At 38.9% G+C, this 57,671-nt stretch carries 49 protein-coding genes (1 of these 49 running past the window's edge); 30 read left to right on the top strand and 19 right to left on the bottom strand.

The window, feature by feature from the left end; all coding sequences use genetic code 11:
* Positions 1-393: 393 nt before the first annotated feature.
* Positions 394-2,763 carry an EAL domain-containing protein gene (locus H5120_RS02870; RefSeq protein WP_182673531.1) on the bottom strand — a complete coding sequence of 790 codons (2,370 nt, stop codon included), beginning with the start codon at positions 2,761-2,763 and terminating at the stop codon, positions 394-396.
* Between the two features lie 291 nt (positions 2,764-3,054).
* On the opposite strand from H5120_RS02870, the gene pyrC reads away from it, so the two are divergent.
* From pyrC to H5120_RS02825, 9 genes are all read left to right on the top strand, one after another.
* A complete protein-coding gene (pyrC, locus tag H5120_RS02865; RefSeq protein ID WP_182673530.1) occupies positions 3,055-4,107 on the top strand; it encodes a dihydroorotase in 1,053 nt (350 codons plus the stop codon).
* A 438-nt stretch (positions 4,108-4,545) separates the two neighbouring features.
* Positions 4,546-4,749: a cold-shock protein gene (locus tag H5120_RS02860; protein ID WP_002961702.1), complete on the top strand. Its 204-nt coding sequence runs from the start codon at positions 4,546-4,548 to the stop codon at positions 4,747-4,749.
* 1,070 nt (positions 4,750-5,819) lie between these two features.
* The gene (locus H5120_RS02855; protein ID WP_024590812.1) at positions 5,820-6,590 is read left to right on the top strand and encodes a DUF3450 domain-containing protein; all 771 of its coding nucleotides are present in this window, start codon (positions 5,820-5,822) and stop codon (positions 6,588-6,590) included.
* 6 nt (positions 6,591-6,596) lie between these two features.
* Positions 6,597-7,961 carry a MotA/TolQ/ExbB proton channel family protein gene (locus H5120_RS02850; RefSeq protein ID WP_002961707.1) on the top strand — a complete coding sequence of 455 codons (1,365 nt, stop codon included), beginning with the start codon at positions 6,597-6,599 and terminating at the stop codon, positions 7,959-7,961.
* Positions 7,961-8,485: a MotA/TolQ/ExbB proton channel family protein gene (locus tag H5120_RS02845; protein ID WP_002961709.1), complete on the top strand. Its 525-nt coding sequence runs from the start codon at positions 7,961-7,963 to the stop codon at positions 8,483-8,485. Before H5120_RS02850 ends, H5120_RS02845 begins: the two co-directional genes overlap by 1 nt.
* A gap of 14 nt (positions 8,486-8,499) precedes the next feature.
* Entirely contained in the window at positions 8,500-8,904 is a 405-nt protein-coding gene (locus tag H5120_RS02840) for a biopolymer transporter ExbD (RefSeq protein WP_002961710.1), read from the top strand.
* Positions 8,904-9,521, top strand: a complete 618-nt coding sequence (locus tag H5120_RS02835; RefSeq protein ID WP_007583869.1) for an energy transducer TonB — start codon at positions 8,904-8,906, stop codon at positions 9,519-9,521. Before H5120_RS02840 ends, H5120_RS02835 begins: the two co-directional genes overlap by 1 nt.
* 11 nt (positions 9,522-9,532) lie before the next feature.
* Entirely contained in the window at positions 9,533-10,792 is a 1,260-nt protein-coding gene (locus H5120_RS02830) for a lipopolysaccharide assembly protein LapB (RefSeq protein ID WP_002961712.1), read from the top strand.
* Between the two features lie 61 nt (positions 10,793-10,853).
* Positions 10,854-11,897 carry a hypothetical protein gene (locus tag H5120_RS02825; protein ID WP_182673529.1) on the top strand — a complete coding sequence of 348 codons (1,044 nt, stop codon included), beginning with the start codon at positions 10,854-10,856 and terminating at the stop codon, positions 11,895-11,897.
* Positions 11,898-11,913: 16 nt separating this feature from the next.
* Here H5120_RS02825 and H5120_RS02820 read toward each other — a convergent pair whose 3' ends face one another.
* Positions 11,914-12,240: an RNA polymerase-binding protein DksA gene (locus H5120_RS02820; RefSeq protein WP_002961716.1), complete on the bottom strand. Its 327-nt coding sequence runs from the start codon at positions 12,238-12,240 to the stop codon at positions 11,914-11,916.
* A gap of 61 nt (positions 12,241-12,301) precedes the next feature.
* Positions 12,302-13,282, bottom strand: a complete 981-nt coding sequence (locus tag H5120_RS02815) for a tRNA-dihydrouridine synthase (RefSeq protein WP_182673528.1) — start codon at positions 13,280-13,282, stop codon at positions 12,302-12,304.
* Positions 13,283-13,508: 226 nt separating this feature from the next.
* On the opposite strand from H5120_RS02815, the gene H5120_RS02810 reads away from it, so the two are divergent.
* The 12 genes from H5120_RS02810 (at position 13,509) to adk (ending at position 25,809) form a co-directional block, all read left to right on the top strand.
* Positions 13,509-14,006: a hypothetical protein gene (locus H5120_RS02810; protein WP_024596351.1), complete on the top strand. Its 498-nt coding sequence runs from the start codon at positions 13,509-13,511 to the stop codon at positions 14,004-14,006.
* Positions 14,007-14,073: 67 nt separating this feature from the next.
* Complete coding sequence (locus H5120_RS02805; RefSeq protein ID WP_138489324.1) at positions 14,074-14,931, top strand: DUF692 domain-containing protein; 858 nt, start codon at positions 14,074-14,076, stop codon at positions 14,929-14,931.
* 36 nt (positions 14,932-14,967) lie between these two features.
* On the top strand, positions 14,968-15,720 hold the full coding sequence (locus H5120_RS02800) for a DUF2063 domain-containing protein (protein ID WP_182673527.1): 753 nt from the start codon (positions 14,968-14,970) through the stop codon (positions 15,718-15,720).
* Between the two features lie 72 nt (positions 15,721-15,792).
* Positions 15,793-15,915, top strand: a complete 123-nt coding sequence (locus H5120_RS20185) for a hypothetical protein (RefSeq protein ID WP_002962301.1) — start codon at positions 15,793-15,795, stop codon at positions 15,913-15,915.
* 171 nt (positions 15,916-16,086) lie between these two features.
* Positions 16,087-16,632: an adenine phosphoribosyltransferase gene (gene apt, locus H5120_RS02795; RefSeq protein ID WP_002962303.1), complete on the top strand. Its 546-nt coding sequence runs from the start codon at positions 16,087-16,089 to the stop codon at positions 16,630-16,632.
* A 3-nt stretch (positions 16,633-16,635) separates the two neighbouring features.
* Complete coding sequence (dnaX, locus tag H5120_RS02790) at positions 16,636-19,161, top strand: DNA polymerase III subunit gamma/tau (protein ID WP_182673526.1); 2,526 nt, start codon at positions 16,636-16,638, stop codon at positions 19,159-19,161.
* A 60-nt stretch (positions 19,162-19,221) separates the two neighbouring features.
* Positions 19,222-19,548 carry a YbaB/EbfC family nucleoid-associated protein gene (locus H5120_RS02785; protein WP_002962306.1) on the top strand — a complete coding sequence of 109 codons (327 nt, stop codon included), beginning with the start codon at positions 19,222-19,224 and terminating at the stop codon, positions 19,546-19,548.
* Between the two features lie 7 nt (positions 19,549-19,555).
* Complete coding sequence (recR, locus tag H5120_RS02780) at positions 19,556-20,164, top strand: recombination mediator RecR (RefSeq protein WP_002962308.1); 609 nt, start codon at positions 19,556-19,558, stop codon at positions 20,162-20,164.
* A 133-nt stretch (positions 20,165-20,297) separates the two neighbouring features.
* The gene (locus tag H5120_RS02775; protein WP_182673525.1) at positions 20,298-22,199 is read left to right on the top strand and encodes an MFS transporter; all 1,902 of its coding nucleotides are present in this window, start codon (positions 20,298-20,300) and stop codon (positions 22,197-22,199) included.
* A 4-nt stretch (positions 22,200-22,203) separates the two neighbouring features.
* Positions 22,204-22,941 (top strand): RluA family pseudouridine synthase, encoded by a 738-nt coding sequence (locus tag H5120_RS02770; protein ID WP_182673524.1) that lies wholly within the window; start codon positions 22,204-22,206, stop codon positions 22,939-22,941.
* A gap of 118 nt (positions 22,942-23,059) precedes the next feature.
* Positions 23,060-24,973 carry a molecular chaperone HtpG gene (htpG, locus tag H5120_RS02765; protein WP_002962320.1) on the top strand — a complete coding sequence of 638 codons (1,914 nt, stop codon included), beginning with the start codon at positions 23,060-23,062 and terminating at the stop codon, positions 24,971-24,973.
* Between the two features lie 191 nt (positions 24,974-25,164).
* On the top strand, positions 25,165-25,809 hold the full coding sequence (gene adk, locus H5120_RS02760) for an adenylate kinase (RefSeq protein ID WP_039487425.1): 645 nt from the start codon (positions 25,165-25,167) through the stop codon (positions 25,807-25,809).
* Positions 25,810-25,897: 88 nt separating this feature from the next.
* On the opposite strand, the gene tpx is transcribed toward adk, so the two are convergent.
* Positions 25,898-26,479 carry a thiol peroxidase gene (gene tpx / locus H5120_RS02755; RefSeq protein WP_002962322.1) on the bottom strand — a complete coding sequence of 194 codons (582 nt, stop codon included), beginning with the start codon at positions 26,477-26,479 and terminating at the stop codon, positions 25,898-25,900.
* Positions 26,480-26,712: 233 nt separating this feature from the next.
* On the opposite strand from tpx, the gene H5120_RS02750 reads away from it, so the two are divergent.
* Together H5120_RS02750 and H5120_RS02745 are read left to right on the top strand one after the other, a co-directional pair.
* Positions 26,713-27,717, top strand: a complete 1,005-nt coding sequence (locus H5120_RS02750) for a response regulator (RefSeq protein WP_024590825.1) — start codon at positions 26,713-26,715, stop codon at positions 27,715-27,717.
* Between the two features lie 3 nt (positions 27,718-27,720).
* Entirely contained in the window at positions 27,721-28,692 is a 972-nt protein-coding gene (locus H5120_RS02745; RefSeq protein ID WP_182673523.1) for a diguanylate cyclase, read from the top strand.
* Between the two features lie 97 nt (positions 28,693-28,789).
* Here H5120_RS02745 and H5120_RS02740 read toward each other — a convergent pair whose 3' ends face one another.
* The 4 genes from H5120_RS02740 to H5120_RS02725 form a co-directional block, all read right to left on the bottom strand.
* Positions 28,790-30,304, bottom strand: a complete 1,515-nt coding sequence (locus H5120_RS02740) for a SpoVR family protein (RefSeq protein ID WP_182671670.1) — start codon at positions 30,302-30,304, stop codon at positions 28,790-28,792.
* 19 nt (positions 30,305-30,323) lie between these two features.
* Positions 30,324-31,607: a YeaH/YhbH family protein gene (locus H5120_RS02735; RefSeq protein ID WP_182673522.1), complete on the bottom strand. Its 1,284-nt coding sequence runs from the start codon at positions 31,605-31,607 to the stop codon at positions 30,324-30,326.
* Between the two features lie 31 nt (positions 31,608-31,638).
* Positions 31,639-33,561 (bottom strand): PrkA family serine protein kinase, encoded by a 1,923-nt coding sequence (locus tag H5120_RS02730; protein WP_182673521.1) that lies wholly within the window; start codon positions 33,559-33,561, stop codon positions 31,639-31,641.
* Positions 33,562-33,770: 209 nt separating this feature from the next.
* Complete coding sequence (locus H5120_RS02725) at positions 33,771-34,352, bottom strand: Fe-Mn family superoxide dismutase (RefSeq protein ID WP_182673520.1); 582 nt, start codon at positions 34,350-34,352, stop codon at positions 33,771-33,773.
* Between the two features lie 266 nt (positions 34,353-34,618).
* Here H5120_RS02725 and H5120_RS02720 point away from each other — a divergent pair, with 266 nt between their 5' ends.
* A complete protein-coding gene (locus H5120_RS02720) occupies positions 34,619-34,957 on the top strand; it encodes a Grx4 family monothiol glutaredoxin (RefSeq protein WP_004335359.1) in 339 nt (112 codons plus the stop codon).
* A gap of 92 nt (positions 34,958-35,049) precedes the next feature.
* Here the strand turns inward: H5120_RS02720 and H5120_RS02715 are convergent, their stop codons facing one another.
* From H5120_RS02715 to H5120_RS02690, 6 genes are all read right to left on the bottom strand, one after another.
* Positions 35,050-36,360, bottom strand: a complete 1,311-nt coding sequence (locus H5120_RS02715; protein ID WP_182673519.1) for a PAS domain-containing sensor histidine kinase — start codon at positions 36,358-36,360, stop codon at positions 35,050-35,052.
* The gene (locus H5120_RS02710) at positions 36,360-37,691 is read right to left on the bottom strand and encodes a sigma-54 dependent transcriptional regulator (RefSeq protein WP_182673518.1); all 1,332 of its coding nucleotides are present in this window, start codon (positions 37,689-37,691) and stop codon (positions 36,360-36,362) included. Before H5120_RS02710 ends, H5120_RS02715 begins: the two co-directional genes overlap by 1 nt.
* A gap of 71 nt (positions 37,692-37,762) precedes the next feature.
* Positions 37,763-38,971, bottom strand: coding sequence for an ABC transporter permease (locus H5120_RS02705; protein ID WP_182673517.1), 1,209 nt, complete (start codon positions 38,969-38,971; stop codon positions 37,763-37,765).
* An 11-nt stretch (positions 38,972-38,982) separates the two neighbouring features.
* Positions 38,983-40,296 carry an ABC transporter permease gene (locus tag H5120_RS02700; protein ID WP_182673516.1) on the bottom strand — a complete coding sequence of 438 codons (1,314 nt, stop codon included), beginning with the start codon at positions 40,294-40,296 and terminating at the stop codon, positions 38,983-38,985.
* Positions 40,297-40,299: 3 nt separating this feature from the next.
* Entirely contained in the window at positions 40,300-41,010 is a 711-nt protein-coding gene (locus H5120_RS02695; protein ID WP_004335374.1) for an ABC transporter ATP-binding protein, read from the bottom strand.
* A gap of 42 nt (positions 41,011-41,052) precedes the next feature.
* Positions 41,053-42,306 carry an efflux RND transporter periplasmic adaptor subunit gene (locus H5120_RS02690; RefSeq protein ID WP_182673515.1) on the bottom strand — a complete coding sequence of 418 codons (1,254 nt, stop codon included), beginning with the start codon at positions 42,304-42,306 and terminating at the stop codon, positions 41,053-41,055.
* 698 nt (positions 42,307-43,004) lie between these two features.
* Here H5120_RS02690 and gltB point away from each other — a divergent pair.
* The 3 genes from gltB to H5120_RS02675 all read left to right on the top strand — a co-directional run bounded on the left by gltB (position 43,005) and on the right by H5120_RS02675 (position 50,700).
* Positions 43,005-47,462: a glutamate synthase large subunit gene (gene gltB / locus H5120_RS02685; protein WP_182673514.1), complete on the top strand. Its 4,458-nt coding sequence runs from the start codon at positions 43,005-43,007 to the stop codon at positions 47,460-47,462.
* A 9-nt stretch (positions 47,463-47,471) separates the two neighbouring features.
* Positions 47,472-48,887, top strand: a complete 1,416-nt coding sequence (locus H5120_RS02680) for an FAD-dependent oxidoreductase (RefSeq protein ID WP_004335378.1) — start codon at positions 47,472-47,474, stop codon at positions 48,885-48,887.
* A gap of 790 nt (positions 48,888-49,677) precedes the next feature.
* Entirely contained in the window at positions 49,678-50,700 is a 1,023-nt protein-coding gene (locus H5120_RS02675) for a GGDEF domain-containing protein (protein ID WP_404936167.1), read from the top strand.
* Positions 50,701-50,713: 13 nt separating this feature from the next.
* Here the strand turns inward: H5120_RS02675 and H5120_RS02670 are convergent, their stop codons facing one another.
* From H5120_RS02670 to nadK, 4 genes are all read right to left on the bottom strand, one after another.
* Positions 50,714-51,037, bottom strand: a complete 324-nt coding sequence (locus tag H5120_RS02670; RefSeq protein WP_182673512.1) for a hypothetical protein — start codon at positions 51,035-51,037, stop codon at positions 50,714-50,716.
* A 32-nt stretch (positions 51,038-51,069) separates the two neighbouring features.
* Positions 51,070-52,743 (bottom strand): DNA repair protein RecN, encoded by a 1,674-nt coding sequence (recN, locus tag H5120_RS02665; protein ID WP_182673511.1) that lies wholly within the window; start codon positions 52,741-52,743, stop codon positions 51,070-51,072.
* 75 nt (positions 52,744-52,818) lie between these two features.
* A complete protein-coding gene (locus H5120_RS02660; RefSeq protein ID WP_024597393.1) occupies positions 52,819-53,376 on the bottom strand; it encodes a hypothetical protein in 558 nt (185 codons plus the stop codon).
* Between the two features lie 77 nt (positions 53,377-53,453).
* A complete protein-coding gene (gene nadK / locus H5120_RS02655) occupies positions 53,454-54,338 on the bottom strand; it encodes an NAD(+) kinase (protein ID WP_004335384.1) in 885 nt (294 codons plus the stop codon).
* Between the two features lie 154 nt (positions 54,339-54,492).
* Here nadK and H5120_RS02650 point away from each other — a divergent pair, with 154 nt between their 5' ends.
* Both H5120_RS02650 and grpE read left to right on the top strand, forming a co-directional pair.
* Positions 54,493-55,458: an HrcA family transcriptional regulator gene (locus tag H5120_RS02650; protein WP_004335385.1), complete on the top strand. Its 966-nt coding sequence runs from the start codon at positions 54,493-54,495 to the stop codon at positions 55,456-55,458.
* A 58-nt stretch (positions 55,459-55,516) separates the two neighbouring features.
* Positions 55,517-56,128 (top strand): nucleotide exchange factor GrpE, encoded by a 612-nt coding sequence (gene grpE, locus H5120_RS02645; RefSeq protein ID WP_024597391.1) that lies wholly within the window; start codon positions 55,517-55,519, stop codon positions 56,126-56,128.
* Positions 56,129-56,154: 26 nt separating this feature from the next.
* Here the strand turns inward: grpE and H5120_RS02640 are convergent, their stop codons facing one another.
* Positions 56,155-57,357 carry a Bcr/CflA family efflux MFS transporter gene (locus H5120_RS02640; protein ID WP_182673510.1) on the bottom strand — a complete coding sequence of 401 codons (1,203 nt, stop codon included), beginning with the start codon at positions 57,355-57,357 and terminating at the stop codon, positions 56,155-56,157.
* A gap of 197 nt (positions 57,358-57,554) precedes the next feature.
* On the opposite strand from H5120_RS02640, the gene H5120_RS02635 reads away from it, so the two are divergent.
* Positions 57,555-57,671 carry the beginning of a M48 family metallopeptidase gene (locus H5120_RS02635; RefSeq protein WP_182673509.1) on the top strand. 681 nt of this gene lie beyond the right edge of the window, so the window shows 117 of its 798 coding nt (coding positions 1-117); the start codon lies at positions 57,555-57,557; the stop codon falls past the right edge of the window.

Below are 57,671 nucleotides of genomic sequence, written 5' to 3'. Positions count from 1 at the left end.
AAAAAAGTGAGTTCAGCTCAGATTAATTACATACTACGCCTATATAAAAAACGTTTCAACGTCTAGATGGCTAAAGCAATGCATTTTATTGCAGTTTATCGCTATGAATCGTGAAAATATTAGGGTTAGTAATGATAAAAGTCATTTGAAAACTGGTTTGATGAGTTTTAGATGAGTTTGCTTCATGTTGTATTTTAAATATAACGATTGCTGTGTGTTTTAGCTCAGCGTGAGTTTTAACCATGTTGATAACGGTATGAGGTGAGATTTGTTGAATGCATAATTTAGATTGTGGTTTAAAAGCTAGAGTCGTTTTGCCTTATAGCTTAAGTTTAGCTCAATGGGTGAGTATATGCGTAGTACCAAAGCCAGCGACCTACTCGCTGGCTCTTTTTATAAGGGTTTATTAATTAGTAATATGGCTTCTTTGGCAGTAACAGGTTTCGATTTTAAAAAGCCTTGGCCATAGTCGCACGCGGTGGATTGCAAAATAGTTAATTGCTCAACTGTTTCTATTCCTTCAGCTACAACTTCAAGTTTTAATGATTGCGCAAGTGATAAAATGGCTTCAACAAGTGGGTTAGTAGAATCCTGTAGATGGTCAATAAAGCTTTTATCTATTTTTAAAATATGAATAGGCAGTTGGTGCAAGTAGCCTAGTGCTGAATAACCTGTTCCAAAATCATCAAGGCATAATTTTACTTTTAAAGGTGAAAGACCTTCAATTATTTGAGTGGCGAGTTCTAGATTTTCTATTAAGCCAGATTCGGTAATTTCTAAGCATAAAGAACCTAGAGGTAATTGGTACTTATTATAAATGGAATGTATTTGCGCTACAAAATCGAGGCTTGCAAAGTGTCGTGACGATACGTTAACGGTGACTTTTAAAAAGCGATGGCCTTGTTGGTGCCAATTTGAAATATGCTGGGCCGCCAAATCAAGTAAATGTAAATCAAGATTTATAATTTGCCCTGTAGTTTCAGCTATCGGTATAAAGTCATTAGGGGGTACAAACCCTTTTGTAGGGTGGTGCCAACGAACAAGTGCTTCAAAGCCGATAACTTCACTGGTATTAATTGTGAAAATTGGCTGAAAATAGAGTTCAAACTCGTTGTGTTCAATACCGTGTTGTAAGTCGTTTTCTATATCGGCATGGGTTTTAAGTTTTTTACGCATCGTGTTATTAAAAAACTTTACCTGACCACGTCCGGTTGACTTAGCTTCATACATAGCGGCATCGGCTTGTTGCAGTAATATATAAGCTTTGTCGTTTACGTTATCTGTATAGGCAATCCCAATACTCGTTGATGCTTGGAGTAAGTGGTTATCTATATTTAAAGGTTTTGATAATGCGTTTTTAATGCGGTTTAAAGCTTCATTAACTTGGTTTTTATGCGTGATGTTTTCCATAAAAATTGCAAATTCATCGCCGCCTAAACGTGCAAATGTATCCGTGCTTCGTACTGTACCTTTAATCAAGTCGCATATTTTTATAAGGAAGTGGTCCCCAACTTCATGCCCGAGCGAATCATTAATACTTTTAAAACGGTCAAAGTCTAGATACAACAGGGCATGGCTAGTACTCTTTTTAGCACGCGTTAAACGTAAAATAGCATGTTTTATACGTTCAATGAGTAGTGAGCGGTTAGCAAGGCCTGTAAGCTCGTCATGTAATGCTTTGTGCTCAAGTTCTTGGCGGGCTAATTGCCTATCAATTGCCATACTTATTTGGCGACTTACATACGTTAGAAGAGCACTATCGTGTTCGTTGTAATGCAGTGTTTTATCGTAGCTTTGTACAACGATAACCCCGCTTATACGATCACTTGTTTTAAATGGAACACCTAACCAAGACTCAGATTGCCGACCTACCATTTTAAAATCACCGTTATCTATATGACTTTGAAAGGCATCTTTATTGAGTAATAAGGTTTGCTCTGTTTGCAGTAGGTAATATGAAGCAGTGTCTTTAAGTTGTTCTTTAGATATTTTTTGATGTGTTTTGGTGTTTATGCCTTCTTCGACTATATAAACAAGGTCAAGTATATCTACTTTTTTGTCATATAAAGCGATAAAAAAGTTATCGGCTCGAAGTAAGTTATTGATAATTGAATGCAAGGCTTTAAAAAATGTATCTAGGTCATTCGCTTTGTAAGTTAGGTTAGCGATTTGTAATAAGCTGTTTTCTAATTTTTGTGCATTGTTGAGTTGCTCAACTGTTTTTTGTAAGTTGTTTACTGTATTAACCTGGTTAATTTTGGCACTGAGTAAGTGAGCAACTGTTGTAAGAATTTCAAGGTGTGCATTGGTAAAATAACCCTTGATAGGGTGCTCACAATCAATAACACCTAAAACTTGTTCTTTATATATGAGGGGGACACATAGTTCTGATTGAGCAGGGCGTTCATCAGCGATATAACGGCTGTCTTTCGTTACATCGTTAATAATTACCGCTTTTCCGGTCGTTGCAACAGCGCCCGTTATACCTTCACTAAAACGTATTATTTTACGTTCCGCTTGATATTTGTCCCGCGCGTGTGCAATACCCATTGATGCAACTTGGTTTAATGTATTTGCATTATTGTCAGCTAGATATATGACACAATCAACAAACCCTAAGCGATTTACAACATGTGTTGTAACATACTTAAATAATTCTTCTAATGTATCGAGTTGCAATAGGCTAGATGAAAATTGATTAATGATACTTAGTTGATCAGTTTTTATCTCAAGCGCTCTAGTAGCATCGGTTTTATAAGACATAGGCAATTTATATTGTTCTTTTTATTTTTAAATTCGCAGTTAAGTTAACCTAATCTAGGGTTTTTGTACAAATTAAAGCGATGAGTGGTTTCATACACTGTAAAGTTTTAATATAGCGAGTTTTAATTAATCATAAATCATTACAATAAGCTAATAACATTGAATTTGCTCATTGTGCTTTAAATAGTACCTCAGTAATTTTATCCATATAAAAACTTTATTTTTAATAAAATCTTTACTCGAAAACATCATATGCCTATGATCGGATAAATTCAGCCGTGGAACAAAGTAATGACAAGTAATAATACAAACTCTGTAACAACCCTTACTATCACTCGCCCTGATGACTGGCATGTACATTTACGTGATGGTGACCAGTTAAAAGACACTGTACGCGATATTAGCAGATACATGGGCCGCGCTATTGTTATGCCAAACCTTGTTCCGCCAGCAACGTGCACAGATACGGCATTGTCGTACAGAGAACGCATTATGTCTGCAAATCCACAAGGCAACTTTGAGCCATTAATGGTTTTGTATCTCACGGATAAAACTACACCAGATGAAATAATAAAAGCTAAAGCGACAGGTAAAATAGTAGCAGCTAAGCTTTACCCTGCTGGCGCTACCACTAATTCTGACTCGGGTGTTACATCAGTAAAAAATATTTATCCAGCTTTAAAAGCAATGCAAGAAGTAGGCATGTTGCTGTTAGTGCATGGGGAAGTGACAGATTCGTCGATTGATATTTTTGACCGTGAAAAAGTATTTCTGGATACAATTTTAGGAGATGTAGTAAATGACTTTCCTGAGCTTAAAATTGTACTCGAGCATATTACGACTAAAGATGCAGTAGAGTTTGTAGTTAATGCACCTAGCAATGTAGCGGCAACAATTACAGCGCATCACTTGCTTTATAACCGCAATCATATGTTAGCGGGTGGAATTCGCCCACATTATTACTGTTTGCCAATTCTCAAGCGTAACATTCACCAGCAAGCATTAATGGCTGCAGCAATAAGTGGAAATAAAAAATTCTTCTTAGGAACTGACTCTGCACCACATTATAAAGATAAAAAAGAAGCAGCTTGTGGGTGTGCTGGTGCATACACGGCTCATGCCGCTATTGAATTATATGCTGAAGCATTTGAGGATGCAGGAGCTTTGGACATGCTTGAAGGGTTTGCAAGCCACTTTGGCCCTGATTTTTACGAATTGCCGCGTAATACAGATACAATTACATTACAAAGAAAGCCGTGGAAAGTACCTGCAAGTTATACATTGGGCGACTCTGAAGTTGTGCCTATAAAGGCTGAAAATACAATGGATTGGTCTGTCGAATAGCCAATAATATATTTAAATCTAAAGCCGCTTAATTTTTAATGCGGCTTTTTTGTTTGTGCTTTTGATATTATTGAAGCGTAATTCGACGACAGGGTGGTTGTAGGTGGCTTTTGATCTCGCTTACAGCAATAAATATTACAATAATACTTATAGCTTTTTGCTTGTAAATTAGTCAGTTAAAGGCGATTTAAAACAAATTTATATTTTTAAGAAATAATTCCTAATTAATAGAGCGAAAAAAAATATAATGTGTTAATCTTACCTTGCTTTGAGTTTTTATGTATTGAATTTACGGATATTGTGCTGCGTTTAAGGTTACCGGTTAGGTTATTACTTGTTCCTGTACTGTACCTCCATATTTTTGAGCATTGACTCAGGGAGGATATTGCCATAATAATATGGCTGAATTTTAATTATTGACTTACAGGAAAATTTAGTATGTCGGTTACTGGTAAAGTAAAGTTTTTCAACGAAGCTAAAGGCTTTGGTTTCATTGAACAAGAAAATGGTCCTGACGTGTTTGTACATTTCAGCGCAATCACTGGTTCTGGTTTTCGCACTCTTAGCGAAGGTCAAGCAGTGACATTCAGCATCAAACAAGGTCAAAAAGGCCCTGAAGCTGAGAACGTAGAAGCAGCATAATTTATTATGTGAACTCTAGTTCATCTTGGTGAAGCAGGTTTCTGTTTCACCATAATTCCCCTTCCTTAAATCTATTTATTTTAATACCTCAAATTCTCCTTTTTTTAAATCTAAAAAACTACTCAAACATTCTATCTTTGCAAAGCTAAACAACTAATAATCTAACGAACAAAACAATCTTCTAATACTTTTAAAAACCATTCATAAGAATTTATTCAATGGGCCCGATACCAGCTTAAATAAAATCGATGCTCAATATCAATCCATGCAAATTCTGTTTCAAGCTTACTCTGTGTGACGAAGGCTACTCATTGAGAAGGGCTTCTAGGTGCTTCTATTACTTTATTATGTGAACGTAAAGCTTCATTTATAGTGTATTACTAATAAAGTAGGGTAACTCTTCATGATTAACTTAATTACTGAATTAACCTTAACGTTAAAATGGTATTAAAGAATACTTTAAAGCGGTAAATACAACCTGTTTAATTATCAAAAGCTTTTATGTTGATAAAAGAAATGCATTGTTGAGTTTATTATTACTATTTATGGAAAAACACGTTTTAATATAGCTTTAAAAGTTATGTATATAAAGCGTGAGTATCCGATATTAAATATTATCCAGTGTTGTTTTTTTGTGCGACAAATGGTTTGTTTTTTCAGATGAAGTGTAACTGAGGCGATAAAACACGATAAAATCGTGTAAAAAATAACTTTTGTTATATCAATTTATATTTTTTTTAGTTTTTTTTCAGTGCGAATTCAGCTTTAGCTAAATGTTGCAATAATGTTGTTTTATGTCAGTGCAATGCGAATAAATACACCCCTTAAAAGGCTTTAATAGAAATATTAAGAAAAAGCTTCGTTGCAATAATGTTAACTGTTGTGGGCTGGTACTTTCGTTTAAGCATTAACTTAGCTATTTATTTACTGAGATTAGTAAACATCAAGTTGACAGCGCTAATTGCATTTAGCATTATTGGAAGGTTGATATCTATTAAAAGATATCAGGGTTGTTCTCCTCGGAGGATAATTAAATTATAAAAGTAACATTACTTAATTGGTTGGGAACTATGTCTGTTAAAATCAGAAAGAGTCTTGTAGCAACTGCGTTGGTTGGCGCATTTGCATTTGCAAGCAGCAATGTGATTGCAGATCCTTTGAATGACGTGCAAAAAGCAGGTCAACAAATTCAAAAGGCTGCGGTTAAGTCTCAAACTAAAATTGACAATGTATATGGTCAAACTCAGGAGCTAATCGCTGAGTACCGTAGCGTTGTTGATGAGACTGAACTTATGAAAGTGTATAACGATCACGTGTCGCGCTTGGTTGATAGCCAAAACGCTTCAATTGAATCGTTTGATCGTCAAATCGCGACTATTGATAACACTAAACAAAACGTTGTGCCTTTGATGTATCGCATGATCGATACGCTTGAGCAATTCATCAAAGCGGACGTTCCATTTAATCTTGAAACGCGTTTAGGACGTGTTGAAAGACTACGTGAGATCATGGTTTCTGCGTCTGTAACGACGTCTGAAAAATTCCGTCAAGTACTTGAAGCTTACACTATTGAAACAGCATACAGCTCTCTTGTATCTGCTTCACAAGGTACTCTAGAAGTTGATGGTAAAAGCATTAACGTTGATATCGGTCAGTTAGGTCGTATCACTTACGTTGCTCAGTCTTTTGACTTGAAACATGCTTGGGTGTGGGATAACAACACTAAACAGTGGAAAGAATTAGGCGAAGAATACCTAAAACCTGTTAAAGAAGTTATTCGTATGGCGCGTAAGCAAGCGACATTAGAACTTGTTAAACTACCTATCTTTGGCGCGGAGTAATCAATAATGAAGAAACTATTTAAAGGTTTTGCTGTTGCAGCAGTACTAACTGTTTCTGCAGGTACCGCGCTTAATGCACATGCAAATACTGGAGCTCTAGATAAAATTCTTGAGCAAGTAAAGCAAGAGCGTATCTCTGAAGGTAAAATCAATAAGCAACGTGAGCAAGAGTTCTTATCAGAACGTGCTGACAAGCAAGCATTACTTAACAAAGCTAAAAGCCAACTTGCTTCTGAGAAGTCTCGTGGTGAAAGCTTAGCTAAGCAATATGCACAAAACGAAAATACGCTAGCTGAAAAAGAAGCAGCTCTTCAAAGTGCCCAAGGTACTTTAGGTGAGATGTTTGGTGTTGTACGTCGTGCAGCTCAAGATGCTATCGGTTCTATCGAAGCGTCACTAGTTAGTGCTGAAAAACCAGGTCGTGCTGAAATCTTACGTTCGTTAGCAGCTGCTAAAGAACTTCCTACAGTTCGCGAACTTGAAGAACTTTGGATTTCACTTCAAACTGAAATGACAGAATCAGCTAAAGTTTCAACTTTTGAAACTGAAGTTGCTGGTCTTGACGGTAACCCGTCAATGAAAAAAGTAACGCGTATCGGTAACTTTAACTTAGTTACAGACGATGGTTACTTAATTTATTCACCAGAGACTAAGTCTATCCAGCCTCTAGGTAAGCAACCAGACGGTTATATCTTAGACGGTATCACGGCTCTAGAAAATACATCACCAGATAACTACGCTGGTGTTTACATAGATCCGACTCGTGGCGCTATCTTACGTATCAACACTCAAAAAGCGACCCTTATGGAATACTTCCATCAAGGTGGCGTAGTTGGTTATATCATCACGGCTTTACTTGGCCTAGGTATGCTAATTACTCTAATCCGTTTTGTTGACCTTACACTTACTACTAGTAAGATTAAGAGCCAGCTTAAAAATGTTGCTACACCGAATACAAATAACCCACTGGGTCGTATTCTTAAAGTGTACCATGACAACAAGAACCAAGATGTTGAAAACCTTGAGCTTAAACTTGATGAAGCGATTCTACGTGAAACGCCACGCATTGAAGCTGGTATCAATATAATTAAGATTCTTGCTGCAATTGCACCGTTACTAGGTCTACTAGGTACAGTAATCGGTATGATCTTAACGTTCCAAACAATCACATTGTTCGGTACGGGTGATCCGAAGATCATGGCAGGTAACATCTCTCTAGCACTTGTAACTACAGCGCTAGGTCTAATTGCTGCATTACCACTAATTCTACTTCATGCTCTTGTAGCTGGTCGTAGTAAGTCGGTATTACACATCCTTGATGAGCAAAGCGCGGGTATCGTTGCTACTCACGCGGAGAAGGAGAAAGCCTAATGCTAGTCCTGATGGAGATATGGGAATCTATCAGGGATTTTGTTGGCACAGGCGGCCAGGTTTTATACGTGGTCGCGATAGCACTCTTTCTTATGTGGGTTTTAATGATTGAGCGCTATTGGTTCCTACTTGCAGAATTTCCTCGCACAGCGAAAGAAATTGTAGCAAAGTGGGATGCCCGCCAAGACACTACGTCTTGGTACGCACACAGAATCCGTGAAGCATGGATTTCTGAAGCGTCTGAAAAATTAGATCAGCGTATGTTGTTGATTAAGACATTAGTAGCTGTTTGTCCTTTAATAGGCTTACTTGGTACTGTTACTGGTATGATCTCGGTTTTTGAAACCATGGCCAACCAGGGTACGGGTAACGCACGTTTAATGGCATCAGGTATTTCAATGGCAACAATCCCAACAATGGCTGGAATGGTTGCGGCATTATCTGGAGTATTTTTTAGCTCACGTCTTGAGACAAAAGCTAAAATGGTGAAAGCCAAACTTATTGATAGTATGCCTCATCACTAGAGAGAGAATTAAATATGGCACGTAAACAACGTTTTCGTGAAGAAGAAGAAGCAGCGGTTGATATGACGCCAATGCTTGACATCGTATTTATCATGCTTATTTTCTTTATCGTAACTACATCGTTCGTTAAAGAGGCTGGTATCGAGGTCAATAAACCTAAAGCGGCTCAAGCTACTAAGCAAAAAAATGCTAACATTTTTATTGCTATTCGTAGTAACGGCGAAATCTGGATTGATAAACAGCAGGTTGATGTTGAACGTATTTCAGCAAAAATCGAAAGTTTATTAGCAGAACAACCTACTGAAGTTGTAATTTTGCAAGCTGATAAAGAAGCAAAACACGGCGTAGTGGTTAAAGTTATGGACCAGATTAAAGCGACGGGTGATAACCTGAGAATTTCAATAGCTGGAGATCAGTAATGATTCGTTTTCTGTTTTCACTGATTGCAGGTGGGGCAGTTACTTTCGGCTTGTTCTACTTCATGGCATTCCTCATCTCTGGTGGGGCTGACCGTAATACGGAACAAAAAGAGCAGATCATAGTCGAAATAATGACGAATCCGCCTGAATCTAAGGTGCAGGAGAGGAAGCGTGTACCGCCTCCTCCTCCGCCACCGCCAAAGCAGCCGCCTAAACCGCAGCCGCCACAGCCGGAAAATAATAATCCAAATCCTGGTGCTATGTCATTTAATATGGGAAGCATTGATGTTGGTAGTTCGGCAGGTGGACTAAGTGGTCCTGGTGCATTTGGACGAGATGGTGATGCGACACCTATCGTTCGTATAGAACCAAAATATCCAACGCAAGCAGCACGTGATGGTAAAGAAGGTTGGGTTCAACTTTCATTCACAATTGATGAGCTAGGTGGAGTAACTGACGTTGAAGTAATTGACGCAGATCCGAAACGTATCTTTGACCGTGAAGCTAAACGTGCACTGCGTAAGTGGAAGTACCGTCCTAAGATCATTGACGGAAAACCACAGAAACAACCAGGTTTACAAGTTCAATTAGACTTTAAACTTAACCAAGGCAACTAAGGAGGCGAGTAATGAGAAATTTTTCTAAAGTAACTGCTCTTGCAATTCTTATGTCTGTGTCGGGTGCTACTTTAAGTGCATCTGTTTTAGCAGCGCCGGATTACGCAAAGATTGAAGAGCGTAAAAAAGCAAAAACTAAAATCATGGGCGAGCGTACTGGTAAAAAAGTAATTAAAGCATTTGATTTGTACAACGAAGAAAAAGTTGATGAAGCTATTGTTTTGCTTAGAGAAATCGAGCCTTCGAATGACTTTGATAAAGCGACCGTAAATCGTTACTTAGGTAGCATGTACGCTCAAAAAGAAAAGTATGACGAAGCGATCAAGTACTCTAAGCAAGCCGTTGCACCTGATGTTTTAAACTTTGCTGATCAAGAACAGACTCTTAAGTTGTTAGGTGACTTATACGCTGGTACAGAAAAGTTCCAAGAAGCTAAAAAAGCATATGTAGCTTGGATGGACTTTACCGGTGAAGAGGACCCTACGGTTTATACACGTATTGCTCAAGCTAACTATCAGTTAGAGCAATACCGTGATGTTTTTGAACCAGCAGATAAGGCAATAAAACTTCAAAAAGAGCCTAACAAAGGCCCTTACCAATTAAAACTTGGCGCATACTTTGAGCTTAAAGATTATGCAAACATGGTTAAAATTGGCGAAGAAATTGTTCGTGTATGGCCTGATGATAAAAAAGCTTGGGTTAGCTTAGGTAAGTATTACCTACAAACTGAAGATTATTCTAAAGGTTTAGCAACTATGGAAGTTGCATACAAGAATGGTTACTTTGAAAATGAAGTTGAATATAAAGTCTTATCTAACTTTTACTCTCTAAATGAGATCCCTTATAAAGCAGCTGTAACGCTAGAAAAGGCCATTAAGAGTGAAAAAGTAGAACGTACAAAGCAGAATGTTAGCGCGATTGCGAGTAATTACCATCGCTCTAAAGATTTAGAAAAAGCTGCTAAGTACTACGAAGATGCTGCTAAATTTGATGACGACGCTGAGCTTTACCGCAAAGCAGGTTCATTACTTTTACAATCTGAAAAATTCAGTGCTGCTATTGTTCGCTTGAACAAAGCATTAGAGCTTGGCTCTGACAAAAAAGGCACAATTTATTCAGATTTAGCTGAAGCGTATTACTACCAAGGTAAGTATAAGCAAGCATATGCTGCAATTACTAAAGCTATGGATGACCCTCGCACACGTAAGTTTGCAAAAGGTTGGTCTACATATATTAAAGATAAAGCCGCTCGCAACGGTGTTAAAATTTAATTTTAATTAGCTTAAGCAACTTATAAAAAGCCCCTCTGGGGCTTTTTTTATTGGAACTACTATGTATAAAAAGCTCTTTTTATCATCACTACTGTGCCTATTTTTAGCTGCATGTTCAAAGCAGCCTCAACCTTATGAGTCTTTTGAGGACGCACAAGTCGCTTTAAAAGCTTTAAACATGGCGCTTGTACAAACAGGTGCTACTAAAGGCAATAACATTGAAAAAGATCAATTGGTTTTCTCTGATGCTTACTTAACAAAACGCCATACTATTTATCAGAGCCTAATGGGTATGGAGCTTAATCTAAATCAAATTGCGCAAGTAAACTATTTGGTAATTGCAGAGCGTTTCCCTGAACGCTACTTTAATTGGCCAGCCCAAGTAAATGTTTTAGAAAACATGCTCGCTTTTGAAGGCTCAAAAAACACACCGGATAATGTTATTACTTGGCTCAAGTTAACCCAAGATACCCTAGACAGTGCTCAACAAAGCAATTTAAAGCTGAACAAGGTTGAACTTACATTGTTACAAAGCTATGTATTAAGTGCGATAGCAAGTAACGATGTTCAACCAGCGCTTAAAAGCCATATAAGAGCTTTTAGCGATTATTTAGCTAGTTATAAGCCAAGAGGAAGTGTGGGTTTAAGAGGTCTGCCAAATGGCACTCAGTGGTATCAGAGCAAACTTAATTACTTTAGTGGCGAAGTACATTCACCGTTAGAATGGGTTACTCTTTTAAACGAAAAAATAAAAGTATTAGATCGTGTTGCATTCGACAGTAAGCTGCCAACTTCTCACCAAAAATCGTTTTTAGTTCAGTATTTATCTGATGAAAAATTAATAGAAGGCTTAGATTGGCAGGCAAACTATCAAGACTTACCTGCAATGGCGAGCGCTATAGATATGTCTGAGAAAGATAAAACATTGATGCTTGCGATGATGGAATCAGATATAGGTATTCACTACCATGCGTGGACTTTGCCTCAAGCAAAGGTGAACCTTATAAAGCGCCTACAAATGAGTCCAGAAGAGGCCCAGTACTTGGTTGAAGATATAATTCTCTACCCAGGGCAATCATTTAGCTTTATACAACACATTATATAATGATTTGAAAGTGCGCTTATTGTGCGCACTTTGTACACCGTTGAGTTGCGGGGTCTAGTTCAAGTGACTCAGCTGATATTTTTTCTTCACAATCACAGCAGTAGCCATATTGGCCAATTTCTATTTGACTTAGTGCGGCTTCTAGTTTGGTCATGCGACTGATTAAAAGTGCATACTCAGGGCCTAACTTCTCTGCTGCGCAGTCTAACCATTCATTATTTGCTGTATCAGCTAAAATTTGTATTAAATGGTGATGTGCAGGGTAAGCTGATTTAGAAAGCATGGTTAATATATTTAATTTAACTTGTGCTATTTCATCGTTAAGTCTTTTTTGATGATGCATTATCAGTACAACCTTATTAAATGGGCTTTACGTTATACTGATATTATCTAGAGTCTTTAAGTTAGTCGTTATGATTTGAATCAAGTTGCGGTGCTTTGGCATATTTATTTAATACGCTCGCCACATCTTCTTTACTTTTTAAACGTCTGATTTCGTCAAACAAATCGATAGCTTGCGGGTACTGGCGTTTTAGATAACCAAGCCATTGTTTAGTACGTGAAGCAAAGTATTTTTCATCCTTCGCGGGGTCTTGATGAATAGCTGAGTGAATTAAGTGATAAATAATATGCTCCCACTCAAGGCCATCATATTGCTCATTATTTACATGAGCTTTAATTTTTTTTGCTAAATCAGGGTGCGAAAGGGCGCCACGACCAAGCATTAAATCAGTGCACCCACTTCGTTTTTGACAAAGCATTGCGTCCTCTACTTGCCAAATTTCACCATTGGCAACAACGGAAATATTTTTACCTTTTATTATTGGTGGAATCTTTTCCCAATAAGCTGGCGGGTTATAACCATCACGTTTGGTTCTGGCGTGAATAGCTACACTATTTGCACCTGCGCTTACCACAGCATCAACAATTTCTTGGCTGTTACTGTCATCATCAAAGCCTAAGCGAATTTTTGCACTTACTTCATGTTCATCATCTACAGCATCTCGGACAGCTTTAATAATCGTATACATATGGTCAGGGTCTTTAAGCAGTACAGCCCCCCCTCGGCTACGATTAACAGTTTTTGCTGGGCAACCAAAATTTAGGTCGACCCCATGGGACCCTAAAGCGATTGCTCTTATTGCATTTTCGGCTAACGGATTTGCTTCTTGACCGAGTAATTGAACACGCACAGGAGTACCTGCTCGTGTAAATCCATTATTATGTAGTTCAGGGCAAAATCGATGAAAAACTTTGTCAGGTAAGCATGTTTCAACCACTCTTACAAACTCTGTAACGCACAAATCGAACCCACCAATGTCTGTGAGTAATTGGCGCATTTTAAAATCAACGACACCTTCCATAGGTGCTAAAACAAGTTTCATAAGGAGATTAATTTTGATAAAAAACTGGAGGCATAGTTTACCTGTAAATCACACATTGATAAATCTGTAATTACCGACCATATTTAATGTAGAAATTGCAAAAGTAAATATTATGAAAATAAATGAAAGTTTTTATTTTTGTACGGGTCTACTTAAGCATACAAGCAATTTAAAAATACATTTTTATTGCTGAGATTTACAATCCTTGATTAAAGAGAGTCATAAAATGAATACAGTTAAAAAAAATACAATCGCGTTAACTTTAGGTGCAGTAGTAGTTGGCTCTGCAAGTTTTGTATCTGCAGATGTACAAGCTAACCCATTTGAGTTTCAACAACTAGTAACAGGTTACCAATTAGATGCTGCAGAAGGTAAGTGCGGTGAAGGCAAATGTGGCGGTGACGCAAAAGATAAAAAAGAAGGTAAATGCGGCGAAGGCAAATGTGGTGGCGACGCAAAAGATAAAAAAGAAGGCAAATGCGGCGAAGGCAAATGTGGCGGTGACGCAAAAGGTAAAAAAGAAGGTAAATGCGGCGAAGGCAAATGTGGTGGCGACGCAAAAGATAAAAAAGAAGGTAAATGCGGCGAAGGTAAGTGTGGCGGCGATGCAAAAGACGCAAAAGCTAAAACAGAAGGCAAATGTGGTGAAGGTAAATGTGGCGGCGACGCTAAAAAAACTAAAAAAGAAGGTAAGTGCGGCGAAGGTAAATGTGGTGGCCGTTAATATCTTATTCTAAATAAGTTATGCTAAAAGGGCCCTAAGGCCCTTTTTTGTTAAGTTAGAGGTAGTTATGATACAAACTCAAAGTAAAGATTTTGGGATGGTGGGCCTTGGCCTACGACGAGAAATGCTTGATGAGCTGCTTGAGCATGTACCTAATCAAGTAGACTTTTTAGAAGTTGCGCCAGAGAACTGGTTAAAACTAGGTGGACGCTTTAAAAAACAATTTAAAACATTAACCGATGCTAATAATTTTGTGTGTCATGGATTATCACTGTCTATCGGTTCTCCAGAACCTCTTGATGTTGAATTTGTTAAGTCTTTAAAAGTGTTTTTTGAAGAGCACAATATAAAAATTTTTAGTGAGCACTTAAGTTACTGCTCGGGTACAGGGCATATGTATGACTTAATGCCCATTCCGTTTACACAAGATGCCATAGCACATGTTGTACCTCGTATTAAACAAGTTCAAGACATACTAGAGCAGCAAATTGCGATAGAAAATGTTTCCTATTATGGCGCTCCTGGACAGCAATTATCAGAACTTGAATTTACGAATATTATTTTAGAGCAAGCTGACTGCAAACTTTTACTTGATGTAAATAATATTTATGTTAATTCGATAAATCATGGCTACAACGCGCAAGCATTTTTAACTGGGTTACCCTCTAATCGTATAGCCTATGGGCATGTTGCTGGCCATTATAATGAGGCTGATGACTTAATTGTTGATACACATGGCGCTGATGTGATTGATCCTGTCTGGGAGCTACTCGATAAAGCATACGAAGTGCATGGCGTATTTCCAACCTTGCTTGAGCGTGATTTTAATATTCCTACCATGAATGTTTTAACCAAAGAGTTAGATATAATTCATGGGTTGCAAGCTAAACACTTTGATTCAACTGTTTCAAAACAACGAGCTTAATATAAGCCTTTATAAATATTAAAAGAGTGCCTGGTTATGAGCTTTATTGAAATACAAAACGAATTTATGGCGCATATTCGCGAGCCTAAAAAAAATAAAAAGCCCAGCGGTATCGAAGACAGGCGTATGGCCATTTATCGCGACCTATTTTTTAATAACATTGAAGGTTTTATATCATCAGGCTTTCCGGTATTAAAAACCTTATATACAGACAAGCAATGGCTGGTTCTTGTACGCCAGTTTTTTAGCGAATATGATTGTCATTCGCCGTACTTTTTAGATATAGCAGGGGAGTTTATTAATTACTTATCAAGTGATTACAAAATGAAAAAATACGATCCCGTGTTTATGTTAGAGCTTGCCCATTATGAATGGGTAGAGCTAGATGTATCAATTGCACACGAAGATGAGCAAGAGCAAAAATTACAAACAACAGCGCTTACTAGTTCTGCTTTGTATTTATCGAAAACGGCAAGAAATTTAAGTTATCAATTTCCGGTTCAAAATATTAGCAATCGCTTTAAACCAAAAGAGCCATCACCTCAGCCTAACTATTTTGTTGTATATAGAGATAAAGATGATGACGTTCAATTTCTGGCTACGAATGCGATGACTGCTTTGTTACTATCAATTATTGAGGCAAGTGATGGAGCGACATTTGACGACGTTTGCCAACAGGTATTTGCTCATGCACCACAATTTAATGCAGAGCAAATTGCTCAAGGCGCATTGGTTACCCTCAATGCAATGGTAGAACGCGGTGTAATTGTGACAAAAAATCAAGATTAAGGTCTTTATTGATGATTTTACATCGTCTATTATGGCAGCCTTATTTGCCGTGCTTAATAAAAGGTTGTACCAATGTCAGATGATAAAGACTTTAAAGATCCGTTCAACGCTACTTACTTTCTTGCTTTTTTAGCTGTATTTGCAGGGATTGGTTGTTTAAATGCAATATTAGGCTGGATCACTAGCTTAACGTAAAATGCATAGCGTTTATTAAGGCTGTTGCTTACTTCAGCCTTGAACCACTTTATTTTAATTACCCCGTCCATATTTAATACTTCTTTTATAATAACGCCAAACTCGCAATTAAAGGTTAGTTAAGGTTATAATCACCTGCTTTGTAATATAAACAATTGAGCAGTTAAAATTATGACTCAAGTAACACCAGCAATTATCAAAAACAGCATAACTACAATTGCTGATTATCCAAAAGCGGGCATTATGTTTCGCGATGTAACCACTTTAATGGCAAATCCAGAAGCCTTTAAAGCAACTATTGACGCGTTTATCGCAGAATATAAAGATCAGGGCTTTACTAAAATCATAGGCACAGAATCACGTGGTTTTATTTTTGGTGCGCCATTGTCTTACGCGTTAGGCATTCCGTTTATTCCAGTACGTAAACCAGGTAAGTTACCACGCGAAGTTATTCGCCAAGATTACTTACTTGAGTACGGTGAAGACACGCTAGAACTGCATGTAGATGCAATTGTACCTGGCGACAAAGTATTACTAGTTGATGACCTATTAGCAACTGGTGGCACAATTGAAGCCACTGCTAAGTTAGTTAATAAACTAGGTGGCGAAGCCACAGATGCAGCATTTGTTGTATCACTACCAGAACTTGGTGGCGAGCAGCGCATCAAAAAAATGGGTATTAAAATCCTAAAATTGGTTGAATTCGAAGGCGAGTAATCGATGAGTTATCAGGTTCTAGCGAGAAAATGGCGTCCTCAAACCTTTCATGAATTGGTTGGGCAGTCTCATGTTAAGCAAGCGCTTGTAAATGCGCTTACGCAAAATAGACTGCATCACGCTTATTTATTCACTGGAACCCGCGGTGTAGGTAAAACCACCATTGCACGTATTTTTGCTAAAAGCTTAAATTGCGATGAAGGTATATCTGCAAATCCGTGTGGACAATGTAGCAGCTGTTTGGATATAGAAGCAGGGCGCTACATTGACCTACTCGAAATAGATGCGGCTTCTCGTACAAAAGTAGAAGACACTCGCGAAATACTTGATAACGTTCAATATGCACCAACGCGTGGACGTTATAAAGTATACCTAATCGATGAAGTTCACATGCTTTCTAAGCACAGCTTTAATGCGCTTTTAAAAACGCTTGAAGAGCCACCAGAGCATGTGAAATTTTTATTGGCGACCACCGATCCTCAAAAATTACCAGTTACTATATTATCTCGCTGTCTACAATTTAACTTAAATGCCTTGTCGCAAAGTGAAATTAAAACACAGCTTGAACACGTACTTACTCAAGAGCAGCTTAGCTTTGATACCGATGCACTTAGCATTATTTCAAAAGCCGCTGATGGCAGTATGCGTGATGCACTTAGCTTAACCGACCAAGCTATTGCGCAAACAAATGGTGATATTAATAATCAAGCAGTACAAACAATGCTTGGTTTAATGGATACTCATTATAGCCAAAGCTTGCTTGCAGCATTACTTGCACAAGATGGCGCTGCGCTAATGGATGAGATTGCGCAGGTGGCAAGTCGTAATCCTAATTATGTGGCATTGCTTGATGATTTAATTGCACTTACACATTTAACACAACTAACCCAGTTAGTGCCTGAAGCGGCAGGGCTAGATGAAAAAAATGTAGATTATATTGCTCATGTTGCACAACATACGAGCCCACAACAAATTCAAATTTATTATCAGTTACTGTTAAATGGTAAAAAAGATTTACAATGGGCACCAGAGCCTCGCTTAGGTTTTGAAATGATAATGCTAAGATTATTAGCATTTAAGCCTTCAGATGTGCAACAAACTGTACACACAGCAAACGAAGAGCCGGCCCCAAATAAACAAGGCCGTGCAAATGCACTGCGAGATATATTAAATAAAAATAAAACATCGCAAAACACCGTAGCTGGCCAAAGTAGTGTCCCTGTAAATAATACTAAGCCAGTTAGCAATGCAGGGCAGCCTAAAACCGTTGAGATAGAGCCTTCAGCTAACGCTGCCGCTCAGTCATCAAATAATGAAGTCGTGCAAAGTAATAATGAGCCTGCCCAAGTTGCAGTAGAGCAACCGGTTCAACAAAGTGAAAACGCTTCAAAGCAACAGGCTTTAGCTAAAGAGCAACCACAAACCAATGTTGTTTCAGATGCTCAAGCCCAGCGACAAAGTGAAGATGAAGCTTATATGCTCCATAGTGATGCTGAACAAACGCTGGCCTCGCAATTTGACGATATAATGAGTAGCGCTGTAGATCAGGGTTTTAAACCTGCACCTACTGCAAACTCAGAACCTCAATCAGAGCCCTTAACAAATCACAATGCAAGTACGCCAATAGCTGAACAAGAAGCGCAGGCGCAATCTGCCATTGCTCGTATTTTACGTGACAGAAACATATCCGGTGCGGGTAGGTTATCAAGCAAGAGTACAAGCACCTCTGCAGATAATGTAGCAGCGCAGCCAAACCAAGCGCCCGCTAAAAAGCCTGAACATCAGCCAAGAATGCCTAAAGCTCAAAGTGTTCACCAAGATAGTACCGCTGAAAATACAAACGAGCTCAACAGCGTTTCAAGCATTGCACCTAGCGATCCCCCACCTTGGGTGAATGATAGTGCAGGTGCAAGTGAAAAAAAGCATGAGCTCCCACTAACAGGGAGCGAAAGCCAGGCACATGGTCACGCTAATACAAAACCAGCACGAAAAGTTGATTTTAAAGAAAAGCATCAAACAATTACCGAAAATTTAGCGCCAGAGCTACTTGAGCAAATAAATCCTCAAAAAGTACCTGAAGCAGCGCCCGAGGAAATTAGTATTCCCGTGCCTGATGATTTTCAAAGTCCAATTAGTGAAATTAGATTTGCACATCAACAAGATGAATGGGCTTATTTAATTAAACGTATGGGACTGGGTGGTCGTATGCGCCAATTTGCGTTGCATTCAATATTTACCAAGCAAGGCAACAGTTTACATATAGACGTTGATGAATCACAAAAGCATCTAGATACACCGATGCTTCGCCAAAGATTAGATGCCGCATTGTCGAGTATTTATGAGCATAACGTGTCGTTAAGTATTAATTTTGCTAAGGGAGTTATTGACTCTCCTTATCTTATTCAGCAAAAAATTGATGCAGGACGTCATCAACAAGCAATCGATGTGATCACATCGGATGAAAACATAGTACAATTTCAGCAAGTATTTAGCGCCGAAATTGACGAAAACAGTATTCAGGCATTGTAATTACTTACAATCGCCCTTATGTTCATGTTAATTAATGTATTAAAAGAAAGAGAGAAAGTTATGTTTAAAGGTGGAATGGGCAACATGATGAAGCAAGCGCAGCAAATGCAAGATCGCATGCAAAAAGCCCAAGACGAAATCGCAACTCTTGAAGTTGTTGGTGAAGCCGGTGCAGGTTTAGTTAAAGTAACTATGCTTGGTAACCACAATGTACGTCGTGTTCAGCTTGATGAGAGCTTGATGGAAGACGACAAAGACATGATTGAAGACTTACTTGCAGCAGCATGTAACGATGCTGTTCGCCGTGTTGCAGAAGAAACACAAGAGCGTATGGGTAAAGTAACTGGCGGTATGCAATTACCACCAGGTATGAAAATGCCGTTTTAAGTAAATAATGCAACTTTCAGATAGTTTAAATCAGCTTATAGAAGCACTGCGCTGTCAACCGGGCATTGGTCCAAAGTCAGCGCAACGTATTGCTTTTCACCTGCTTGAGCGCGACCGAAAGGGAGGCACTCAGCTGGGCAATGCACTCACTAAAGCAATGACCGCCATAGGGCACTGTCAGTCTTGTCGTACTTTTTGCGAACAAGCTCAGTGCGATATTTGTTTAAGTACAAAACGCCAAGACAGCGGTATATTATGTGTTGTTGAATCGCCTACTGACGTACTTGCCATCGAGCAAACAGGTCAGTATTTAGGCCTATACTTTGTATTAATGGGTCACTTATCGCCAATAGACGGTATTGGTCCTAAAGAGATTGGCTTAGATGTTTTAGAGCAAAAGCTTGCTCAAGGCGATATTAATGAGGTTATTTTAGCGACTAACCCTACCGTTGAAGGCGATACTACCGCACATTATATTGCTCAGCTTTGTCATAAATACAAAGTAGGCGCTTCACGTATTGCCCATGGTATTCCTGTGGGAGGTGAGCTTGATTTAGTCGATGGTAGAACACTTATGCATGCCTTTAGCGGCAGGCGCCTAGTTACTCAAGACTAGCTCTAAGTCACTATTTGAAAACAAATTACCAAAGCCTACATGATTAAATCATGTAGGCTTTTTCGTTTTTAAGGTAAGCTTAGAAACAATTTAATTTATTTTTGGGCTATGTCTCTAATTAGTAAGGAATACAATGAAAGATAACCAACCCTATCAAGGTGCATTACTAGGTAGTAAGCGTTTTTTACCGCTTTTTATTACGCAGTTTTTCTCAGCGATAAACGATAACGTGTATAAGCAATCAGTGCTTATTCTATTAATATTTCAGGCTGCAACGCTTGCAGATGGCGCACTTTATTCAAATATTGCTGCTGGGTTATTTATTCTTCCGTTCTTTTTATTTTCAGGGATCGCAGGGCAGCTTGCAGAAAAAACAGAAAAATCAAAATTGATTAGAATCGTAAAACTATGTGAAATCCCTATTATGGTTGTAGGGGCAGTTTCTATTTTAACGCAGTATGTGTGGCTAATGTTAGCCACCGTATTTTTAATGGGCGTGCAAAGTACGTTTTTTGGTCCATTAAAATATTCTATTTTACCGCAGCACGTAGCACCTAATGAATTAACAAAAGCGAATGGTTTGGTTGAATCAGGCACGTTTGTGGCGATACTAATTGGTACAATTTTTGGCACTTATTATATTACTCAATCAGTAGGGCCTACGCTTATAAGTATTGCAGTATTAGTATTGGCCGTGATGGGTTATGTGAGCAGTCGCTTTATACCCACTAGTGAAGCGAACGAGCCTAACTTGAAATTTACCTACAATATATTTTCATCCACAAAAAACGTATTTTCAGCACTTAATTCGCAAACAGAATCAGTTGGTAAATCAGTCCTCGGGATCAGTTGGTTTTGGTTAATTGGCGCCATCGTTTTAACATCCCTACCAAATTATGTAAAACACACAATGGGTGGTGATGAACTGGTTGTAACTAGCGCGCTTGTTGTGTTTTCACTAAGTATTGCTATTGGTTCGTTATTGTGTGAAAAGTTATCTCGTTCTCGTATTGAGCTGGGCATTGTGCCCTTTGGCGCTATTTTAATTACCTTGTTTTTATATTTACTGAGCCAAGAGCCAGCCATTAGCTCTTATTTACCTCAAAACCTTGAATTATTGACGCTTGATCAGTTATTAAAAACAGGCGACATGTTGTGGCATTTTGTATGGATGGCAGGCATTGGTATTGGCTCTGGTTTTTACACTGTACCGCTGTATGCGCTTATTCAACAGCGTACTGAAGAGTCGAGTCGCTCACGAGTTATAGCGGCTAACAATGTATTAAATGCACTGTTTATGGTGGGCAGTGCTGTTTTAAGTATTGTTACGCTGTCTGTTTTTCAGTGGAGTATTTCAGAGTTGCTACTGTTACTTGCTGGGCTAAACTTACTTATCTCTGTTTATATTTATACCAAAGTACCAGAGTTCTTTTTACGATTTATTATATATATTTTAGCTATTTGTATGTACAGAGTGCGTACAAAAGGTGAAAGTAATATACCTGATGCAGGCGCTGCCGTTGTCGTGTGTAATCATGTCAGCTTTGTTGATTGGATGTTTATTTTAGCCGCATCACCAAGGCCTATCCGGTTTATGGTATTTGCCCCTATTTATTATTCGCCGGCCCTACATTGGTTATTTAAAATGGCTAAGGCTATTCCCATTAACAGTGAAAAAACCAATCCAGAAGCGTTTAAAAAAGCCTTTGACGAAGTAGCTGCTGCGCTTAATAAAGGCGAACTTGTTGGTATTTTCCCTGAAGGAAAACTAACCAGTGACGGCTCAGTGGATATTTTTCGCCGTGGAATCGAGCGCATTATTGAGCGCTCACCTGTGCCCGTTATTCCTGTGCACTTAGGGGGTTTATGGGGCAGCATGTTTAGTCGTAAAGCTAAATGGCAATTGCCTCGATTAAAATGGTCTTTGGTGTCGGTTGCAGTCGGTGCCCCGATTGCTGCTGATAAAGTAGTAGCAGATGATTTACGTGAAAAAGTATTGGCTTTAAAAGCGCTTCATTCAAAAGATAGTGACTAATTTAATGATTAACTTAATGGCTAACTCAACATCACATACACCTTCAGAACAACCCATTATAGTTGATGATTTTGTAGCCCCTAAGTGCGACGGGTTTATTGAAATATTATATCAAGATGACGATATTTTACTGATCAATAAACCCAGTGGACTATTAAGTTTATCAGGTAAAAACCCGCTTAACTGGGACTCAGTGCATTACCGCTTAGTAAATGGTCAAAAGGGCTTAACAGCTGCATTTGCAGAGGCTAAGTTACCGCATCGGCTAGATTTGGGCACATCGGGCATTATGATTGTTGGATTAAACGCGATTGCGTCAAAGCACCTTAATAAGCAATTTCAAGCGCGTACTATTCAAAAGCGTTATGTAGCCATATTAGAGGGATGCTTGGCTGTTGATGAAGGGCAAATTACTGCGCCAATTGCTAAAGATAAACTGCTTTTTCCGCGTGTTAAAATTTGCCAATCGACAGGTAAAACAGCGGTGAGTGAATATAAAGTACTTGAGCGGCTCAGGCAACCGTGCAGAACCTTAGTGCAATTTACACCTATTACTGGGCGTACTCACCAATTAAGGATACACAGCCAGTTTATAGGGCACCCAATTTTAGGCTGTGATTTATATAAAAGTGCGCAAAGTGAACATATGGCAGGGCGGTTACAATTACATGCCAGCGATTTATATTTTGAACATCCAACAACAGGTGAAAAGATTCATATTAATTGTCCGCATTCGTTTTAAACAAATTAATGGTTCTTTGTTTTCGTTTCACCTTTTTTAAATTTTTCCCTTGAAGTTCTAACACCTCACCCCATATTAAGTGCATAACGCAGACACTTTGCAAATTGGAGATATATAAATGACTGCAGCACAAAAAGAAACATTAGGCTTTCAAACAGAAGTAAAACAATTATTAAACTTAATGATTCATTCTCTTTATTCTAATAAAGAAATATTTTTACGTGAGCTTGTGTCAAATGCATCAGACGCAGCAGACAAGTTACGCTTTTTAGCATTATCTCAAGGTGACCTTTACCAAGGTGATGCCGATTTACGTGTTCGTATTAGTGCAGATAAAGAAGCAAATACAATTACCATTTCAGATAATGGTATTGGTATGACGCGAGATGAAATCATTAGCTCATTAGGTACTATTGCAAAGTCGGGTACTGCTGAGTTTTTCAAAAACTTAACAGGCGATCAAAGTAAAGATTCACAGTTAATTGGTCAATTTGGTGTAGGTTTTTACTCTGCATTTATTGTTGCTGATTTAGTAACTGTTCGTACACGCAAAGCCGGTGAAACAACCGCATACGAGTGGGAATCTCAAGGTGAAGGCGAATACACACTTCAAGAAATTGAAAAAGAAGGCCGTGGTACCGACATTATTTTACATCTTCGCGATGAAGAAAAAGAATTTGCTGATGACTGGCGCCTACGTAGTATCGTTACTAAATACTCTGATCACATCTCAACGCCAGTACAAATGTTTAAAGCAGAAGTGCCAGAATCTGAAGGTGAAGACGGCGAAAAAATTCCAGCAGTACCAGGTGAGTGGGAAAGCATTAACCGCGCGACTGCATTGTGGACACGCGATAAATCAGAGCTTTCTGATGATGAATACAAAGAGTTTTACAAGCATGTAAGCCATGATTGGGAAGAGCCACTTAGCTGGGCACATAATAAGGTTGAAGGTAAAACTGAATACACTAGCCTTTTATATATTCCTAAAAAAGCACCTTTCGACTTATGGAACCGTGAACGTCAAAGTGGTTTAAAACTTTACGTACAACGTGTGTTTGTAATGGATGATGCTGAGCAATTCATGCCAAGCTACCTTCGCTTTGTAAAAGGCTTACTAGATTCAAACGATTTACCACTGAACGTATCTCGTGAAATTCTACAAGACAACAAAGTAACGCAAGCTATTCGTAAAGGGTGTACATCGCGTATTATTAAAATGCTTGAGCGTATGGCTAAAAACAAAGCTGACGATTACCAAGTATTTTGGAATGAGTTTGGTCAAGTAATGAAAGAAGGCCCAGCTGAAGATGCTGCAAATAAAGAAGCTATTTGTAAGCTACTTCGTTTTTCTTCGACACACACTGATTCAGAAACACAAGATGTGTCGCTTGAGCAATATGTTGAACGCATGAACGAAGGCCAAGACAAAATTTACTACGTAGTAGCTGATACATTCACCGCTGCGAAAAACTCACCGCATTTAGAGATTTTCCGCAAAAAAGGCATTGAAGTATTACTACTAAGTGACCGTGTTGACGAGTGGATGATGAGCCACTTAACTGAATTTGCTGATAAGCAACTACAGTCGATCACACGTGGTGACTTAGATTTAGGTAAGCTTGACGACGAAGAAACTAAAAAAGCGCAAGAAGAGTCTGAAAAAGAAATGGCTGGCCTTGTTGAACGTATTAAAACAGCACTAGGTGATGACGTTAAAGAAGTGCGCTTTACGCACCGCTTAACAGATTCTCCAGCATGTGTTGTAAGCGACGACAACGACATGAGCTCACAAATGCAAAAGCTAATGGAATCTGTTGGTCAAGCAGCCCCTGAAGCAAAACCTGTGTTTGAGCTAAACCCAGATCATCAACTTGTTAAGCACTTAAATGACGAACAAGATGAAGATAAGTTTGCGCAGTGGTCACACGTTTTACTAGATCAAGCACTACTTGCAGAACGCGGTACACTTAAAGATCCAACAGGATTTGTTACTCGCTTAAATAAATTGATGCTTGAACTAAGTAAATAAGCAAATAGCTATTTACTCAGTTAATAAAGTATAAATTATGTACTTTAAATAAAAGGGAACGTGTGTTCCCTTTTTTAATGCCCTGTAAACACCCCAACGGCTCATCAATTAGTATAAGTTGCTTGAGTATCGGCGGCGCTTGTGGAAGAATTCAGGCTTTAAAATAAATATCCATACTAGGGGACAATAATATGCGCATTATTCTTTTGGGCGCGCCGGGTGCAGGTAAAGGTACTCAAGCTCAGTTTTTAATGGACAAATACGGTATTCCACAAATTTCTACTGGCGATATGTTACGTGCAGCAATTAAAGAAGGCACGCCACTGGGTCTAGAAGCAAAAAAAGTAATGGATGCTGGTCAACTAATTTCTGACGATATTATTATTGGTTTAGTTAAAGAACGTATTACTAAAGCGGATTGTGAGAAAGGTTTTTTACTTGATGGCTTCCCACGTACAATCCCGCAAGCTGATGCAATGAAAGAAAATGGCGTAGTGGTTGATCACGTTATTGAATTTGACGTGGCTGATGAAGTCATTGTTGAGCGTATGGGCGGACGTCGCGTTCATCCTGGTTCTGGTCGTGTTTACCACGTTGTTTATAATCCACCAAAAGTGGAAGGTAAAGACAACGAAACTGGGGATGACTTAATTGTTCGCGCTGATGATACTGAAGAAACAGTACGTAAACGTTTAGGTATTTACCACGAGCAAACTATGCCATTGGTTGATTACTATCAAGCAGAAGCGGCTGCTGGTAATACTCAATACCATAAACTAGATGGTACACAAGCTGTTGAAACTGTTAGCCAACAACTTGGTGAACTTTTAGGTTAATTATAAAAGCACATTAAAAAACCGCCAATTGGCGGTTTTTTGTTTTAAGGCTATTTAGCATTGCTTAATTAGTGCTACTTAATGGACTTTACAATGTTTTAAGTTTCTCAATTACGCTGTTGTATTCTGGTTCAGTTGAAAGGCTACTAACTAACTGTTTATAAATGACATTGTGGCTTTCATCTAAAATAAAGACTGTTCGCGTTAGTAAGCCCATATCTTTAATAATCAATCCGTATTTCTGACCAAAATCACGCCAAACAGAATCTGATAACGTAGTGATTTTATCGATATTTTCAGCTTTGCAAAAACGCTTTTGAGCAAATGGTAAATCAGCACTAATTGTTAGCATAACTACACTTGGGAATTGTGAGGCTACTTTTTCATTAAAGTGCTTAGTTTGCAGGCTACAAATGCCGGTATCTAGGCTGGGTACTACACTTATTAATACAGCTTGGCCTTTATAATCCTCAAGTGTCACTGGAATAAAGTTGTCATCAACAACTTTAAAGTTTGGCGCACTATCTCCAATTGAGATACCTTGACCTAATAAAGTGACTGGTTTGCCTTGTGCGGATACTTTTCCTGCATCAAGTGTGTTTTCTGGATAGTCGGCTGCAATAGCCACAGAACAAAATGCACTCAAAGCAAAGGCAAGTGAACGTAACATAAGGTATTTCCTTTTAAATTAACGCAATGGGCGTCAGTGTATTATACTGGGCTATAGTTACCAAGTGATTAAACCTGCTTAATAGAGTGGGTATTAGCTCTGAAATATAAAAATTGTAACTATGCTAAACTTTGATTAACATGAAGTTACAAAAGATATCTTCAATAATAAAAATAAAAACCATCATAAAATGATTTTAATGCTCATTACTGGTTTAGAAACAGAGAGATAATATGTCAACATCGGTATTAATATGTGATGACTCGAAATTAGCTAGACGTCAGTTGGCTCGCTCATTACCTGAAGATTGGGACATTAAAGTTGAATTTGCACTTGACGGCGTTGATTGTATAAAGCAAATAAAGTTAATTGAACCAGAGATACTTTTTCTCGATTTAAACATGCCAGAAATGGACGGTTATGAAGTATTAATCGCTATGAAAGAACAGGGGCTTAATATTCTCACTGTTGTTGTCTCTGGTGATATACAACCAAGTGCACACCAAAGAGTGCTTGAGCTTGGTGCTATCGATTTTATTCAAAAACCATGTTCCCCCGAAAAACTAGCCAGCATAATTGAACACCATGGGATTAAAGATAAAGCCATGCGTGAGCGTCTCTCTCATTCGCTAGGAGAGCAAGTCGACCCTGATGTTCGGGATATATACCAAGAGCTAACTAACGTTGCTATGGGGCAGGCTGGGGATTTACTTGCACGTCTTCTTAATGTATTTGTAGAGTTACCAATTCCTAATGTGAATATTTTGGAAGTTAATGAACTCGATATGGCGCTGCAGTCTATAGATAATAACGCAGCTACATCGGGTGTGTGTCAGGGCTTTATTGGCGGTGGTATTTCGGGCGAGGCGCTATTACTTTTAAATGATTCAAGCTTTAAAGAAATAGCTTCTTTGATGAACTATGACGGCGAGTTAAACGATAAAGTTGAACTTGAGCTGCTTATGGATATTAGTAATATTTTGATAGGCGCTATTTTAACGGGTCTTTCAAAACAGCTCGATATGTCATTTAGCCAAGGGCACCCGATTGTACTTGGCCAACACAGAGATGTATCTGAGTTGGTTAAATCAAACAAGTCACGTTGGCAACGCACCCTTGCAATAGAGATTAGTTACGGTATTGAAAACCATGATATAAATTGCGACCTCATGCTGTTATTTACTGAAGATTCACTTAAAACTTTGAAATACAAAGTTGCTTACCTATTAGAAGATTAAGTTATGGCCGCTGATTTAGAAATGAATGAGATCCATTGGTTAATGGATATGTTTAATACCGTCGATGTAGGCCTTGTGGTACTCGATAGGGATTATAAGGTGTGTGTATGGAATGGTTTTATGGAAAACCATTCAGGGCTTCTACCAAGCGCAGTAAAAGATAAAGATCTATTTGATTTATTTCCTGCAATAGACGAAAAATGGTTTAGAAGTAAATCTGAGTCGGTTTTTGTTTTAAAAAACCGCTCTTTTACGATTTGGGAGCAGCAGCCATACATTTTTAGGTTTAAAAATTATCGTCCTATTACTGGTAAAGCTGATTACATGTATCAAAATGCGACATTTATCCCTCTTACCAATACGATGGGCGAAGTTAGCCATATTTGTATTATTTTGTATGATGTAACAGATGTCGCGGTAAATAAAAAAGAGCTTGAAGAGTTAAATAAAAAATTAGAACAAGTAAGTCAAACAGATAGCTTAACGCAGCTTGCAAACCGTGGACATTGGGAAGGTACGCTACGCCAAGAGTTTTTAAGAGTTAAGCGAAGTGGTGGCTGTAGTACATTATTAATGTTTGATATTGATCACTTTAAAAAAATAAATGATGAATATGGCCATAGCTGTGGTGATGAATCGCTTCGTCATTTATCTAACTTACTACGTACGACGCTGCGCGAGACTGATGTTGCAGGGCGCTATGGCGGTGAAGAGTTTGCAGTGACATTACTTGATACAGACAAAGAAGGCGCTTTTATATTTGCTGAGCGTTTAAGGGTATTGATTGAAACTAACCCTGTTAAGTATAAACACTTTGAAATAACAATGACGGTAAGTATAGGGCTGGCTGGTAGCAGTAATGATTTTAAAAATCATGAGCGCTGGATAGAGGCTGCAGATAAAGCACTGTACCAGTCTAAAAATACAGGGCGAAATAAAGTAATAGCCTACGAAGATATAAAAAATGACGCTTAAGCGTCATTTTTATATCCAGAATTTAAAGTTAAATAATACCGTGTTTTTACAATTTGCTGAGCAAACCCAATCAGTATGAAAATTGTATTGCCCTTTATTATTGTGTTGTGTGTCGAGAGTCATCTATTGGGCATTGACCAATCATTGAAACCTCACCAGAATTTGACTCTTGCTCTAGTTTTACTTTAAAGCCCCATAATCTGTAAAGATGCTTAAGCACTTCCTCGTGCGAGTTTGCTAAAGGAATATTGTTATGAGGTACATAGCGTAGGGTTAATGAACGGTCACCTCTAATATCAACATCATACACTTGAATGTTAGGCTCATGATTACTTAAATTGTACTGCGCTGAGAGTGCTTCTCTCACTGCCTTATAGCCGTTGTCGTTATGTATTGCGCCAATCTCTAAATGGGGATTATTAGTATGGTCAATAATAGTAAATAATTTAAAATCACGAATTAACTTAGGCGATAAAAACTGGCTAATAAAACTCTCATCTTTAAAGTTTTCCATTGCAAAATGCAGTGTATCTAGCCAGTTACTACCTGCATATTCAGGAAACCAGCGTTTATCTTCTTCAGTTGGGTGTTCACATATTCTGCGAATATCAACCATCATATTAAAGCCTAAAGCATATGGGTTAATACCTGAATAATATTTACTGTTATAAGGTGGCTGATAAACTACGTTGGTGTGGCTTTGTAAAAACTCTAACATGAAAGAGTCGGTGAGCTTTCCCTCATCATATAAGTGATTAAGGATGGTGTAATGCCAAAAAGTTGCCCAGCCTTCGTTCATTACTTGAGTTTGTTTTTGTGGGTAAAAGTATTGCGAAATTTTACGAACAATACGTATCACTTCACGTTGCCAAGAGTCCAGTAATGGGGCATTTTTTTCAATAAAATACAAAATATTTTCTTGAGGTTCAGAAGGGAAATGGCGGACTTTCTTTTTGGTTTCTTGCTGTTGCTCAGGAATAGTTCGCCATAATTCGTTTACTTGCGATTGAAGGTAGTCTTCGCGCTCTTGTTGGCGTTTTTGCTCTTCAAATAGCGATATTTGTTGTGGACGTTTGTAGCGATCGACCCCGTAATTCATTAATGCATGACATGAGTCGAGTAGGGCTTCTACTTGTGTAATACCATGCTTTTCTTCACAGCGGCTTATGTAGTTTTTAGCAAATACCAAGTAATCAATAATTGAACCTGCATCGGTCCAGGTTTTAAATAAGTAATTACCTTTAAAAAATGAGTTATGTCCGTAACACGCATGTGCCATTACAAGCGCTTGCATAGGTAGGGTGTTTTCTTCCATTAAGTACGCAATACAAGGGTCTGAATTTATCACTATTTCGTAAGCGAGACCCATTTGTCCGCGCTTATAATTTTGCTCTGTTTGAATGAACTTTTTACCGTACGACCAATGACTGTAGCCAATAGGCATACCAACACTTGAGTAAGCATCCATCATTTGCTCTGCGGTTATCACTTCAATTTGATTAGGGTAGGTGTCTAACCTATAGTGAGCTGCAACACGAGCAATTTCACCTTGGTACTCATCTAATAAATCAAAGGTCCAATCTGGGCCATCACTCAATCGTTTATCATTCATAATGTTACCTCGCTTTTGGCTATGCAGAGTTTTGCTGTTGACGACCTTTTTTAAATAGCTCCCTAAAAATTGGGTAAATATCTTCAACGCTTTGAATATGCTGTATGGCGAAATTATTATGGCTGTGTGTTATAGATTCATATTCGCGCCATAGGCTTTGATGAGCACGAGTGGTTATTTCAATATAAGCAAAATAACGTACTGCGCTTAAGAGCTTATTACGTAATATTTCACCACACTGCGGGGTGTCGTCCGCCCAGTTATCGCCATCAGAGGCTTGTGCGGCGTATACATTCCACTCATTTGCGTGATAACGCTCTTTTATTATTTCGTTCATTAATTTAAGAGCGCTCGAAACAATAGTGCCGCCAGTTTCTTGGGAGTAAAAAAACTCTTGTTCGTCTACTTCTTTAGCTTGTGTGTGGTGGCGAATATAAACAACTTCTATGTCTTTATAGCTGCGTGTTAAAAATTGATAGAGCAAAATATAAAAACGCTTTGCCATGTCTTTTGTTGGCTGATCCATTGAGCCTGACACATCCATAATACAAAACATCACGGCTTTGCTGGTGGGGTGAGGGCGCTTTTCGTAATTACGAAAACGTAAATCGTAGTTATCAATAAACGGGACCGATTTAATTTGCACTTTTAATGCTGCAATTTCTTTTTGTAATAAAGCAATTGCCGCTTTATCGTTATGTGGACCAGCAAGCAGCAGAGCAAGTTGTTCTTCGAGCTCTTTTAAACGGCGTTTTTTACCTGCACTCATGGCAACACGCCGTGCAAGCGAGCCTTGAAGAGAGCGGACAATGTCAATATTACTTGGCATGCCGTCGCTACAAAATCCTGCGCGATGGGTTTTCATTTGCACTAACTTATCAAGTTGGTTTTCTTGTAAGTTAGGAAGTTCTAGATCTTCAAACAGTAAATCAAGGTATTCCTCTTTTGATATTGAAAATACAAACTCATCTTGTCCCTCGCCCGAATCGCTGGCGTCACCTTCACCGGCACCACCGCCTTGTCCGCCTTTAGGGCGCTCAATTTTATCACCTGTAGAAAACTGATCGTTACCAGGGTGAATTTGTTCTCTATTCCCGCCTTGCCCTTGATGGAATGTAGGTTCGCTGATATCGCGTTGTGGAATAGAAATACTCTCACCAGAGCTTGAATCGGTAACGCTGCGTTTGTTAATCGCATCTGAAACCGCTTCTTTAATTTGTTTTTTATAGCGCCTAATAAAGCGCTGGCGATTAAGCGTACTTTTATTTTTTCCGTTTAAACGCCTATCTATAAAATGCGCCATATTGACCTCCTATATACTACGACTATGAAGGTTATTGCGATTTTCTAACCCGTAAATACCACTCAGAAAGCAAGCGAACTTGTTTTTGTGTATAGCCTTTTTCGACCATACGGTTCACAAAGTCTTCGTGCTTTTGCTGATCCTCTGCAGACGTTTTAGTATTAAACGAAATAACGGGTAGTAAATCTTCGGTATTAGAGAACATTTTTTTCTCAATCACCGTGCGTAGTTTTTCGTAGCTTGTCCATAGTGGGTTTTTACCATTGTTGTGTGCGCGGGCACGCAGTACAAAGTTCACTATTTCATTACGAAAATCTTTAGGATTAGAAATACCCGCTGGCTTTTCTATTTTTTCAAGTTCAGCGTTTAGCGCTGCGCGGTCAAATAGTTGTCCTGTATCGGGGTCTCGATATTCTTGGTCTTGTATCCAAAAATCTGCATAAATAACATAACGGTCAAAAATATTTTGTCCATATTCCGAATACGATTCTAAATAAGCGGTTTGCAGTTCTTTACCTATAAACTCGACATATTGTGGAATTAAATAGCCTTTTAAAAAGCTTAAATAACGCTCTTCTATTTCACTTGAAAATTGCTCGCGCTCTATCTGTTGCTCAAGCACATAGAACAAATGCACCGGATTTGCAGCAACCTCAGTGGTATCAAAGTTAAACACTCGGGATAAAATTTTAAACGCAAAGCGCGTAGAGAGCCCCGTCATACCTTCATCAACACCTGCGTAATCACGATACTCTTGATACGATTTTGCTTTAGGGTCGGTGTCTTTTAGGGTCTCGCCATCGTATACCCGCATTTTAGAATAGATACTTGAATTTTCTGGCTCTTTTAAACGTGATAGCGTCGTAAATTGCGCCAATGTTTTAAGTGTACCCGGTGCACATGGCGCGTTGTATAGCTCGCTGTGCTCAAGTAATTTGTCGTAAATTTTAATTTCTTCAGTTACACGTAAGCAATAAGGGACTTTTACAATATAAACACGGTCTAAAAACGCTTCGTTGTTTTTATTGTTTTTAAAGGTTTGCCACTCAGACTCATTCGAGTGAGCGAGGATCATGCCATTAAAGGGCAGGGCACTAATGCCTTCTGTGCCGTTATAGTTACCTTCTTGGGTTGCGGTAAGTAAAGGATGCAGCACTTTAATAGGCGCTTTAAACATTTCTACAAATTCCATCAGCCCTTGGTTAGCTAAACATAAAGAGCCAGAGTAGGCGTATGCATCAGGATCGTTTTGGGCAAAGTGCTCAAGCTGGCGAATATCGACCTTACCAACCAGTGCTGAAATATCTTGGTTGTTTTCATCTCCTGGTTCGGTTTTGGCAATGCCTATTTGGTTTAAAATAGAAGGGTAGCGTTTAACTACTCTAAACTGGCTAATATCACCATTGAACTCTTTTAAGCGTTTGCCAGCCCAAGGCGACATAATGGTTTTTAAGTAGCGCGGTTTAATACCGTATTCTTGCTTAAGTACGTCTGCATCTTCGATAGGATCAAACAAGCAGAGGGGGTGATCGTTTACAGGAGAGCCTTTAATTGAATAAATAGGCACTTGTTGCATTAAATACTTTAGCTTTTCAGCAATGGATGATTTACCCCCACCAACAGGTCCAAGTAGATAAAGCACTTGTTTGCATTCTTCTAGCCCCTGAGCCGCATGTTTTAAATAAGAGACTATTTGCTCAATGGCGTCTTCCATACCATAAAAATCAGCAAAGGCAGGGTAGCGCGCAACTACTCTATTTGAAAATAATCGACTTAGTCGTGCATCCGTTGCGGTATCTACCATGTGTGGTTCGCCAATTGCCATGAGTAGGCGTTCTGGTGCGCTGGCGTAGGCAGACTTATCGGTTTTACAAATCTCAAGAAATTCAGCGATACTGTATTCTTCTTCCTGTGCCGCTTCGTATCGTGCTTGGTAATGCTCAAAAATCGTCATAATAACCTCCGAAACCCGCTGTAAAAAGGTGCTTACCTTTTAAAGTCTAGTCACGAATGTGTATTTTTGTGCAATAAAATTAAAAATTTAAGTGAAAAAAGATCATGTACTAAAAGTGCTTTATTAAATGATGAGGCGCTTAGGTGTGGTAAACAACAAACAAAAAAAGACGCCTAAGCGTCTTTTTTACATTAGCGTTTAAAGGCTAATTAAGCGAAGTTAGCGTTCGCGAATTCCCAGTTAACAAGCGACCAAAAACCTTTAAGGTAATTTGGACGAACGTTACGGTAATCGATGTAGTAAGCGTGTTCCCATAAATCCACTGTAAGGATTGGAGTAACGCCATCATCAGTTAATGGTGTAGCAGCGTTAGATGTATTAACGATGTCTAGTGAACCATCAGCAAGCTTAACTAACCACGTCCAGCTTGAACCAAAGTTATTTACTGCTTTGTCATTTAATGCATCTTTAAACGCATCAAAAGAACCCCATTTAGCGTTGATTGCATCAGCAACTGCGCCAGTAGGCTCGCCGCCGCCGTTTGGAGATAAGCTGTTCCAGTAAAAAGTATGGTTCCAGATTTGTGCTGCGTTGTTAAATACGCCGCCTTCTGATGAACATACGATCTCTTCTAGAGATTTGTTTTCAAACTCAGTACCAGGGATTAAACCATTAAGCTTAACCACGTAAGTGTTGTGGTGTTTGCCATGGTGAAACTCTAGCGTTTCTTTTGAAATATGTGGCTCAAGTGCGTCGATTGCATATGGTAGTGACGGTAGTTCAAATGCCATTTTTTTATCTCCATCTTCTTTGGTTGATAGTCCATTTGGTAATACGTAATGCCTGGTGAAACAGAGCAGTTACCTATACCAAGCGGTAATATAGTGTTACTATAATTGTTGAGTATTTTACTCAAGTTTAAGCAAACAGCAATGCTATTGCGAAAGACTATTTCAATTGCGGCTTTATTTGCCCATTTTAAGTTATATATTTGTGGTCACGATGAGTTATTTTCAAGACCTAAATATATTTAGCTATCGTTACTTTGAGGTTGTAGATGGAAACCATTGATAAAATTAAACAGCAAATTTCAGAAAATCCAATAATCCTTTTCATGAAAGGGTCACCAAAATTACCAAATTGTGGTTTTTCTTCACAAGCATCGCAAGCGTTAATGTCATGTGGTGAACCATTTGCATACGTTGATATTTTACTTAATCCAGACATTCGTGCTGAGCTTCCAGCATACGCAAATTGGCCAACATTCCCACAACTTTGGGTAGATGGCGAATTAGTTGGTGGTTGTGACATTATTATCGAAATGTTTCAACGCGGTGAATTACAGCCGTTAATTACTGAAACTGCTGCTAAATACAAAGAAGCTGACGCAGAGTAATTTATTACTCAACCTGAGCTCAGGTTATTAAGCTCTTTAAACACAAAGCCACTTTTTAAGTGGCTTTGTTGTTTTTAATTTATGTGAATTTATCAATAAGGAAGGCTCACTTGTACGTTTAAGCCGCCCTCTATTTTGTTATGTAAACTTATATGCCCTTGGTGCGCTTCTGCTATTTCTCTGCATAAAGCTAGCCCTAAACCACTCCCCGTACTTTTTGTAGAATAAAAGGGCACTAAAGCATTTGCCATTACTTGCTCGCTCATTCCTTTGCCGCAGTCACTCACATTTATAACACATGCTTGGGGTACAAACTCTACCTGAATATGTATTTCATTGGCGTTGGAACCTGACTCGTGTGAATTTTTTAATAGGTTTATGAGCAGCTGCTCGAGTTGTGTTTGATCAGCTTGTAATTCATTGTGTGAATTTTTTATTTCGTAGCTAAATTGCCAGTGGTTTTTTAAATTATTGAGTGTGTTTTGCCAGTTAACCCGCGTTTTTTGTGGCTGAGGTAATTTAGCAAACTTGCCATAGCCTTGTACAAATTCAGTTAAATGACTAATTCGCTCATCAATAGTTGCAAATACACGGGCAAGGCGAGGCTCATCAACTTTATTTGCGAGCAATTGTGCGCTGTGTAGCATGGATGACATAGGGCCGAGTGAATTATTTAATTCGTGGCTAATAATGCGTATTACTTTTTTCCACACGGCAACTTCTTGGCGACTAAGTTCACGGGTTAACTGTTTAAATATATATAAATGATGCTTTTGATTATTGAGGAAAAACTCCCCAGTGGCTAAATGCCAAGTTTGCGAGTCTTGATTCTCTATTTCTATATTAAAGAGGCCATCAATACCGTGCTCTATAGCTGCTACTAATTGCAGAGGCGAATTTTCGAGTAACTTACTTAGTTGCATACCTTCAAGGCGAGTTGCGCTATTAAATAAACTACGGCTAATTAAATTACTAAATACCACCGTATTATTATCATTGACCAGCAATAACGCTTGCGGCGAGCTTTGCAATACTTTATCAAGCATTAACTCGCGCTGGTAAATCCATTGTTTTTCTTGGCGAAGCTGTTTTGCGGTTTGATTATAAAGTTGGCATAGTTTTCCAAGTTCATCATTACTTTTATACGCAAGCAAACTGGAGAGCTCACCATCTTTAAAATTAAGTAATCCGGTTTCAAGCGATTGCATGCCAAGCTTTATTGGCTTGGTGAGAGCTCTTGAAAGCAGTGTGCTAAATGTAAGCGTTAGTAATATCAAAAACAGGGTGTAGTAAACATCCAAGTTACTTAGCGCGGCAATAATAACAACAGGCAGCGCGCTACAAAGCCCGCAAATTAATACAACCTTTTGGCTTAGGGTAAAGTTGCTAATAAAGTTTGGCATTAATAATCAATACCCATTTTTTGTAACCGTCTGTAAAGTGCTTGTCGGCTTAAACCAAATTCACGGGCCACTTTGGCTACAACACCTTGATGAGCGCGCATTGCGTGTTCTATTTCCTGCTTGGTCGGCTCTGCTTTTGCTTCTTGTTGAGCAGTAACCGGTGATGAAAGTGCAAAGTCATCGACTGTAAGCGTACCTTTAGGTTTTAGTACCGCTACGCGTTTACAAGCGTTTTCTAACTCTCGCACGTTACCTGGCCATTTGTAGTGTTGAAGTGCTTGCTCTGTGTTTATAGTCAGCTCTCGGTGAGGTAAAAAATGGCTAATAAGTGCTAAAACATCATCTTGTCTTTCGCTAAGGGCAGGCACATTCAGCTCAATTACATTAAGGCGATAGTATAAGTCTTCCCTAAATCGACCTTGTTCAATTGCTTGTAGTAAGTTTTCGTTAGTGGCCGATATAACGCGCACATTTACTTTTCGTGTTTGCGTTGAGCCTAAACGTTCAAACTCGCCGGTTTGTAGTACGCGTAGTAATTTTATTTGTCCTGAAAGTGGTAAATTACCAATTTCATCTAAAAATAACGTACCGCCATCAGCTGCTTCAAATCGACCAATACGTTGTTTAGTTATCCCCGTGTATGCGCCAGCTTCAGCGCCAAAAAGTTCGGCCTCTATAAGTTCTTGCGGTAATGCACCTGCGTTTACCTTAATAAAAGGTTGCGATACAAGTGGGGAGTTTTTTTGAATAATATGCGCAATACACTCTTTGCCACTCCCATTAGGGCCTGTAATTAATGCAGATATATCAGATTTAGCCACTTGTAGCGCCATAGTAACCAGTCGTTCCATCGCAGTACTTTTAAATATTAGCCCAGCAAGGTCTGCATTTTTAAATGTACCTTCACGTTCTTGTTGGTGGCGATTATGTGTCGCCACTATTTTTTTAGCACTGCCTAGCTCTATTAAGTTACCGATACAAACTAGTAGTTTTGCATCATCCCAGGGTTTTGGTAAGTAATCAGCAGCACCGGCTTTTACAAGCTCAATGGCGGTGGCAAGTTCGGTCCAGGCTGTAATAAGTATAATAGGGAGGTGTGAGTTTATTTCTCGTAGTTCATAAAACAAGGCTTTACCTTCTTCACCAGAGGTCGTGTCACTGGTAAAGTTCATGTCTTGAATTACAAGCTCAATTCGCTGATAGCGAACTATTTGCAGAGCATCAAACGGATTTGTTGCAGTGACTACCGAAAAGTCGTGGATCTCGAGCAACAATGAAAGTGCGTCGAGTACTGCTTGGTTATCATCAACAATGAGTATTTTATGAGTCATAGGTTATTTTTATAATTTTTTAATGGCTACACTGCCTTACTAAGCAGTGTAGCATAGTGATTTACATATTATTAAATAGTGCGAGTTGCGATACTGGGCGAAATATTAGCAGCGCGTTTAGCCGGCGCTAATACTGCAAGTAAACTCATTAAAAATACGGCAATGGCGGTAACGGCTATATAACTTGGCGGTAGTGCGGCTACAGAAAAATACTGCATTAACATTTTCCCAAGTAGTATTGCTGTTACTACCCCTAAGGCTAAACCTAGGCTACAAATTAATGCATTTTCTACTAAAAAGTAGCTAACAATAGCTGACTTTCTTGCGCCAAGTGCTCTGCGTGTACCAATTTGCTTAGTACGTTTGCTAATATTAAATAAGGTTAAGCCAAAAATACCGAGAGCGGTTATAAGCACTAAAATAGTGATTAATACTATGAGCATGCGCATCATTAGGCGATCTTGAGCGGTATACTCATTTTTTAATTCATCAAGCCCTTTAATGTTGTTAATAACGCGTTTGCTGTAATTTTCGAGCATAGCATTTTCTATTTCTTTCATTACAGCTGCTCGCTGACCAGGCTTAGTACGAACGGCAACTTGTGCATAACTTGCTGCTTTAATATAAGGAATAAACGCAAGATTATCGGGTTTACTGTCTTTGAGCCACGGGCCTTTCATTTTTCCGATCACGCCAATAACTTTAAGTGGTAGGTCACCAAAATAAACTATCTTTCCTAAACCATCTCCATCAGGGTAGAGCTCATCAAGTAAGGCTTTAGTGACTATAGTGACGTTGGTGCGCTTTTGTGTAATTTCGTTTGTAACGAGCACTTCATCTTCGGTAAAGTTTCGCCCTGCAATTAAGTTAACGCCGTAGGTATTAATTGCGTGGTCATCTATAAAAATATAAGCGGTCCTGACACTTAGGCCTTCTTGTGGAGCAGGTTTTAAATTAAAGCTCGAAGCGCTGCCACCCCCTGATAGCGGAATACTACTGCTTAATGCGGCATCAACTACGCCTGGCATTTTTCTAAGCATGCTTTCATCAAGCTCAAACTGCTGGCTTAAGTTAATATCAGTACCAAAGGTCATTACATTAAACTTAAATATATCTTGCTCAGGGTAGCCCGTTTCTTGGTTTAAATAGCTAATTCTATCTTGAATAATAAATGCAGCGTTACTGACTATAGCTGTGGTAATTGCAATTTGAATTAGTAGTAATACAGCGCCCACCTTTGAGCGGCATAAGGCGTTAAATATAGGTTTTATTTCTAACATTGTGACATTCCTTATTGGCTCTTAAGATAAATAGCAGGATTGGTTTTACACACTAACCAAGCTGGGTACAAACCAGCTAAAATGCAGGTTGTAATTGCAATCAATGGAGCGCTCAATAGCATGGTTAAATCCATTGTCGCTAAGTTTTCATAGTAGTCGTAGCTTTGCCCTACGCCCATTAAACCAAGTTGTGCTAGTACAATTCCTAGCATGCCACCTATAAAGCCAAGCATGGCAACCTCAACTAAGTGCTGTAAAAATATTTGCCTTTTACTAGCACCTAATGCACGTCTTACACCTACTTCTGGCGCTCTGCGTAAAAACTTAGCTAAAAGTAAACCTAAAATATTGGCTAAGCAGACACCTAAGAACATAAAGCTCAGGCCCACTAAAATTTTATTGTCTTCGGTGACGACGTTGTTGTATTGCATCCATTGGTTTACATCGCGAAGTTTATACTCAAGTTCTTTACGATTAAATCGACCACGTTTTTGTTGTTCTTGCATATAGGCTAATAAGTAATTTTGATAGGCTTGTTTTTGTTCAAGCGTATTTAGCTCTGCCCAAAACTGGATCCATACTTGTTCAGATTGCAGTTTATCTGCAAAGGTTGGTGTGTTTTCGTGTTTCCATCCATTGCTATTGCCCCAACTTACTAGCTCTTTTGTCTTTATTAAGCTAAAGGGCATAAATAACTCTTCTACTTGATTAAATGCACCGTTGTTTAAATCATAATATTTAATATTGAGAGGCCAATGGTTAATAACACCAACTACTTGATAGCTTGCATCATCTAAGTAAATCAGTTCTCCGACAGAGTTTTTTCCAGCAAATAGTTTATCGTTTATCTCTTGGGTAATAATAACCACAGGTGCGGCAGAGTCTTCTTGCTCTTTGCTCCAAGCCCCCCCGTATAAAAATGACAAATTAAACATGCTAAAAAAGTCAGGCGTTGTCATGCGAGCATTACCTATAAAAGGTTTTATTTTGTCGGAGTCTAGATAAACTGAAAAGCCGGTACGCATCATAGCCACTTTTTTCTCTGGCATGGGTGCGTTTAATAAGTTCTCAGCATCTTGATAGGTCAGTTGCAGTGGCATGTTATCTTCTGTCCACCACGTACTACCATCGTCCATTGTTTGTAATTGCACACTGTAAAGTTGGCTGCTTTTTTCTGGGATAGGATCGGCCGACATCATGTGATAAACACTAAGGCTGGTCATTGTTATGCCTATACCTATCGCAATGGCCAGTACCATTAAAAAGCTAACCAGTGGGGTGCGCTTGAAGCTGCGCCAACTTAAATCTAAATAATGAATAAACATTAGTTAAACCCCCGATGCTGTTTTTATAGTTTGCGCGCCTTGATAAAGTGTAAAGTCGGCAAGTTGCCCATCAACTACTTGAATATTACGCGGAGCACGGCGGGCTAATTCGCTATCATGCGTTACCATTACAATAGTGGCACCGTCGCGATTGATTTGTTCAAGTAACTCCATAACTTGGCGAGCCATTAAGCTGTCAAGGTTACCTGTTGGCTCATCGGCAAGTAAAAAACGAGGTTCACCGGCAAGCGCACGTGCTATTGCAACACGCTGTTGTTGACCACCAGAGAGTTGTTGAGGTAAGTGTTTAGCGCGAGATGCTAAACCAACTTGTTCAAGGCATTGCTCAATTCGACGTTTTCGCTCATTTGCTTTAATCCCTCTATAGCGAAGAGGAACTTCTATGTTTTCATATAAATTTAAATCGGGGATCAAATTAAAGCCTTGGAATATAAAGCCAATTTTTTGATTACGTAAATCAGCACGTTGGTTATCGTTTAGGCTGCCAACATTAACACCATCCAACAGGTATTCACCTTCGTTAAAAGGCTCGAGCATACCTGCAATATTTAAAAAGGTTGTTTTTCCTGAGCCGCTAGGACCGGTAACAGCAATAAATTCGCCTTCGTTTACTTGCAGGTTAAAGTCTCGAAGCGCATGGGTTTGTACCATTTCTGTTTGGTATACTTTACTTACATTGTTCATTTGTAACATGGTTGTTCCTAATTATTTTTAGCGTTGGTTGAGAACGTCTGTTTAATTTAATAAAATCGTGTTGGCTTGCTTAAAGTCGCTGTAGCTTGAAATAATAATCTCATCGTTTTCTTTTAGTCCACTTAAAAGCTCAACCGCATTAATGCTGGTAGCGCCTATTGTAATAGGTATACGCTTTGCAATATTGCCTTCTACCTTATAAGCAAAAATTCCGCCTTGCTGCATAAAAGCGCCGCGTTTTACCTGCATTACACCTTCTCGGTTGTCGAGTAAAATACGTGCAGTTAAGCGTTGGTTTTGACGGATGTTGTTAGTAACACCTTTAAACCGGACGCGTGCTGTTACTTCACGATTATTAACTTCTGGTGATATGGCGGATAAATTCCCCATCACTGTTTCATTGCCTAACTTAAGCTCTACTTCCATACCGAGTCCTAATTCGTTGGCGTAACTTTCAGGTACTTGAAGTTCCGCTTCGAAATTGCTTAAGTCGACGAGAGTCATAAGAGGTTGGCTTTGCGTCACTGCGGCTTTTTGTTGCACTAATAGGTTACCCACGATCCCAGTAACGGTAGCCTTAATAGATAGGTTGCTTACTTTTCTGATTAAATCATCAACGATAAGTTGTTGGCGGGTCACATCACTTTTAGCAGCTTGTAGTTCAAAGGCGAGCGTATCTTTGGCAAGCAATACCTCTTGTTGTGCATGTTTATATGAGAGCTTAGCTCGGGATAAATCATCAACTGCTTTTTCAAGATCAATTTGGCTAATTAAGTGCTTTTGAATTGATAACTGCGCCCGGCGATTTTCGCGCTCAGCGGCATTAAGCTCAACTTGTGCCATATCGAGTGTTTTATTTAAAGTGAGTGTTTGGCGTCTTGCTTGCAAATGCTGCCTTTGCTGCTCGCCTTGTAGTCTTTTAAGTACAGACTCCTGTTGCTTTAATTCGTTAGTTAACTCAGGGCTTTGCAGCAGGGCAAGTGTGTTGCCTTGCTTTACTGTATCGCCGGCCTTTACTTTTAAATCTATAAATCCACGTTCTGGACTGTAGATTTTAGGAGCATTAGCAGCAACAATTTTACCACTGGCGGCAATATCTCGAATGAGCGCTTTAACATGTACTTTTGCAACCTGTACTTTTGAGCGGCTAATAGAGCTTTTAGCGCTATGGTTAGTTAAAAAAATATAAGCAATTGTAGAGGCTGCAATGAAAATAACCGCAGTGATGATCGCGTATTTTTTATAGCTTATAGGTGCCTTTACTTGTACGTCTTGTGCGCTGGTATCTTTAATCATTTAATTCCCCCTACATTGCTTTTATGTATTTTTCGCACAGCATTAATAAAGCTGCTGTGCAAATGGCGGCAATAGGAGAGAGCAAAAATAAGCTTAGAGTAAACATGGTAATTCCAATTAGCGATTATATGTAAAGCTATACGATTAATATGCCAACTATTATCACATTGATATTAAAGTGCTTTTTATTTTTTGTTCTTGAAAATGATGTCCGCGGACAGTTTTTATGTCCGCATCGGACACCGCCTTAAATAAAAATTCACTATTAATGTACAAAAAAGGACATGAACTTTCATAACTATACTAATGAGCAGCAATAATCGGGGATGTTAAGCCATTAAAGTAATGAAATAGCATAAAACTATCTAAATGTTAACTGAATAGCCCTTCATGAGTTGAATACTTATTCACTTTTATTTACCTTTACGTTTACGTAAGCTGCAACTTTGGGCGCTTGTGTTTTTTACAATATGTTAAACTTGACACCAGTGTCATGAAAAAATAGTGGTTAAAATAACGCTAAATGTTAAAAATAATGATAAAAAGAAATCTTGCTATGAAGTGAGAAATATTCAAGAATGTGAATATGTATTCAAAGTGCTATTGACTCTATTTAAGATAGAGGCTAGTTTTGTCCGTCTGTTAGCAAATCGTCGAGCAGTTCATCCACGCTAACAGTGCAGCAAGGGGAGGGGTCTATGTTATACGACTCAAAGTTAGAAAAAGAAAATTGTGGCTTTGGCTTAATAGCCCAAGTTAATGGTCAAGCTAGTCATAGGCTTATTCGTACTGCTATTACGGGGCTTGATCGCATGCAGCACCGTGGCGGTATATCTGCCGATGGTAAAACAGGTGATGGCTGTGGTTTATTATTACAAAAACCAGATAGCTTTTTCCGTGCAATTGCCAGTGAACATAATTGGCACTTAGGCAAAAACTACGCAGTGGGTATGATATTTTTAAATTCAGACCCTGTTTTAGCACAAGCTGCAAAACAAATACTTAGCGAAGAATTAGAAAAAGAAACGCTAAATATTTTAGGTTGGCGTGTTGTACCAACCGACCCATCTATGTTGGGTCCTATTGCTGTACAGCAATTACCAGGTTTTGAACAAATTTTTGTTAGCGCGCCAGAAGGTTGGCGTTCTAAAGACTTAGAGCGTCGCTTATATGTAGCACGCCGCCGCGCTGAAAAGCGCATTGTTGATGATGAAGCTTTCTATATCGCAAGTCTATCTGGTTTGGTAACTATCTATAAAGGCTTAATGATGCCTGCGGATTTACCTAATTTTTACCTAGATTTAGCTGATATTCGTATGACGAGTGCGATTTGTGTTTTCCATCAGCGCTTTTCTACTAATACTCAGCCGCGTTGGCCTTTAGCTCAACCTTTCCGCTATTTAGCACACAATGGTGAAATTAATACTATTGAAGGTAACCGCCAGTGGGCACGCGCACGTTCTTATAAGTTTGCGTCACCGCTTATTCCTGATTTACAAAGCGCAGCGCCGTTTGTAAACGAAACCGGTTCTGATTCATCAAGCCTAGATAATATGCTTGAGCTATTTTTAGCTGGCGGCATGGATTTATTCCGCGCTATGCGTATGCTCGTTCCGCCTGCATGGCAAAAAAACCGTGCAATGGACGACGATTTACGTGCATTTTACGACTTTAACTCTATGCATATGGAACCATGGGATGGCCCGGCAGGTATTGTTATGTCGGATGGTCGTTTTGCGGCGTGTAACCTTGACCGTAATGGACTTCGCCCAGCACGTTATGTAATTACACAAGATGGTTTTATTACGCTTGCATCAGAAGTGGGTATTTGGGATTACACTGCCGATGAAGTGGTTGAAAAAGGCCGTGTTGGTCCAGGTGAATTATTAGTTATTGATACTAAACTTGGCAAAATCTGGCACTCGGATGAAATCGATCAGGATTTAAAATCTCGCCATCCTTACAAGTCATGGCTTGAAGAAAACGTTAAACGTTTAGTTCCATTTGAAGAACTTACTGAGCAAGACGCTGGTAATCGCTCATTTGATGACGAAACGCTAGCTAAATATCAAAAAATGTTTGGTTATACCAACGAAGAGCTTGATAGCGTTATTCGTGTAATGGGTGAAAACGGCCAAGAAGCGACAGGCTCAATGGGTGATGACACGCCATTTGCTGTGCTTAGTGAAGGGCATCGTTCACTTTATGATTACTTCCGCCAAAAATTTGCGCAAGTAACAAATCCACCTATCGATCCACTACGTGAAAACCATGTAATGTCGCTTGCAACCTGTATTGGTAGTGAGCAAAACGTATTTAACGAAACAACGGGCCACGCTAAGCGCCTACAGTTTGATACACCAATTTTAATGTACGCAGACATGCAGCAGCTATTAAATGCTGATGAAGCGCACTACAGCTACTGTAAAATTGATATTACCTACACAGTTGAAGAGGGTTTAGAAAACGCGGTTACGCGTATTTGTGACCAAGCACAAGAAAAAGCAGCTGCGGGCTGTATCATGCTTATTTTAACTGACCGTAACTTTGATGTAATAAATTTACCAATTCCAGCAGCTATGGCTGTAGGTGCGGTACAAAAACGCTTAGTTGATAACAACTTGCGCTGTGAATCAAATATTATCATTGAAACTGGCAGCGTGCGAGATGCGCACCAGTTTGCTGTGCTATTAGGTTTTGGTGCTACGGCAATTTATCCATACCTTGCGTATGAATCGTTAGTTGCGATGAGCGACAGCAAAATTATTGATAAGTCGTATTGCGAAGTGACCCTTGCTTATCGTAAAGCCATTAATAAAGGCTTATACAAAATTATGTCTAAAATGGGCATAAGTACGGTTGCGTCTTATCGTTGTTCAATGTTGTTTGAAGCGGTGGGATTATCTGATGCGATTATTGAAATGTGCTTTAAAGGCGTTGCAAGTCGTATACAAGGTGCATGCTTTACTGACTTTGATGAAGATCAGCAAAGTTTGCACAAACTTGCTTTAAGTAAGCGTAAATTATTAAGCCACGGCGGTTTATTTAAGTACGTTCACGGTGGTGAGTATCATGCTTATAATCCAGATGTTATTCAAACCCTGCAAAAAGCGGTTCGTTCAGGTGATTATAAGGACTACAGTGCGTACGCTGATTTAGTTAATAATCGTCCAATAGCGACTTTGCGCGATATGTTAGCGCTTAAACTACCTGAGCAAGGTATAAGCATCGATGAAGTAGAGTCTGCAGAAAACCTATACAAGCGTTTTGACTCAGCAGCAATGAGTATTGGTGCGTTATCACCAGAAGCGCATGAGGCGCTAGCAATTGCAATGAACCGCTTAGGTGGTTGTTCAAACTCTGGTGAAGGCGGTGAAGATAAACTGCGTTATGGTACAGAGAAAAACTCGCGTATTAAACAAGTCGCTTCAGGTCGATTTGGAGTAACGCCTCATTACTTACGCAGTGCTGACGTTATTCAAATTAAAGTAGCGCAAGGTGCAAAACCAGGCGAAGGTGGACAATTACCGGGTGAAAAAGTAACGCCGTATATTGCTAAGCTTCGTTATTCGGTACCAGGTGTTACGTTAATTTCGCCACCACCGCATCACGATATTTACTCAATTGAAGATTTAGCACAGCTAATTTTCGATTTAAAACAAGTAAACCCTAAAGCACTTATTTCTGTAAAACTTGTTTCAGAGCCTGGTGTGGGAACCATTGCAACAGGTGTTGCTAAAGCATATGCCGATTTAATTACTATTTCTGGCTACGACGGCGGTACAGGCGCAAGCCCACTTACTTCTGTTAAATATGCGGGTAGCCCATGGGAGCTTGGACTTGCTGAAACACAGCAAGCACTAGTTGAAAATGGCCTTCGTCATCGCATTCGCCTGCAAACAGATGGTGGCTTAAAAACAGGTTTAGATATTATTAAAGCAGCAATTTTAGGTGCTGAAAGCTTTGGTTTTGGTACTGGTCCAATGGTTGCCCTTGGGTGTAAATACTTACGTATTTGTCACTTAAATAACTGTGCGACCGGTGTTGCAACACAAGACGAAACACTTCGTCAAAAGCATTATCACGGCTTACCAGAAATGGCGATGAACTACTTTAAGTTTATAGCGCAAGAAGCGCGTGAAATTATGGCTAGCCTAGGCGTTGCAAATTTAACTGACTTAATTGGCCGTTTAGATTTATTAGAAGAAATTGAAGGCAAAACTGCAAAGCAGAAGAAAATTGATTTATCGTCTGTTATTGCTCAGCCGAACAACCCAACTGGCGAAACACTGTATTGTAGTGCGCCTAACAGTTCGCATTACCTAGGTAAGTTAAACGAAAGTTTATTAGCTAAAGCGCAAGAGGCAATTGATACGTCAAGCGGTATCTCGCTTGTGAGTCGTATTTGTAATACTGACCGCTCTGTAGGTGCAATGCTTTCGGGTTATATTGCTGATAAACACGGTAATCAAGGTATGGCGGCAGACCCAGTAGCAATTGAATTACACGGTACGGCGGGTCAATCGTTTGGTGTTTGGAATGCCGGTGGTCTTGAAATGACATTGGTTGGCGATGCTAACGATTACGTAGGTAAAGGCATGGCTGGTGGTAAGTTAGTGATTCGTCCACCACTTGGCTCATCTTTTGAAAGCCATAAAGCAACCATTGCCGGAAACACATGCTTGTACGGCGCTACAGGCGGAAAACTGTTTGCAGCGGGTTGTGCCGGTGAGCGCTTTGCAGTTCGTAACTCAGGTGTGCAAGCGGTTGTTGAAGGTGTAGGTGACAACGGTTGTGAATACATGACCGGTGGCGTTGTGTGTGTACTTGGTAATGTAGGTGTTAACTTTGGCGCGGGTATGACTGGTGGTTTTGCTTATATTTTAGATGAGCGAAATGATTTTGAAAAACGCATTAATCCAGAGCTTGTAGAAATAGTAACACTAGACGAATTAACGTCGCATCAAGAACATTTACGCGGCTTAATTGCTGAGCATTTAGAGCTTACGGGTTCGTGCAGAGCAGAAAGCATTTTAGCTAACTTTGAACTGTACTTACCGATGTTCAAATTAGTAAAACCAAAATCAAGCGACGTAAAAAGTTTACTCGGGCATCGCGCTCGCAGTAGTGCCGAACTACGTGTTCAGGCGCAATAAGGGGGCAGTATGAGCGAAAATGTATATCAATTTATAGACGTGCAGCGTGTAGACCCACGCAAAAAACCAATCTCGTCACGTAAAAAATCTTTCGTAGAAATTTACGAACCCTTTTCAGAGAATCAGGTTAACTCACAAGCTGATCGTTGTTTAGATTGTGGTAACCCGTATTGTGAGTGGAAGTGCCCAGTACATAACTACATTCCACAATGGTTAAAGTTAATACGCACAGGTCGTATTATAGAGGCAGCAGAGCTTTCTCATCGTACAAATAGCTTACCAGAGGTTTGTGGGCGTGTTTGCCCACAAGACCGTTTGTGTGAAGGTTCGTGTACATTAGATGAAGAGTTTGGCGCGGTTACAATTGGTAATATTGAAAAATACATTACCGATGAGGCATTTAAAATGGGCTGGAAGCCTGATATGTCTTATGTAACTTGGACCGACAAAAAAGTAGCTATTATTGGTGCAGGCCCAGCTGGTTTAGGGTGTGCTGATATTTTAGTTCGTAACGGCGTAAAACCAGTAGTGTTTGATCGTCACCCAGAAATTGGCGGACTACTCACGTTTGGTATTCCTTCTTTTAAACTTGAAAAAGAAGTGATGCAAAAGCGCCGTGAAATTTTCACTGAAATGGGCGTGGAGTTTAAGTTAAATGTTGAAGTAGGTGTTGATATTACGCTTGATCAAATTTTAGCTGATTACGACGCCGTATTTTTAGGAGTTGGTACGTATCAAAGTATGCGTGCAGGTCTTGAAAATGAAGATGCACCAGGTGTTCACGATGCACTCCCGTTCTTGATTGGTAACACTAACCGTGTAATGGGCTATGACGAGACTAAGCAGCCGTGTATTGATATGGCTAACCAAAAAGTAGTTGTACTTGGTGGTGGTGATACAGCGATGGACTGTGTGCGTACGTCTATTCGTCAAAATGCTGCAAAAGTAACGTGTGCTTATCGTCGTGATAAAGAAAATATGCCTGGTTCTAAACGTGAAGTTAAAAACGCCAAAGAAGAAGGCGTTATATTTACCTATAACGTTCAGCCTAAAGGCATTGTATTGAATGATAAAGGTAAAGTAACTGGCGTTAGAATGGTTAAAACTAAATTAGGCGAACCTGACGCAAATGGCAGAAGTCGTGCTGAAGAAGTACCTGGTTCAGAGCATGTGATAGAAGCTGACCAAGTTATTATGGCATTTGGTTTCCAGCCTCACAAAATGGATTGGTTAGAAAAATACGATGTAGAAATAAATCACTGGGGCGGCATTAATGCACCAGAACAGGGTGAATTTACACATCAAACAACGAACCCTAAAATATTTGCTGGTGGCGATATTGTGCGTGGTTCAGATTTAGTGGTAACCGCTATTTTTGAAGGACGTAATGCTGCAGAAGGTATTATGGATTACTTAAAAGTTTAATTGTTCGTATTAATAAAATAAATAAGAAGCAAGCCAACTGGCTTGCTTTTTTTATTGTTTTATTCGAATGTAATGTCAACGTAGTTAGCCACAAACGGTATTATATTAATATCACCTGTAGCATAGCTTTCTTTAGCGACACCTTGAGTTTTTACCTTTAGAGTACTACCAAGAGGGATTATTATGCTTTAGTGTGGGTGAGCTTGTTTCGAGCTAAATACGGATGCTTAGGGCATCTATTAAGCAGCCTTGAGGGTTAATTCATACATCAAACTTTACGCTTTACTTAACCAACACAAGGGTACAGGCATATACTTATAGCAACTCGATTTTTTTGGATTTTCAGTAGTACTAGCTAACGTTATTTGGCCATAATCTGTAGCTTCTTTTGTTGCTTAATATGCTATAACTCTTGTTTGCATCGTTGTATAAATACTTTGATTTGAAGAGTTAATTGATTGGTTGCTTGGCTCAATACATATATACAGTACCGTTAACACCATCTTTAACTACGTGTGTTATATCACTACTTTAACTATTACTAGTACTATTAGTGCGGGTAGTGTGGGAATAAAAAAGTAAACTTATTTATTTTTTAACCCTTAATATTATTGCATTATCCCTAACAAAGGTAAGTAATGGTTAAAGTATTCGCTTTTATCAACCCGAAATAACTAATCTTAAGAGTTGATTTAAATATAAAGTTGGTCCATTATCGCACGCTGTTTACGGTTTGCTTACTTTTTGTCTACAAGTAAGCTTTTATATATTAATAAAATAAATAGAAATTATGTACGAATATTCAAACAAGTCGGAAAGGAAACTCATTGTTCGATTCTTCTCTTCAATAGGGTTTATAGCAACGTTTTCTATGGCTAGCTTAGCATTTATTAATAGCAGTTATTTATTAGCGTGTACCTTGGTTGTTTCTTCGTTTGTTTATTTATTGGCATTTAGCATAAGTAGGGGAGTAGAGAAGTCAGGCACTATAATTTTATACAACCTTTATGCACTAATGTTTTACCTAGTCCTCACTGGTGGAGCACAAGGAACAGGGCCTATATGGATATTCATAGTGTCTCCTGTTACTTATTCAATACGCGGACTTAAGCGAGGTACATTTGATATAATTTTGTTTTTATTAGCGATTGTTTTAGGCTTTTACTGCGCTGATACATTCAATATATATGACTATAGTCCGGAACAGTTTCCTATCAGAATTATACTCGCTTTTATAATTGTCGCGTCGCTGAGTGGCTACTACGAGTTTTCAAGAGAAAAATACAGCAGTAAAATAATTGCTTTGAGTCAAAAGAATGAATTCTTAGCAACTATAGATCCACTCACCAACCTGCCAAACCGTCGCTATACCATGAATAAGCTTGTGGCTTTTAAAAGTGAGCTGAAAGATAATAATACTCCCTTTGTAATTTTATTAGCTGATGTAGATAATTTTAAAAAGATTAATGATCAATTCGGCCATGATTTTGGCGATGAAGCACTTATTCAGTTAGCTAAAACCTTTGATAAAAGTATTCCAAAAAATGCGATTGCATCACGTTGGGGCGGAGAGGAGTTTTTAATTGTTATCCCAAATGCAACAGTTGAGCAGGGGGAGCAAGTTGCAGAAAAAATCCACAACGCCCTTGAAGCTTCAGCTGTGAGCTTATTTTCAGATAGTACCAATATTACGCTAAGTATTGGTGTTATCTCTGCAAGTGCCGAACGCTCAATTGATCTTGATATCAAGCGTGCTGATGAACTACTTTATAAAGCAAAAGCGCAAGGTAAAAACAGAACGTGTTCTTCTTAAAAGTTTATCTACTTTAATCCATTGAAAACGAATCAAGTGATGGCTTTATTTTAGCCTTTCTGCGCTTTACGCTCATGTAACACATTGCATTACAGGCAATCTGCATTGTAATTAATAGCCAATAACTGATGCCTAAGTCACTTAGGTTATTTATTTTTTCGCTAGTAAAGTAATAGGCTACGGCGATTATCTGAAGAACTAAAAAGCTATTTAAAAAACTCAGTAAACGCTGTTTAAAGTAAGTATGCTTATATTTACTAAAAATTATTAAACAGCTGCTTAGCGCTAATAAAAACCAACTTAAAATGATACAAAAATTAACTAAAGTACTGTGCATTATTTAATCCTTCAAAGCTCTATTAACCAATATTAGGCATGGGCCATTATTAGTTCTTTAGCATTCGCTTTAGCTGTTTTACTAATATTATCACCACCAAGTAAGCGAGCTATTTCATTAATACGACCATCTTTATTCAAAGGCAGCATATGAGTGAACGTTTCGCCTTGAGCTATTTCTTTAGCTACAAAAAATTGTTGGTGTGCGCTACTAGCAACTTGCGGTAAATGAGTAACACAAATCACTTGAGTAGACTTACCTAACTGGCGCAATAGTTTGCCTACGGCTGATGCTGTAGGGCCAGAAATACCTACATCAACTTCATCAAAAATAAGCGTTGGGGTTGTTACTTTTTGGGCAATAATTACCTGTATAGCAAGGCTAATTCGCGAAAGCTCACCACCTGAGGCTACTTTAGCTAACGGCTGAAGTGGCTGCCCCGGATTAGTTGATACTAAAAACGACACATTATCGTACCCTAAGCTATTAGGTGCGCGGCTACTCTCTTGAGTTAAAGCTATTTCAAATACACCGTTTTCCATCGATAAATTAGCCATGCTTTCACTTATTAGTGTGTTAAGTGTATTCGCATACACATAGCGACTTTTACTTAGTTCATCGGCAGCTTGCTTATAACTAATTAACGCGCTTTCTATTTCTGACTCTAGTTGCTCCAGACGATTACTATTATTACTTATTGACTCAAGCTCCTGAGCAATCGATTGATGAAACTCAACTAGCTGCTGTGGTTTTATGTGATGCTTACGCGCTAAATCCATCGCACCGCTTAGTCTATTTTCTACTTCACCTAAACGAGCAGGATCTAAATCTGCTTGCTCAGTATAATTTCGAACTTCACGGCTTGCTTCTTCAACTTGTACTGCGGCTTCACTAAGGAGCGCTGCTACGTCCGCTAAGCTTTCGTCGTATTGAGCCAGCTCAGCGAATTGTTGGGCACTGTGCTGCAGCATTGAACAAGCATTTTGTTCATCACTTTCATATAAGTATTGTAATTCACGTTGGCACGATTCTAATATTGTTTGGCTATTACTAAGTTTGTAATGCTCGGCCTCAATTAAATCAAACTCACCTTCTTGTAAGGCAAACTCATCGAGCTCTGCAACTTGGTATTCTAACAATTGTTTTTGCGCTGCTTGTTGCTGCTGTTGTTGTTCTAAATGTTTAAATTCTTTTTGTAAGTTAGCAAACTGTTTATAGTTGTTATTTACATCATTTACTAAGTGGTGATGTCCTGCATAAGCATCTAAAAGCTGTAACTGATGCTCAGCTTTTAATAAGTGTTGGTGGGCATGTTGTCCATGAATAGATATTAAATATTGACCAAGTTCTTTTAATTGTGATGCGGTAACGGCACTGCCATTAATATAGCTTTTACTGCGTCCATTTTTGCAAACAACACGACGCAATAAACATTCATTATCGTCATTGTTTAGCATATGTTGCTCTAAAAACGATTGAGCTAGCGGTAAATCTGTTAGGTCAAATTGAGCGCATACTTCTGCTTTATCAGAGCTTGGGCGCACTGCTGATGCTTCAGCTCGTTCACCTAAACATAATGATAGCGCATCAATAGCAATAGATTTACCAGCACCTGTCTCGCCAGTGATCGCGGTCATACCGCTGCGCCATTCTGTGCTTAAATTACTAACAATTGCAAAATTTTTAACTTCTAAACCAATTAACATACTGTTTATCCATCCAGTCAATTAACTGTTAATTTATACAGTGTTTTGGTTTTTTGCAAATTAATTTTTTATTATTTATGCAACGCTTACATCTTGAGTAAATTGTGTATCAGAAGTTTTTGGAGAGGTATCAATTTGATCATCAACAATATCAGTAGCTTGTATAATGTCTTCGGTTTTAAGTAGCCCGATAAGTGGAGGTAAAGTATTTAGGTAAAAACTCTTATTGTATAAAATTCCTTGCTGAGGTAACTCAGATACAAAGTACTGTATATTATCAATCAATGGCTGGATTATATTCGTTTGATTAGTTTTAATTAACTCGTTGGACAACGTATTAATTAGTAGGTCAGCGGTATCTTCAAGTTGTTGCAAATTCTCGTCTGTATGCGATTGCACAACAAAAAAATTATTTACAATAGCTTGAATACGAGGAACGTATTTTGGGCGAATTATTTTAGCATCAAGAAGATCATTAAGCTTTGCTTTAAGGCGTGAATTTACATGCGAAACACGTTCATTAAATAGCTTTTTTCTAGCTTCGATTGCTTTTTTGCGATTACTCTCAATTTTGAGGTAACTGTATAAAAGTGTAATTAATAGCAGTAAAGCAAAGAATACTACATAAGTCATTGCTACTCGTTCCTAAATTATTTGATTATTATTTTAAGCCGCCATTTTGCTTTATAGTACTAAATTTGGCAATAAAATTAGTACAAACGACTACCCCAATTTAGTTTTGTACGTAAAACGTTGTAGTACGAGTAATTTTTTGGATGAATTAAGCGCAATTGTTTATCCGCTTTTTTAATTACTACCTCATCGCCGGGTAATACGGCAAGCACAACATGGCTGTCGCAACTTACTTGTAAGCTATCTGTATTTTCTAGGCTTAGCTTTAAGCGTACTTCGTTATCGGCATCGACCACTAAAGGTCTGCTAGATAAGGTATGAGGAAACATAGGCACTAACGATATTGCATTTAGCTCTGGCGTTAAAATTGGCCCGCCACCTGAAAGTGAATATGCCGTAGAGCCAGTAGGGGTTGATACTATTAAACCGTCAGAGCGCTGAGAAAACACAAAGTCATTATTTATAAAAGCTTCAAACTCAATCATATGCGCTACTTTATCGGCATGAAGTACCGCTTCGTTAACGGCAGAATTTGCACTCTTTAATTCGTTGTGGCGATATACTTCTACTTCTAATAAAAAGCGTTTTTCTTCAAGGTACTCACCACTGAGGACTTGCTCTAAGCTCGCTTCAAACCCTTCAGGGTTTAAATCAGTTAAAAAGCCAAGGTTACCTCTATTTACTCCAATTACAGCAATGTTAAAGCGCGCAAGCACGCGTGCAGCACCAAGCATGTTACCGTCACCGCCTACAACAATAGCTAAATCGGCTTGTTCTCCTAAGTCGACTAACTTAACAAGTTTGTCATGCGGGATATCGTCTAATTGACTCCCTGTGCGTTTTTCTACTATTACCTCAAAACCAAGCGCAAGTAAAAATGTATGTAAGCGCTGAAGGGTAGCAGCGGCTCCCGGGTGATTAGGTTTGCCAATTAGGCCAATGGTATTAAAAGGAGAGTCCATAATGTACGCACAAAAAGATTTAATAATTGTAGAGTAACTCAAAACAGAAGTGTTTGAAAATACAGATTATAGCAATATTATAAACCTTCAATTTTATTCGCAGTGAGTTAACTGCACGACTTGAAAAACAACTAAACGCCCCGATATCTCTTTCATGCAACAAGATGTAGATACCATGAAACTAAACTCACGAGATCAGCAAATTTTTTCAGCTGTTATGAACATGTACTGTAATGGTGAAGGCTTGCCTGTTCCATCAACAAAAATTGCCAAGCTCAAAGGCATGGCAGTATGCTCGGCTACGGTTCGTAATGCTATGGCTCGCTTAGAAAAAGTGGGGCTATTGTATTCACCTCATACATCTGCAGGACGAGTGCCCACAAATGAAGGGTTTGATTATTGGTTTGACGAGTTTTTTCCACTCGCTGACATTGCTAATTATTGGCAACCAGAGCAATCACAACTCGTTGAACTAGCACATGGTTTGAGCCAAAAATACCAAATATGTTGTTGTGTTGGTTTACCACAAGCCAGCTCGCAGCAAGTGTTTAGAGTAGAAGTGCTTGATTTTGATTCTACCGACTGGCTTATTCTATTAATAGACAGGGCTGGGCAGAGCCACAACATTTGTATTGATAAACCTCATGATTCGTCAGACTCTGTTCGTTATCAGTTTGCAACATGGTTGAACACCGTATTTAGCCAACAAACTCTAATGGAGGGTTTGTATCGTATGCAGGCGATGGCAAATACAGCGCCTCGAAATTGTCATGATTCGCTTAATCAATGGACGCGACAACTAAGTCAAAAATTAGGCTCAGATAATAGTATTGTAGTTGGCGAAAATTACCTCTATAAACAAATCGATTGTGAGCAAAGTTTAAATATTGGTGTTTCGTTTTTAAATTATGTAGAAGATAAACTCGCTTTTAAAAACGGTGTCTCGGTACTTAATAGCGAAAAATTGCCTTTTACTGAGTGTGATGAATTGATCGTAATAAGCGTGCCGTACTTTCAAAATCAAGAATACCAAAGCCGCTTTTGTATAATTTGCCCTAAATCAGCGCAAATCGAAGAAATAATTCGAGAATTTAAATTAATTGAGGCATCTAACTCTTGAATCTTTTTATTCAATCCCCATAATTACCGCAGTTGTAAAGAATTGGAGCACGTATTTTATGTCTGAGCAGACACAAAACCCTGAGCAAGAAGTAGAATTAAACGAAGAAATTTCTAAAATGCAGGCTGATGTAGAAGCAGCAGTAGAAGCCGCTGATCAACATGCAGAAGAAGAGCAAAGCCCTGAAGCAGAAATAGCTATGCTATATGCAGAGCTTGAAGCTGCTAAACAAACTATTGCTGATCAAAAAGATGGTGTTGTTCGTGCTGCAGCAGACGTAGACAACATTCGTCGTCGTGCAGCACAAGATGTAGAAAAAGCGCATAAGTTTGCACTAGAAAAATTTGCTAACGAATTACTACCTGTAATTGATAATCTTGAGCGTGCTATTGAGTTTTCTGATAAAGAAAATGAGACTCTAAAGCCGTTGCTTGAAGGTATCGATATGACAGTTAAAAGCTTTAACGATGCTGTTGCAAAGTTTGGTGTTGAAATTGTAAATCCACAAGGTGAGCAGTTTAATCCAGATTTTCATCAAGCAATGTCAATTCAACCAAGTAACGATGTAACACCTAATACAGTACTTGCTGTTATGCAAAAAGGTTACACATTGAATGGTCGTTTATTACGCCCTGCAATGGTTATGGTTTCTAAAGCTGCTGATGCTTAATTGAATTATTAGTTTTAAAAAATGCCTCATATTGAGGCATTTTTTTTGTCTTTTTTATAGTGAATTAACTGTACGAGCATAGTAAGCAAAACCGCGCTAAACATTAGACTTGAAAATGGCACTGCGCTTTTTGCATGCATAATAGCGAGTAGTGGGCCAACTAATGCGCCACTGCCAAAACGAAGTGTGCCAATTACGGCCGTTGCCGTGCCTGTGTTTTTTTCAAACTTCATTAATATTAGCGAGTCAGCATTACTTGCAGTGACGCCTAAGCTCATCATTAATGGCGCAATAGCAGCCACAATATAATAAAGTGATAAATGCAATAAGCTAAATGTTAACAAAGCCAGCCCCGATACAAATCCAAATGTAAGCCCAATATAGAGCATTTTTCGAGAGCCCAGCCTTGGTACAATTCGCGTATTTAAAAAGTTACCAAACATCAGCGCCATTACGTTAAAGGCAAATAACACACCAAATAACTTTTCTGACACTTCATATAAATCTAAATAAATAAATGGTACTGAGGTCAAAAAGCAAAAAAATCCAAACGATACAAACATAGAACTGAGTATGTCGGCACGTGCATCTTTATTACTGAGCACTGTTTTATAGCTGTCGAAAAACAGAGCGAGACCCTTTTTTTCGTTTTTGTGAATAGGAATATCAATTAGATACACTTGCACAAATGCCAATATTAAAAAGCTATACCCAGCAAGAACCAAGAATATGGTTGACCAAACAGAAAATCCTAAAATAAACGAACCAACAGAGGGGGCAACTAACGGCGCTACCATCATAATCATCGACACATACGACATTCCCTTAGCTGTATTTTGCTGATAAATATGGCGAATAATACCCGGTACTACTACCGTTGCTGCCGCTCCCGTAAATGCTTGCACTGCTCGAAGAGTCCAAAAAGCATGGATTTCGGTGGTAAAAGCCAGTGCAAGTGAGCTTGCACCAAATAAGGTTAAGCCGATACGTGCAAGCTTACGGCGGCCAATTTGATCGGCAATGGGGCCAAAAAATAGCATCCCTAATGAATAGCCTGCTAAGTAAATACTCAACGATATTTGTACATTGGGCATATTAGTGTGTAAATCGTTTGCAATTACCAGCATGGCAGGTAAGTACATATCTATCGCCAATGGCGTAATCGCCACGATACTGGCTAATAAAGGCAATAAAATACGGGTATTAAAAGACGAGGCTGAGGCGTCCATGTGTAAACTCAACAATCACTAAAAACAAGGGTTATAGTGTAACAGGGCATTGTATTTGGATAAACTTAGTTTGCCCGCTAAGTTTATCGTCATATTGCTTTTTTTTAATATAACGGTACATAAAGCAAATATTTTAAATTGGTACTGTGTTTGCTATTCTACAAGCAATAAAAAATTCATTACTTAAGAGAATTATCATGAAAAAACTAGTACTTGCAGTATTAGCGACAGCCGTTTTAGCCGGTTGTAAAACGTCACCAACAGGACGTACTCAAATAGCGCTTTACTCAGATCAACAAATGAGTGAAATGGGC

The organism is Pseudoalteromonas sp. SR43-2, assembly GCF_014163885.1.
GTDB lineage: Bacteria > Pseudomonadota > Gammaproteobacteria > Enterobacterales > Alteromonadaceae > Pseudoalteromonas > Pseudoalteromonas distincta.
This window is presented reverse-complemented; position numbering and strand designations above follow the sequence as displayed.

What these genes read in the sequence shown, in the direction of transcription:
- H5120_RS02670 (WP_182673512.1), bottom strand. Translation starts at nt 51,037, where the DNA reads ATGCACAGTACTTTAGTTAATTTTTGTATCATTTTAAGTTGGTTTTTA.
- recN (WP_182673511.1), bottom strand. Translation starts at nt 52,743, where the DNA reads ATGTTAATTGGTTTAGAAGTTAAAAATTTTGCAATTGTTAGTAATTTA.
- H5120_RS02840 (WP_002961710.1), top strand. Translation starts at nt 8,500, where the DNA reads ATGGCACGTAAACAACGTTTTCGTGAAGAAGAAGAAGCAGCGGTTGAT.
- H5120_RS02845 (WP_002961709.1), top strand. Translation starts at nt 7,961, where the DNA reads ATGCTAGTCCTGATGGAGATATGGGAATCTATCAGGGATTTTGTTGGC.
- H5120_RS02660 (WP_024597393.1), bottom strand. Translation starts at nt 53,376, where the DNA reads ATGACTTATGTAGTATTCTTTGCTTTACTGCTATTAATTACACTTTTA.
- H5120_RS02640 (WP_182673510.1), bottom strand. Translation starts at nt 57,357, where the DNA reads ATGGACGCCTCAGCCTCGTCTTTTAATACCCGTATTTTATTGCCTTTA.
- H5120_RS02850 (WP_002961707.1), top strand. Translation starts at nt 6,597, where the DNA reads ATGAAGAAACTATTTAAAGGTTTTGCTGTTGCAGCAGTACTAACTGTT.
- nadK (WP_004335384.1), bottom strand. Translation starts at nt 54,338, where the DNA reads ATGGACTCTCCTTTTAATACCATTGGCCTAATTGGCAAACCTAATCAC.
- recR (WP_002962308.1), top strand. Translation starts at nt 19,556, where the DNA reads ATGCAACTTTCAGATAGTTTAAATCAGCTTATAGAAGCACTGCGCTGT.
- H5120_RS02810 (WP_024596351.1), top strand. Translation starts at nt 13,509, where the DNA reads ATGAATACAGTTAAAAAAAATACAATCGCGTTAACTTTAGGTGCAGTA.
- H5120_RS02720 (WP_004335359.1), top strand. Translation starts at nt 34,619, where the DNA reads ATGGAAACCATTGATAAAATTAAACAGCAAATTTCAGAAAATCCAATA.
- dnaX (WP_182673526.1), top strand. Translation starts at nt 16,636, where the DNA reads ATGAGTTATCAGGTTCTAGCGAGAAAATGGCGTCCTCAAACCTTTCAT.
- H5120_RS02820 (WP_002961716.1), bottom strand. Translation starts at nt 12,240, where the DNA reads ATGCATCATCAAAAAAGACTTAACGATGAAATAGCACAAGTTAAATTA.
- H5120_RS02730 (WP_182673521.1), bottom strand. Translation starts at nt 33,561, where the DNA reads ATGACGATTTTTGAGCATTACCAAGCACGATACGAAGCGGCACAGGAA.
- H5120_RS02740 (WP_182671670.1), bottom strand. Translation starts at nt 30,304, where the DNA reads ATGAATGATAAACGATTGAGTGATGGCCCAGATTGGACCTTTGATTTA.
- H5120_RS02815 (WP_182673528.1), bottom strand. Translation starts at nt 13,282, where the DNA reads ATGAAACTTGTTTTAGCACCTATGGAAGGTGTCGTTGATTTTAAAATG.
- H5120_RS02860 (WP_002961702.1), top strand. Translation starts at nt 4,546, where the DNA reads ATGTCGGTTACTGGTAAAGTAAAGTTTTTCAACGAAGCTAAAGGCTTT.
- H5120_RS20185 (WP_002962301.1), top strand. Translation starts at nt 15,793, where the DNA reads ATGTCAGATGATAAAGACTTTAAAGATCCGTTCAACGCTACTTACTTT.
- H5120_RS02675 (WP_404936167.1), top strand. Translation starts at nt 49,678, where the DNA reads ATGTACGAATATTCAAACAAGTCGGAAAGGAAACTCATTGTTCGATTC.
- H5120_RS02800 (WP_182673527.1), top strand. Translation starts at nt 14,968, where the DNA reads ATGAGCTTTATTGAAATACAAAACGAATTTATGGCGCATATTCGCGAG.
- H5120_RS02700 (WP_182673516.1), bottom strand. Translation starts at nt 40,296, where the DNA reads ATGTTTATTCATTATTTAGATTTAAGTTGGCGCAGCTTCAAGCGCACC.
- H5120_RS02690 (WP_182673515.1), bottom strand. Translation starts at nt 42,306, where the DNA reads ATGATTAAAGATACCAGCGCACAAGACGTACAAGTAAAGGCACCTATA.
- H5120_RS02680 (WP_004335378.1), top strand. Translation starts at nt 47,472, where the DNA reads ATGAGCGAAAATGTATATCAATTTATAGACGTGCAGCGTGTAGACCCA.
- H5120_RS02650 (WP_004335385.1), top strand. Translation starts at nt 54,493, where the DNA reads ATGCAACAAGATGTAGATACCATGAAACTAAACTCACGAGATCAGCAA.
- H5120_RS02835 (WP_007583869.1), top strand. Translation starts at nt 8,904, where the DNA reads ATGATTCGTTTTCTGTTTTCACTGATTGCAGGTGGGGCAGTTACTTTC.
- H5120_RS02710 (WP_182673518.1), bottom strand. Translation starts at nt 37,691, where the DNA reads ATGACTCATAAAATACTCATTGTTGATGATAACCAAGCAGTACTCGAC.
- H5120_RS02750 (WP_024590825.1), top strand. Translation starts at nt 26,713, where the DNA reads ATGTCAACATCGGTATTAATATGTGATGACTCGAAATTAGCTAGACGT.
- apt (WP_002962303.1), top strand. Translation starts at nt 16,087, where the DNA reads ATGACTCAAGTAACACCAGCAATTATCAAAAACAGCATAACTACAATT.
- H5120_RS02825 (WP_182673529.1), top strand. Translation starts at nt 10,854, where the DNA reads ATGTATAAAAAGCTCTTTTTATCATCACTACTGTGCCTATTTTTAGCT.
- H5120_RS02715 (WP_182673519.1), bottom strand. Translation starts at nt 36,360, where the DNA reads ATGCCAAACTTTATTAGCAACTTTACCCTAAGCCAAAAGGTTGTATTA.
- H5120_RS02745 (WP_182673523.1), top strand. Translation starts at nt 27,721, where the DNA reads ATGGCCGCTGATTTAGAAATGAATGAGATCCATTGGTTAATGGATATG.
- grpE (WP_024597391.1), top strand. Translation starts at nt 55,517, where the DNA reads ATGTCTGAGCAGACACAAAACCCTGAGCAAGAAGTAGAATTAAACGAA.
- htpG (WP_002962320.1), top strand. Translation starts at nt 23,060, where the DNA reads ATGACTGCAGCACAAAAAGAAACATTAGGCTTTCAAACAGAAGTAAAA.
- H5120_RS02855 (WP_024590812.1), top strand. Translation starts at nt 5,820, where the DNA reads ATGTCTGTTAAAATCAGAAAGAGTCTTGTAGCAACTGCGTTGGTTGGC.
- tpx (WP_002962322.1), bottom strand. Translation starts at nt 26,479, where the DNA reads ATGTTACGTTCACTTGCCTTTGCTTTGAGTGCATTTTGTTCTGTGGCT.
- H5120_RS02725 (WP_182673520.1), bottom strand. Translation starts at nt 34,352, where the DNA reads ATGGCATTTGAACTACCGTCACTACCATATGCAATCGACGCACTTGAG.
- adk (WP_039487425.1), top strand. Translation starts at nt 25,165, where the DNA reads ATGCGCATTATTCTTTTGGGCGCGCCGGGTGCAGGTAAAGGTACTCAA.
- H5120_RS02775 (WP_182673525.1), top strand. Translation starts at nt 20,298, where the DNA reads ATGAAAGATAACCAACCCTATCAAGGTGCATTACTAGGTAGTAAGCGT.
- H5120_RS02805 (WP_138489324.1), top strand. Translation starts at nt 14,074, where the DNA reads ATGATACAAACTCAAAGTAAAGATTTTGGGATGGTGGGCCTTGGCCTA.
- H5120_RS02870 (WP_182673531.1), bottom strand. Translation starts at nt 2,763, where the DNA reads ATGTCTTATAAAACCGATGCTACTAGAGCGCTTGAGATAAAAACTGAT.
- H5120_RS02785 (WP_002962306.1), top strand. Translation starts at nt 19,222, where the DNA reads ATGTTTAAAGGTGGAATGGGCAACATGATGAAGCAAGCGCAGCAAATG.
- pyrC (WP_182673530.1), top strand. Translation starts at nt 3,055, where the DNA reads ATGACAAGTAATAATACAAACTCTGTAACAACCCTTACTATCACTCGC.
- H5120_RS02735 (WP_182673522.1), bottom strand. Translation starts at nt 31,607, where the DNA reads ATGGCGCATTTTATAGATAGGCGTTTAAACGGAAAAAATAAAAGTACG.
- H5120_RS02705 (WP_182673517.1), bottom strand. Translation starts at nt 38,971, where the DNA reads ATGTTAGAAATAAAACCTATATTTAACGCCTTATGCCGCTCAAAGGTG.
- H5120_RS02770 (WP_182673524.1), top strand. Translation starts at nt 22,204, where the DNA reads ATGATTAACTTAATGGCTAACTCAACATCACATACACCTTCAGAACAA.
- gltB (WP_182673514.1), top strand. Translation starts at nt 43,005, where the DNA reads ATGTTATACGACTCAAAGTTAGAAAAAGAAAATTGTGGCTTTGGCTTA.
- H5120_RS02695 (WP_004335374.1), bottom strand. Translation starts at nt 41,010, where the DNA reads ATGTTACAAATGAACAATGTAAGTAAAGTATACCAAACAGAAATGGTA.
- H5120_RS02830 (WP_002961712.1), top strand. Translation starts at nt 9,533, where the DNA reads ATGAGAAATTTTTCTAAAGTAACTGCTCTTGCAATTCTTATGTCTGTG.